54 protein-coding genes, 1 tRNA gene, 2 pseudogenes and 1 CRISPR repeat array are annotated in these 57,671 nt (G+C 45.2%); of the genes and pseudogenes, 32 read left to right on the top strand and 25 right to left on the bottom strand.

The window, feature by feature from the left end; translation table 11 throughout:
• Positions 1-41: 41 nt before the first annotated feature.
• From H6F66_RS04850 to H6F66_RS04840, 3 genes are all read left to right on the top strand, one after another.
• Positions 42-2,870, top strand: a complete 2,829-nt coding sequence (locus H6F66_RS04850) for an ATP-binding protein (protein ID WP_199313297.1) — start codon at positions 42-44, stop codon at positions 2,868-2,870.
• Positions 2,871-2,915: 45 nt separating this feature from the next.
• A complete protein-coding gene (locus H6F66_RS04845; protein ID WP_190418766.1) occupies positions 2,916-4,235 on the top strand; it encodes a response regulator in 1,320 nt (439 codons plus the stop codon).
• A gap of 407 nt (positions 4,236-4,642) precedes the next feature.
• Positions 4,643-4,867, top strand: a complete 225-nt coding sequence (locus H6F66_RS04840; protein WP_190418764.1) for a hypothetical protein — start codon at positions 4,643-4,645, stop codon at positions 4,865-4,867.
• Here H6F66_RS04840 and H6F66_RS04835 read toward each other — a convergent pair.
• Positions 4,839-6,029 carry a M28 family metallopeptidase gene (locus H6F66_RS04835; RefSeq protein ID WP_190418762.1) on the bottom strand — a complete coding sequence of 397 codons (1,191 nt, stop codon included), beginning with the start codon at positions 6,027-6,029 and terminating at the stop codon, positions 4,839-4,841. The two genes, H6F66_RS04840 and H6F66_RS04835, sit on opposite strands and share 29 nt — an antisense overlap.
• A gap of 186 nt (positions 6,030-6,215) precedes the next feature.
• On the opposite strand from H6F66_RS04835, the gene H6F66_RS04830 reads away from it, so the two are divergent.
• Entirely contained in the window at positions 6,216-6,752 is a 537-nt protein-coding gene (locus H6F66_RS04830) for a GAF domain-containing protein (protein WP_190418760.1), read from the top strand.
• A 118-nt stretch (positions 6,753-6,870) separates the two neighbouring features.
• On the opposite strand, the gene H6F66_RS04825 is transcribed toward H6F66_RS04830, so the two are convergent.
• Positions 6,871-7,239 (bottom strand): S-layer homology domain-containing protein, encoded by a 369-nt coding sequence (locus H6F66_RS04825; RefSeq protein WP_190418758.1) that lies wholly within the window; start codon positions 7,237-7,239, stop codon positions 6,871-6,873.
• A gap of 353 nt (positions 7,240-7,592) precedes the next feature.
• Between H6F66_RS04825 and H6F66_RS04820 the strand changes: the two genes are divergently transcribed.
• A complete protein-coding gene (locus tag H6F66_RS04820; RefSeq protein WP_190418756.1) occupies positions 7,593-7,808 on the top strand; it encodes a hypothetical protein in 216 nt (71 codons plus the stop codon).
• Positions 7,809-7,917: 109 nt separating this feature from the next.
• Here the strand turns inward: H6F66_RS04820 and H6F66_RS04815 are convergent, their stop codons facing one another.
• From H6F66_RS04815 to H6F66_RS04800, 4 genes are all read right to left on the bottom strand, one after another.
• A complete protein-coding gene (locus H6F66_RS04815) occupies positions 7,918-8,190 on the bottom strand; it encodes a hypothetical protein (RefSeq protein ID WP_190418753.1) in 273 nt (90 codons plus the stop codon).
• Between the two features lie 198 nt (positions 8,191-8,388).
• Entirely contained in the window at positions 8,389-8,832 is a 444-nt protein-coding gene (locus H6F66_RS04810; protein ID WP_190418751.1) for a hypothetical protein, read from the bottom strand.
• A 249-nt stretch (positions 8,833-9,081) separates the two neighbouring features.
• Entirely contained in the window at positions 9,082-9,807 is a 726-nt protein-coding gene (locus H6F66_RS04805) for a cyclase family protein (protein WP_190418749.1), read from the bottom strand.
• 47 nt (positions 9,808-9,854) lie between these two features.
• Positions 9,855-10,415, bottom strand: a complete 561-nt coding sequence (locus tag H6F66_RS04800) for a GNAT family N-acetyltransferase (RefSeq protein WP_242019280.1) — start codon at positions 10,413-10,415, stop codon at positions 9,855-9,857.
• A 76-nt stretch (positions 10,416-10,491) separates the two neighbouring features.
• Between H6F66_RS04800 and H6F66_RS04795 the strand changes: the two genes are divergently transcribed.
• A complete protein-coding gene (locus H6F66_RS04795; RefSeq protein ID WP_190418747.1) occupies positions 10,492-11,940 on the top strand; it encodes a YdiU family protein in 1,449 nt (482 codons plus the stop codon).
• Between the two features lie 51 nt (positions 11,941-11,991).
• On the opposite strand, the gene H6F66_RS04790 is transcribed toward H6F66_RS04795, so the two are convergent.
• The 3 genes from H6F66_RS04790 to H6F66_RS04780 form a co-directional block, all read right to left on the bottom strand.
• The gene (locus H6F66_RS04790; RefSeq protein WP_190418745.1) at positions 11,992-12,183 is read right to left on the bottom strand and encodes a hypothetical protein; all 192 of its coding nucleotides are present in this window, start codon (positions 12,181-12,183) and stop codon (positions 11,992-11,994) included.
• A 221-nt stretch (positions 12,184-12,404) separates the two neighbouring features.
• Positions 12,405-12,614 (bottom strand): RNA-binding S4 domain-containing protein, encoded by a 210-nt coding sequence (locus H6F66_RS04785; RefSeq protein WP_190418743.1) that lies wholly within the window; start codon positions 12,612-12,614, stop codon positions 12,405-12,407.
• A gap of 59 nt (positions 12,615-12,673) precedes the next feature.
• Positions 12,674-13,150: a tryptophan-rich sensory protein gene (locus H6F66_RS04780; RefSeq protein ID WP_190418741.1), complete on the bottom strand. Its 477-nt coding sequence runs from the start codon at positions 13,148-13,150 to the stop codon at positions 12,674-12,676.
• A gap of 313 nt (positions 13,151-13,463) precedes the next feature.
• On the opposite strand from H6F66_RS04780, the gene H6F66_RS04775 reads away from it, so the two are divergent.
• Positions 13,464-14,216 (top strand): class I SAM-dependent methyltransferase, encoded by a 753-nt coding sequence (locus H6F66_RS04775; protein ID WP_190418799.1) that lies wholly within the window; start codon positions 13,464-13,466, stop codon positions 14,214-14,216.
• Positions 14,217-14,231: 15 nt separating this feature from the next.
• Here H6F66_RS04775 and H6F66_RS04770 read toward each other — a convergent pair whose 3' ends face one another.
• The gene (locus H6F66_RS04770) at positions 14,232-14,495 is read right to left on the bottom strand and encodes a hypothetical protein (protein ID WP_199295384.1); all 264 of its coding nucleotides are present in this window, start codon (positions 14,493-14,495) and stop codon (positions 14,232-14,234) included.
• Between the two features lie 233 nt (positions 14,496-14,728).
• Between H6F66_RS04770 and H6F66_RS04765 the strand changes: the two genes are divergently transcribed.
• From H6F66_RS04765 to H6F66_RS04750, 4 genes are all read left to right on the top strand, one after another.
• The gene (locus H6F66_RS04765) at positions 14,729-15,370 is read left to right on the top strand and encodes a hypothetical protein (RefSeq protein WP_190418739.1); all 642 of its coding nucleotides are present in this window, start codon (positions 14,729-14,731) and stop codon (positions 15,368-15,370) included.
• A gap of 67 nt (positions 15,371-15,437) precedes the next feature.
• Positions 15,438-16,265, top strand: a complete 828-nt coding sequence (locus H6F66_RS04760; RefSeq protein WP_190418737.1) for a pentapeptide repeat-containing protein — start codon at positions 15,438-15,440, stop codon at positions 16,263-16,265.
• A 320-nt stretch (positions 16,266-16,585) separates the two neighbouring features.
• Positions 16,586-17,362 carry a tryptophan-rich sensory protein gene (locus H6F66_RS04755; RefSeq protein WP_190418735.1) on the top strand — a complete coding sequence of 259 codons (777 nt, stop codon included), beginning with the start codon at positions 16,586-16,588 and terminating at the stop codon, positions 17,360-17,362.
• A 162-nt stretch (positions 17,363-17,524) separates the two neighbouring features.
• Positions 17,525-18,106, top strand: coding sequence for a DUF4126 domain-containing protein (locus tag H6F66_RS04750; RefSeq protein WP_190418733.1), 582 nt, complete (start codon positions 17,525-17,527; stop codon positions 18,104-18,106).
• Between the two features lie 123 nt (positions 18,107-18,229).
• Here the strand turns inward: H6F66_RS04750 and H6F66_RS27530 are convergent, their stop codons facing one another.
• Positions 18,230-18,853, bottom strand: coding sequence for a DUF4174 domain-containing protein (locus H6F66_RS27530; RefSeq protein WP_199295383.1), 624 nt, complete (start codon positions 18,851-18,853; stop codon positions 18,230-18,232).
• A gap of 125 nt (positions 18,854-18,978) precedes the next feature.
• Positions 18,979-20,091: an IS630 family transposase gene (locus tag H6F66_RS04740; RefSeq protein WP_190418732.1), complete on the bottom strand. Its 1,113-nt coding sequence runs from the start codon at positions 20,089-20,091 to the stop codon at positions 18,979-18,981.
• A gap of 462 nt (positions 20,092-20,553) precedes the next feature.
• On the opposite strand from H6F66_RS04740, the gene H6F66_RS04735 reads away from it, so the two are divergent.
• From H6F66_RS04735 to abc-f, 7 genes and pseudogenes are all read left to right on the top strand, one after another.
• On the top strand, positions 20,554-20,772 hold the full coding sequence (locus tag H6F66_RS04735; RefSeq protein WP_190418731.1) for a hypothetical protein: 219 nt from the start codon (positions 20,554-20,556) through the stop codon (positions 20,770-20,772).
• A gap of 670 nt (positions 20,773-21,442) precedes the next feature.
• Positions 21,443-22,699 (top strand): annotated as a pseudogene (locus H6F66_RS29200) (glycosyltransferase family 1 protein); the annotation flags it as partial.
• 317 nt (positions 22,700-23,016) lie between these two features.
• Positions 23,017-24,237 carry a UDP-galactopyranose mutase gene (glf, locus tag H6F66_RS04725; protein WP_190418729.1) on the top strand — a complete coding sequence of 407 codons (1,221 nt, stop codon included), beginning with the start codon at positions 23,017-23,019 and terminating at the stop codon, positions 24,235-24,237.
• A 223-nt stretch (positions 24,238-24,460) separates the two neighbouring features.
• The gene (locus H6F66_RS04720) at positions 24,461-26,725 is read left to right on the top strand and encodes a family 1 glycosylhydrolase (RefSeq protein WP_347269340.1); all 2,265 of its coding nucleotides are present in this window, start codon (positions 24,461-24,463) and stop codon (positions 26,723-26,725) included.
• Positions 26,726-26,810: 85 nt separating this feature from the next.
• Positions 26,811-27,233 carry an STAS domain-containing protein gene (locus H6F66_RS04715; protein WP_190418728.1) on the top strand — a complete coding sequence of 141 codons (423 nt, stop codon included), beginning with the start codon at positions 26,811-26,813 and terminating at the stop codon, positions 27,231-27,233.
• Positions 27,234-27,793: 560 nt separating this feature from the next.
• Positions 27,794-28,855, top strand: coding sequence for a ribosome small subunit-dependent GTPase A (gene rsgA / locus H6F66_RS04710; protein WP_190418727.1), 1,062 nt, complete (start codon positions 27,794-27,796; stop codon positions 28,853-28,855).
• A 112-nt stretch (positions 28,856-28,967) separates the two neighbouring features.
• Complete coding sequence (gene abc-f, locus H6F66_RS04705) at positions 28,968-30,584, top strand: ribosomal protection-like ABC-F family protein (RefSeq protein ID WP_190418725.1); 1,617 nt, start codon at positions 28,968-28,970, stop codon at positions 30,582-30,584.
• A gap of 123 nt (positions 30,585-30,707) precedes the next feature.
• Here abc-f and H6F66_RS04700 read toward each other — a convergent pair whose 3' ends face one another.
• Positions 30,708-31,649: a glycosyltransferase gene (locus tag H6F66_RS04700; RefSeq protein WP_190418724.1), complete on the bottom strand. Its 942-nt coding sequence runs from the start codon at positions 31,647-31,649 to the stop codon at positions 30,708-30,710.
• A gap of 147 nt (positions 31,650-31,796) precedes the next feature.
• Here H6F66_RS04700 and H6F66_RS04695 point away from each other — a divergent pair, with 147 nt between their 5' ends.
• Complete coding sequence (locus tag H6F66_RS04695) at positions 31,797-32,996, top strand: argininosuccinate synthase (RefSeq protein ID WP_190418723.1); 1,200 nt, start codon at positions 31,797-31,799, stop codon at positions 32,994-32,996.
• A 145-nt stretch (positions 32,997-33,141) separates the two neighbouring features.
• Here H6F66_RS04695 and H6F66_RS04690 read toward each other — a convergent pair whose 3' ends face one another.
• The 3 genes from H6F66_RS04690 to H6F66_RS04680 form a co-directional block, all read right to left on the bottom strand.
• Positions 33,142-33,774 (bottom strand): DedA family protein, encoded by a 633-nt coding sequence (locus H6F66_RS04690; RefSeq protein ID WP_190418722.1) that lies wholly within the window; start codon positions 33,772-33,774, stop codon positions 33,142-33,144.
• A gap of 65 nt (positions 33,775-33,839) precedes the next feature.
• Complete coding sequence (locus H6F66_RS04685; RefSeq protein ID WP_190418721.1) at positions 33,840-34,331, bottom strand: Hpt domain-containing protein; 492 nt, start codon at positions 34,329-34,331, stop codon at positions 33,840-33,842.
• A 376-nt stretch (positions 34,332-34,707) separates the two neighbouring features.
• Positions 34,708-34,956, bottom strand: a complete 249-nt coding sequence (locus H6F66_RS04680; RefSeq protein WP_190418720.1) for a Ycf34 family protein — start codon at positions 34,954-34,956, stop codon at positions 34,708-34,710.
• Between the two features lie 198 nt (positions 34,957-35,154).
• On the opposite strand from H6F66_RS04680, the gene H6F66_RS04675 reads away from it, so the two are divergent.
• Positions 35,155-36,426 (top strand): CCA tRNA nucleotidyltransferase, encoded by a 1,272-nt coding sequence (locus H6F66_RS04675; protein WP_190418719.1) that lies wholly within the window; start codon positions 35,155-35,157, stop codon positions 36,424-36,426.
• Positions 36,427-36,564: 138 nt separating this feature from the next.
• Here H6F66_RS04675 and H6F66_RS04670 read toward each other — a convergent pair whose 3' ends face one another.
• The 3 genes from H6F66_RS04670 to H6F66_RS04655 all read right to left on the bottom strand — a co-directional run bounded on the left by H6F66_RS04670 (position 36,565) and on the right by H6F66_RS04655 (position 39,385).
• A complete protein-coding gene (locus H6F66_RS04670; protein ID WP_190418717.1) occupies positions 36,565-37,524 on the bottom strand; it encodes an orange carotenoid protein N-terminal domain-containing protein in 960 nt (319 codons plus the stop codon).
• Positions 37,525-37,760: 236 nt separating this feature from the next.
• Positions 37,761-38,288: a GrpB family protein gene (locus tag H6F66_RS04660; RefSeq protein WP_190418713.1), complete on the bottom strand. Its 528-nt coding sequence runs from the start codon at positions 38,286-38,288 to the stop codon at positions 37,761-37,763.
• Positions 38,289-38,329: 41 nt separating this feature from the next.
• A complete protein-coding gene (locus H6F66_RS04655) occupies positions 38,330-39,385 on the bottom strand; it encodes an FAD-dependent oxidoreductase (protein ID WP_190418711.1) in 1,056 nt (351 codons plus the stop codon).
• Between the two features lie 80 nt (positions 39,386-39,465).
• Here H6F66_RS04655 and H6F66_RS04650 point away from each other — a divergent pair, with 80 nt between their 5' ends.
• From H6F66_RS04650 to H6F66_RS04630, 5 genes are all read left to right on the top strand, one after another.
• Positions 39,466-40,308, top strand: a complete 843-nt coding sequence (locus H6F66_RS04650; protein WP_190418790.1) for a YaaW family protein — start codon at positions 39,466-39,468, stop codon at positions 40,306-40,308.
• A gap of 217 nt (positions 40,309-40,525) precedes the next feature.
• On the top strand, positions 40,526-42,001 hold the full coding sequence (locus H6F66_RS04645) for an O-antigen ligase family protein (protein ID WP_190418709.1): 1,476 nt from the start codon (positions 40,526-40,528) through the stop codon (positions 41,999-42,001).
• 355 nt (positions 42,002-42,356) lie between these two features.
• On the top strand, positions 42,357-42,872 hold the full coding sequence (locus H6F66_RS04640; protein WP_190418707.1) for a hypothetical protein: 516 nt from the start codon (positions 42,357-42,359) through the stop codon (positions 42,870-42,872).
• 151 nt (positions 42,873-43,023) lie between these two features.
• Positions 43,024-43,623, top strand: a complete 600-nt coding sequence (locus tag H6F66_RS04635; RefSeq protein WP_190418705.1) for a J domain-containing protein — start codon at positions 43,024-43,026, stop codon at positions 43,621-43,623.
• Positions 43,604-43,876: a DUF3143 domain-containing protein gene (locus tag H6F66_RS04630; protein WP_190418703.1), complete on the top strand. Its 273-nt coding sequence runs from the start codon at positions 43,604-43,606 to the stop codon at positions 43,874-43,876. Before H6F66_RS04635 ends, H6F66_RS04630 begins: the two co-directional genes overlap by 20 nt.
• 85 nt (positions 43,877-43,961) lie before the next feature.
• On the opposite strand, the gene H6F66_RS04625 is transcribed toward H6F66_RS04630, so the two are convergent.
• The 3 genes from H6F66_RS04625 to lysA form a co-directional block, all read right to left on the bottom strand.
• Positions 43,962-44,711, bottom strand: coding sequence for an isoprenyl transferase (locus H6F66_RS04625; protein ID WP_190418701.1), 750 nt, complete (start codon positions 44,709-44,711; stop codon positions 43,962-43,964).
• Positions 44,708-45,622 carry a diadenylate cyclase CdaA gene (gene cdaA, locus H6F66_RS04620; protein ID WP_190418699.1) on the bottom strand — a complete coding sequence of 305 codons (915 nt, stop codon included), beginning with the start codon at positions 45,620-45,622 and terminating at the stop codon, positions 44,708-44,710. The genes H6F66_RS04625 and cdaA overlap by 4 nt, the downstream gene beginning before the upstream one ends.
• A 508-nt stretch (positions 45,623-46,130) precedes the next feature.
• Positions 46,131-47,555: a diaminopimelate decarboxylase gene (gene lysA, locus H6F66_RS04615; RefSeq protein WP_190418697.1), complete on the bottom strand. Its 1,425-nt coding sequence runs from the start codon at positions 47,553-47,555 to the stop codon at positions 46,131-46,133.
• A gap of 68 nt (positions 47,556-47,623) precedes the next feature.
• On the opposite strand from lysA, the gene rimI reads away from it, so the two are divergent.
• The 6 genes and pseudogenes from rimI (at position 47,624) to H6F66_RS04585 (ending at position 53,237) form a co-directional block, all read left to right on the top strand.
• A complete protein-coding gene (rimI, locus tag H6F66_RS04610) occupies positions 47,624-48,241 on the top strand; it encodes a ribosomal protein S18-alanine N-acetyltransferase (RefSeq protein WP_190418695.1) in 618 nt (205 codons plus the stop codon).
• A 192-nt stretch (positions 48,242-48,433) separates the two neighbouring features.
• A complete protein-coding gene (locus tag H6F66_RS04605) occupies positions 48,434-50,914 on the top strand; it encodes an ATP-dependent Clp protease ATP-binding subunit (protein WP_190418693.1) in 2,481 nt (826 codons plus the stop codon).
• Positions 50,915-51,083: 169 nt separating this feature from the next.
• Positions 51,084-51,926 (top strand): MOSC N-terminal beta barrel domain-containing protein, encoded by an 843-nt coding sequence (locus H6F66_RS04600; protein ID WP_190418690.1) that lies wholly within the window; start codon positions 51,084-51,086, stop codon positions 51,924-51,926.
• A gap of 34 nt (positions 51,927-51,960) precedes the next feature.
• Positions 51,961-52,251, top strand: a complete 291-nt coding sequence (locus H6F66_RS04595) for a DUF3288 family protein (protein WP_190418688.1) — start codon at positions 51,961-51,963, stop codon at positions 52,249-52,251.
• A gap of 103 nt (positions 52,252-52,354) precedes the next feature.
• Positions 52,355-52,750: pseudogene (locus tag H6F66_RS04590) on the top strand (peptidase M48); the annotation flags it as partial.
• Positions 52,751-53,003: 253 nt separating this feature from the next.
• Entirely contained in the window at positions 53,004-53,237 is a 234-nt protein-coding gene (locus H6F66_RS04585) for a hypothetical protein (protein WP_190418685.1), read from the top strand.
• Positions 53,238-53,268: 31 nt separating this feature from the next.
• Here H6F66_RS04585 and mazG read toward each other — a convergent pair whose 3' ends face one another.
• Together mazG and H6F66_RS04575 are read right to left on the bottom strand one after the other, a co-directional pair.
• The gene (mazG, locus tag H6F66_RS04580) at positions 53,269-54,099 is read right to left on the bottom strand and encodes a nucleoside triphosphate pyrophosphohydrolase (protein ID WP_190418683.1); all 831 of its coding nucleotides are present in this window, start codon (positions 54,097-54,099) and stop codon (positions 53,269-53,271) included.
• Positions 54,100-54,136: 37 nt separating this feature from the next.
• Positions 54,137-54,730, bottom strand: a complete 594-nt coding sequence (locus tag H6F66_RS04575) for a metal-binding protein (RefSeq protein ID WP_190418681.1) — start codon at positions 54,728-54,730, stop codon at positions 54,137-54,139.
• A 79-nt stretch (positions 54,731-54,809) separates the two neighbouring features.
• On the opposite strand from H6F66_RS04575, the gene H6F66_RS04570 reads away from it, so the two are divergent.
• A tRNA-Val gene (locus tag H6F66_RS04570) sits at positions 54,810-54,881 on the top strand.
• 253 nt (positions 54,882-55,134) lie between these two features.
• Positions 55,135-55,389: a CRISPR direct-repeat array (repeat unit 37 nt; unit sequence CTTTCAACCCACCCCAAGGCGGGAGGGTTGATGAAAC).
• 593 nt (positions 55,390-55,982) lie between these two features.
• On the opposite strand, the gene cas12k is transcribed toward H6F66_RS04570, so the two are convergent.
• Positions 55,983-57,572: a type V CRISPR-associated protein Cas12k gene (cas12k, locus tag H6F66_RS04565; protein WP_190418679.1), complete on the bottom strand. Its 1,590-nt coding sequence runs from the start codon at positions 57,570-57,572 to the stop codon at positions 55,983-55,985.
• Positions 57,573-57,671: the final 99 nt, after the last annotated feature.

The raw sequence follows: 57,671 nt of genomic DNA, 5'->3' as shown, positions 1-57,671 counted from the left end.
AAACTGGACTTGGGAACTATAGAGTATATACCCCACCCTCAATGGTTCTCAGTGCCATGCTGTTTAAGTCCACAACTCCTGCGGGTACAAAAGCCTCTCGTAAAGTTCCCCTACAGACTGTTCTGATTGTTCCATTCATCCTGCAAATCTTTGCAGCTGTAGGACTGACAGGATACCTATCCCTGCGGAACGGACAAAAAGCTGTGAACGAACTTGCAGCTCAATTGCAAACCGAGGTGAGTAATCGAGTCGATCAACATCTCGACAGCTATGCAGCAGCTACTCGCTATCTCACTCAAATTAATGGTGAACAAATTGATTTAGGATTGCTTAATCCACAAGATGCAGATTGTTTGGCTCAATTCTTCTATAAACAAGTAAAAACTTACAACGTTGGCTACCTTCTTTACGGAACTAAAACTGGAGAATTTATCGCATCTGGATACTATCGCGAATCTACAATTCCAGACCACGGCAACCCTGATATCAGTCTGGTTTTACCTAAGCGATATAGCAGTACAGATTTGTACAACTATGCAACCAACGATCGAGGTAAGCCAATTCAACGATTTGAAGGGACAAAAGATTACCAATTTCAGAAGGAAGGATGGTATGCCAAGGGCTTTGAGACTGGCAAACCTGGATGGAGTGAAATATATCAGTGGGAAACCAATGGTTATCCACTCTCGATCGCCACTAGCCGACCGATTTATGACAAAAGCGGTAATCTAATTGGCAGTGTTGGCGTTGAACAGCGTCTTTCACAAATCAGTGACTTTCTTCGCCAAATTAAAGTTAGTAAATCTAGTAGGACTTTTATTTTAGAACGCAATGGTTTTTTGGTTGCTAATTCTAGCGACGCTCCAGTTTTCTCAGTTGTGAATCAAAAACCCCAGCGATTGCAGGGCGTTGAAAGCAAAGACGCTTTAATTCAAGCAACCTCTCAATATTTAGCTCAACACTTCGGCACTCTTAAAACAATTCAGAATAGCCATCAGCTAGATTTCATGCTGAATGGTCAACGCCAGTTTGTACAGGTAACTTCCTGGCAGGACGAATGGGGATTAGATTGGTTGGTTGTCGTCGCGATGCCCGAATCAGACTTTATGGGGCAAATTAATGCAAATACAATCAACACCATTTGGTTGTGTTTAGGGGCATTGGGACTGGCTACCGTATTGGGTATCTATACCTCGCGCTGGATTGCCCGACCCATTTTGCAGTTGAGTCGGGCATCAGAAGCGATCGCGCAGGGAGAACTTGACCAAAACGTTGAAGCCTCCAAAGTCAAAGAACTGGGCGTACTTTCCCAATCATTTAACCGCATGGCACAGCAGCTGCGTGACTCCTTCGCCGCTTTAGAAAAAACCAATCAGGAACTCGAACTCCGAGTTGAAGAACGCACCGCAGAACTCAAACACGCCAAAGAAACCGCTGATGGTGCCAACAAAGCCAAGAGCGAATTCCTCGCGAACATGAGCCATGAGTTACGCACACCACTCAACGGCATTCTTGGCTATACCCAGATCCTCCAACGCACCGAACCGATGACGGAAAAGGGACACAAAGGCATTAGCATCATCCATCAATCTGGCTCCCACCTGTTGATGCTGATCAACGATATCCTCGACCTAGCCAAAATTGAAGCCCGGAAAATGGAACTCAACCAGAGCGATTTTCATTTTCCGTCCTTTGTGCAAGGCATTGCCGAAATCTGCCGAATTCGTGCTGAGCAAAAAGGGCTTGTCTTCGTTTACCAACCTGATACAAACTTACCCACTGGCATTCGAGCTGATGAAAAACGTCTGCGCCAAGTGTTAATCAATCTGCTCTCGAATGCCATCAAATTCACGGATAACGGAAGCGTTACACTTCAGGTCAAGGCTCAGGAATTAAGGGCTGAAAATTTAGCTCGTACCCCACGCCCTACTTGGCGAATTCACTTTCAGGTTGAAGACACCGGAGTGGGCATAAAACCAAAGCAATTAGAGAAGATTTTCCTGCCATTTGAACAAGTTGGCGATGCCAAAAAACAATCACAAGGAACGGGGTTAGGATTAGCGATCAGTCAAAAGATTGTCTCGCTTATGGGTAGTGCGCTGGAGGTGCAAAGCGAATTTGGACTTGGCAGCAGCTTCTGGTTTGATGTGGAATTGCCCGAAGCCAAGGACTGGGCTAATTCTTCCAGAGTAGTTCAGTATAGAACAATTGTCGGCTATCAGGGAGCGAGCCGCAAAATTCTAGTGATTGATGACCGTTGGGAAAATCGTTCCGTTTTGGTAAGTTTGCTCCAACCGATAGGCTTTGAGATGATTGAAGCAACCAATGGGCAGGAAGGGTTAGACAAAGCGGTTATGATTCATCCCGACCTGATTATTACTGATTTGGTGATGCCTGTGATGGATGGCTTTGAGATGCTCAGACATCTGCGACAGTTGTCACAGTTCAAAGACACCGTTGCGATCGCTTCTTCTGCAAGTGTCTTTGAAGCGGATCAGTTCAAAAGCGTTGATGCCGGGGCGAATGAATTTTTACCAAAACCCATCGAGATTGAAAGTCTACTTCAGTTTATCCAACACTACCTCAAACTGGAATGGATTTATGACAAGCAGACTGAAAATCGAAGCACAAACTCCAAGGCTTTTGAACAGACACCAGAAGTCATTACACCACCCTCACTAGAAATCTTACAGCATTTTAACCAGTTGGTTAAAATGGGAGATTTGGACGAAATTGTTGAGAAAGCTAAGCAACTCAAGGAGGCTGATTCTCAACTTGTACCCTTTGCTCAAAAGCTTTCAGAACTCGCTGACAACTGTGAACTTAATGCCTTGGCAGCTTTTATAAAACAGTTCATCCCCAACTCATAGTTCATCCCCACTCTTCAATTTCTAACAAGCAGTTCTTAACAAGCTATGCATAATCAAGCGGCTGGATTTATTTTAATAGTGGATGACAACTCAACCAATCTATCCGTGCTGTCGCAGGCGCTTAAACAGGTTGGTCTAAAAGTTAGGATGGCAATGGATGGAGCAAGTGCCATCAATATCGCCCAGCAGCAGTCTCCCGAATTGATGTTGCTAGATGTACAGATGCCAGGTATGGATGGCTTTGAAACCTGTACTCGCTTGAAAGCAAATCCATTGACTCAAGGCATTCCAATCATTTTCACAACAGCACTTGCAGATACGGACAGTAAAGTAAAGGGGCTGTCATTGGGCGCACTAGACTACATTACTAAACCTTTTGAAGAACAAGAAGTTATTGCTAGGGTCAACGTTCATTTGCAACTGCGGCAGCTTACTAAAACTCTAGAAGAGAGGAACGCGCAACTAGAGCAGTGGACTGAGGTACTTGAGGAGCGCGTGACAGAACGAACCGCAGAACTCTCCCAAACTTTGCAAGATTTACAACGTTATCAACTACAACTGGTTCAGAGTGAGAAAATGTCAGCCTTGGGGCAATTGGTTGCTGGGATCGCTCATGAACTCAATAATCCAATTGGATGTATTTCTAGCAATCTTGCGCCAGCGTTTGAGTACGTGAGTGACCTCACGAAGGTGGTTGAGTTTTATCAGCAGTTCTATCCGGAAGCGACATCAAAGCTAGAGCAAACGCTGGGAGACATTGATATCGACTTCGCGCTGGAAGATTTGCCAAAGCTGCTAAACTCAATGAAGTTGAGTGCAGAAAGAATCAAGGACATCTCGATTTCCTTGCGAAATTTCTCGCGTTCTGACGCAACAACCAAGGTACGGGCCAATTTGCATGATGGATTGGAGAGTACCTTAACTATTCTGCGTCACCGCTTGAAAGCCGTGGGCGGTAGCGCGTCAGCGCATCGTCCTGCGATTGAAGTTATCAAGAACTACGGCGATGTGCCAGACGTGGAGTGTTATCCGGGACTGCTCAACCAGGTGTTTATGAACATTCTGGCGAATGCGATAGACGCTTTAGAAGAGTCTTTACCTGCCACACCTCAGATTCGGATTCAAACAGCCTTCATCGATCGACACGCCGTCATTCGGATTGCGGATAACGGAATTGGGATGTCAGCAGAGGTGCAGCAGAAGCTGTTCGATCAGCTTTTCACAACAAAGGCGGTTGGTAGAGGTACGGGCTTAGGGTTATCCATTGCTCGTCAAATTGTAGAGGAGAAACATCAGGGACGACTCAGTTTTACATTTGAAGTTGGTCAAGGAACAGAATTTGCGATCGCCTTGCCAATTATTTGAACCATGCAGCTAGATAACCTTGAGGACTCTGTTGCCAAAATTTTTTGGGACGAAATCTCTAGGACTTACGCAACTGTCACAGCGAGTGCTGGGTGCAACAGGTGGAAGACAAACGACCTGTTGTGGTAATTGATTTTTTAATAGCAGTCTGCGCCTAGAATCAAACTAATATCATGTCTGGTAAATTGCCCATAATAAAAGAACCCCAGACCGCAAGCAGGAAGGGGAACCGGAGCCAAAGGCTCTGGCTCTCTTCGGGTGAGCGCGGGAATTACGGATAATCAATCGGATTTGATATGAGCTATTTCTGGCTACCGAAAAAGAATTGGCTGCTGGACGTAAACGAACACGTTGTCGTTAATTAGCTGCTCATTCCCAATTACCAATTACACCAAAGGTACTTCTTGATGTCTTCTATTGAAAACCGCCTGGAAGCTTTTCGCAAACTGCCTTTACGCGCCCAACTCGCTCTTATTGCTTCGAGTCGCGCTAACCCGGTTTTAAGCAAAAATCAGGAATACATTGAGAATTTAGAACGCATTCATGCAGATTGTGTGCAAGAAGCGACCCCTGAGCAAAAAGCAGCTTACGATAAAGCTAAAGCTAATTTTGTGCCAAACGCTCCTGAATAATCCGATTTGCTGCCTCAACTGTAGCTTCTAGTAGTTTTGGATCTACTTGAGTGTCGTTGGGTGAGTGGTAGTTGGGATCTTGCCCTCGATAGAAAAATATTGCTGGAACCCCCGCAGAGGTAAATGATTGATGATCGCTGCTACCAGTGTCGCGGAATGTGGATATCTTCGGATCTGCTTTAGTCGCTAGTGCTGTCAGTTCTGATGTTCCACCTACGAGCAGCTTTTCGTTCACGCCTACCATGTCGAAGTTTAGCATTGCCTGAAGTCCTTTGAGAAATTCCGGCGATGCTGAATTGACAAATGCCTTGGAACCATGTAAGCCATCTTCCTCACCATCGAAGGCGACGAACCAGATTTGGTTTGCTAGTGGCGTATTGGCAAGACGACGGGCGAGTTCTAGTACAACTGCGGTGCCAGAGGCATTATCATTTGCTCCAGGGGAACCTAAAACTGAGTCGTAGTGACCGCCAATCAAGATGCGGGGTGATTTGACACCGGGTTTGTGCGCGATCGCATTGTATCCTGTGACGTTACCCCCTTGGGTATTCACATTAAGAGTTGCCTCCAGCCGCGAGGCGAGGGCTTTTTTTAGCAAGGGTTCGCCACGTTCACCAGACAGAGAGAACACGGGAATATTAACTTCACCACCCAGCGTCCCGGCGAGTTCGCCGGAGGATGTGTTAACAATTACTAAACCAACTGCACCAGCATTTTGTGCATTGCGTGCTTTGTCGAGAAAGCGGATTTCTCCCCGTCGTACAATAGCAATCGCATTTTTGACGTTAACAGCAGCAAATTCGTCAGGTTTTCCCACCCCAGGAACGCCAATCAGTGGTGCTTGCAGTTTACCAGCCCTTGAACCAGCAAGCGCCCTTCCGTCTAGCTGGGCGTTATTAACCAGTAAATTTGAGCCGTTATCCAAAAATTTCGGATAAGTAAAAGTCCCCACCTCTGTAACATAGCCAGATTCGCGATATTCTGCTAACAAGTAATCGCGGGCTTTCTGGATAGTTGGTGTCCCAGCTACACGCGGCCCTAAGCCTACCAAAGTCATAACATCGGCGTGGACGCGGCTTGGCGGTTGGGCTTTAACTCCGAGTAGGGAAAATAATAGCGTTCCTATTATCACCCACCACCAAAATCGAATACGGATTTTCATGGAAACAGATCCTCGCCGATATCAGCGTTGACTCTCTTCTTGCATTATGAGCGCCCTTTCTGTGATCTAGCACCTCTACCCCCAAGACGGTTCGGTGTTCCCTTGCGGTTCCTGCTTTTCGTACACCCACTTACTCAGATGTGACGCGATCGCGTAGCATCTAATTGATATTACAAACACAAGCTCATGCAAGACCAAGTTCTACCTACAGTTTTGGATAAAATTTTCCGCAACGAGAGTACGCCGGATGCAGTTTTTTCTGCTGGAGTGTCAGCGTTAGGTGAAGTGTTGCAATGCGATCGCATTTTTCTCTACTTGCGAGATCCGCACACACGCATCGGTAAAGTTCCTTACTGCTGGCTTCGCAGTTCTGAGTATCCCAATATCATTGACTCCGACTGGAAACAAGAACCAGAATCTTTGCCACAAGAAGATCCCTTATTTGCGGCTGCACTGCGTACAGAACCATCTATCTTTGTAGAAGATGTTGAAACAGCTAACCCCCAAGTGGTTAATCAAGCTTTCGAGGCAAAAGAGTTTGGGCATCGAGCATTAGTTCACGCTCACCTATGCTTTGATGGTGTGTTGTGGGGAATTTTGCAACCTTGTGTTTTTGGTAAACCCAGAGTCTGGACTCAGCAAGACCGATCTATTATTGCCGCAGTTACAGAAAAGTTCACACCTCTGGCTGTTGCCTATATAAAGGCTGCTAATTCTAAGTAGATTCCATATTAAAAAACATCTGAGATTCGAGGTTGAATTGTCAGCCTTGGATGTGACGTTATCCGGCACAAAGAGATAAATACTTGCTTACTTTTAAACAAGAGTTTGTTTAAAAGCATTATTTACCTGTTGTATCAGATGATTCGCCAGATAAGGTGCCAACGCGATCGCTTAATTCTCGAAGTTGTTCGTTTAACTGCCTCTGGCGTTGAATCAATGTTTCCACCTCTTCCCTGGTCGCTAAGTCTGCTCTGTCGCTAGGGATGAGTTGATTTAACTGATTTAGGCAAGCATTTAAAGCGGCGGCAAATTCATAGCGACTCACAGAACGTTGGCCTCGGTAAGTACCATCAGGATACCCAGAAAGGCAACCCCTCTGGGAATTGGCATCATTTTGGGTGCTAGGAACTTGTGCCAGCGTTTTTAATGGGTAGGACACGGTTGCCGCTAACAGTAAGCTAGTTGCAATCAATGAAGTCTTAAGCATTATCGTAGTTCCAAGTTATCTACTCCTTTACTGTATCAAACCCGTTTGCCGGGGGAGGAACCAGAAACTTGACAATTCACCTCCCGTCTTCATCCACCCAGTCAGAGCAAACCCGGTTGATTCCCACATCACCCCGCAAGCGGGGTGGGGCGCCTTTGTAAAAGGGGATTACGAGTAATCAACCAGACACCAGATCACAGCGATCGCACTTAGAAAATGGGGGAATTTGCCCTACTTGCGATCGCGATCACTGAAAAACCTCAGTAATTTCACAGACTCCTTGTGGAATGGATCGCTTTACACAAACTTTAAAAAGAGGATATTTAGAGTGTAGAGTTCACGCCCCAATAACAATGTCCCCAGTAAATCTTCTCCCCGGTGCCATTTCTGAAATTCTCGCCAGCGTTGCTGAAACTGGTATTCTTACTTTAGCTGACCGCTATGGACTGATGGCAGCTGCCCTAGATGAGTCCTTAGATGAAGAAGATAGAAGCTCTCTCAATAGATTGCTCCGTGCAGTGCTAAAAGGACGAGTTCGGGTAGTAGAGCAACTCTCAATAGCAGCATAATATCGAATTTGTTTACTGGGCTTCGCTGTCGGGACAATGGGCGTTGAACCAAAAGCAGCGATCGCACTTGCAGACAAATACTCAAACACTCATCAACTTTTCCCCATCTTCACCTATCTCTGTCAGCTCTAGGGCTAAAAAACTCTTTGCAAGATACCTGCACCACATCTTCAAAACCTAGACTTTTAAGATAAGTTATCCACCCTTCTACACTTGGGTCTATCTCCAAAGTTCCTAATATAAGTGCCACTTCTGCAATCTCTGGCACAACCCAAATTTTATAACAACGAGGCTCTTGTGCATCCAACGAAAATTCAACTGCTAACCAGTCAGGGATAGGGTTTTCTTTTGGTTCAACCTTCGATCTAAAGCAGAATTTCATATAGCAATCCTATTTGAGTTATCGCCAGCCCTTCAGATCCCCGACTTCTCTAAGAAGTCGGGGATCTCGCCTTTTCTAATTATTTAGGACTGCTATAGCAATCCTATTTTATTTATTAAATTATTTCTTTTCTCTTCCTCTGTGTCCTCTGCGCCTCAGGTGTTCGTTTAAAAAACTTGAGATAATTTAGTATTTCTACTAATCCAGAAATTTTTGGATGTAATCAGCTAAACTTTGCTGCAATTTCAAGTCAGTGCTAGGAATTGGGGTTAAATAAAAACGTCGCCCTGATACAAACCTGAGAGTAAGCCTGTAAAAATGAATCCATATTAAGTTAGATTTTTCTACTTGAACGCTAGTAACCTTGTCCAATGAATAGCTAATTATTTGGGTTCCCAGCCAACCTTTTTGTTTAAAAGTTACCCGATTAATATTTTTATCAAATAGGCAAGTTTTAACGGGACTCCCAAATATCATAAAGTTGGCGCAAGCAATGCAAAACAACCCAAAAAAATCAACAGGTGGGTTGGACGATATAAAAATCAAAAGTCCTACGACAGCTGTAAAACCGCTCAATATCCAAACCCCGACTGGGCGTTCTCGCAAAGTGAGTAATGTAAAAGTTTGCTGAACTACTTTCATAACATTACTAATAATGACGATTAACTCTACACCCTAGCTTGCTCGCGGTTCTCTGCTGACGCAAGTCTTACATGAAAGTAGCGGCTTTTTTAAGGGCGCATTAATTCAAGTATAATTCCTACTATAGCAATCCTAAATGATTCGTGAACTTCTGTAGGGACACGGCAGTGCCGTGTCCCTACACCAGGGCGAATACTCGTATGGAAAAGTCTTGCCTGATATTTTTTAATGTTTAATTTATTATAAGCATCAAGGCACAAAAGCCAAAACCGATACAGGTGTGCCAGAACCACCTTTTAACCGTAAAATTCCAATTACTAATGTGGTGCCAGTAGGCGGTAATTGATGGAGATTCGTCAAGTTTTCTAGGACAATTCTAGGGGTTTCTAGTACAAGTTTATTAATTGTAAAAGCTTCGTCAATTCCCGGATCTACTCCGTGAGTATCAATTCCAATCCCAGCGATCGCACGTTTTTCTAGCAAGAATCGGGTTGCTTCTGCGCCAAACCCTGGAAAATGAAATTTACCAGGCTCAACTTGATTAAAAAAAGTTTCAACATCGCCCCATCTTTCTTGCCAACCCGTATACAACAGTACAACACTACCATTTTGTATACAGTGGTGTTGCTCCTCCCAGTTGAGGACATCATCTATTGTTAAAGCATAGTCAGGATTCTCAGTAGTTTTGTGCCGAATATCGATAACAATAGCTGGCACAACTAAGGACTCGGATGGATAACTATCAATCCCAATTCCATCTGGATAAAAGCTATTCGGCCCATTGATATGAGTGCCGCTATGTTCGCCCATTGAAAATCGTCGCAGATAGTAACCATCTTTTTCTAATTCGGCTACTGACTCAAATTCAACGGGCGGATCGTTTTGCCATATGGGAATGTTTGGGTCAATTACATGACTGAGATCTACAATTTTAGTGTAGGTGAGGCTTTTGAGATTAGGTGAATTTGATGTCATACTATTTTGGATTCTGAAAAGCGCGATCGTGTATTTGCGCCGCTTCCCTAGTTCAATTCAATCAGCATTTCTATCGTACTCAGGCGAAAGCCGCAAGCAGAAAATAATCGCCTCGCCGCATCGTTAGCAGCAGTAGTATCGAGGCGAATTTGTTTGACTCCCATCCTGTTAAAGTGTTCAATAGTCCGCATCACCATCTGCCGCGCAATCCCGGCGTGACGATATTCCTCCTCAACCCAGAGGTCGTGAATAAAAGCGTATTCCTGTAAACGATAAATTGGGATTTCCTGTTCTACTGTCGCCACGAGGAATGCTCCCAGTTGTCCTGGTTCAGCCTCAGCCACTAGGAAGATGTTGCGATCGCTAGTCGCCATCCTACTCAACCAGTTCTTATAACGCAACTCTGGATTAGGCAAAAATCCATATTTTGCTGAGTCCCACTTTTCATGCAAAGCACAAATCTTGGCAACCATTGGTAGAACGGCTGGTACATCAGCAGGTGTAGCAGAACGGATAAGCATATCTCTATCGTTTGATGCTGAACCTATATACTTACTTATCCGTAGCATAGAAATGGAATGACTGGCAAAGTGCGATCGCTCTGGCATGGTGACTCTACACGAAACCAGACTGTCTAGACTGTATACCTCTTGAATTTTATTTGCCTAGTATTTTTGACAGCTTATGACCCCTGAAAATTCCTTCAATCCCTTTCTCAACCTCAATTACGATCCGGCGCTGGAAGCTTTAGGCGACGATTTTTTTGATGAAGTCGCAGCAGCAGAATTTCCTAAACATATTCTGCGCTTCCGCAATGACGAATTATTACCAAAGCTAGGCCTAAAGCCAGAAGAAGTAACGGACGAAAATTTTATCGAAGCTTTCGGTAAATTTCAAGGAAGAAAACCTTTTTTGGCTTTGCGTTACCACGGGTATCAGTTTGGGGAATACAATTCTCGTTTAGGAGATGGTAGAGGATTTCTCTACGGTCAAGTGCGAGGAACCGATGGAGAACTTTATGATTTTGGAACTAAAGGTTCTGGTACTACTCCCTACTCTAGAGGTGGCGATGGTAGGCTAACGCTAAAAGGTGGAGTAAGAGAAGTTTTAGCCTCAGAAGCACTTTACTATCTAGGCGTTTATACTTCTCGCTGTCTGTCAATGATTGAAACTGGTGACGCGCTTTGGCGAGGCGACGAACCTTCTCCAACTCGGTCTTCGGTGATGGTTCGTTTTAGCCGTTCTCATATCCGTTTTGGGACATTTGAACGGTTGCATAATTTCGGTCGAAAAGATTTAATTCAACAGCTTTTAGATCATGTAATCGTGCAATATTATCCCCACCTCAAAGATAAGCAAGACCGCTATGCACTTTTTTACGCAGAGTTAGTGCAACGAGTGGCGAGACTTGTTGCTCAATGGATGTCCGTGGGTTTTTGTCATGCTGTTTTGAACACAGATAATATGTCAATTACTGGGGAAAGTTTTGATTATGGCCCCTTCGCCTTTATTGACACGTATAATCCGCAATTTACTGCGGCATACTTTGACTATTACGGGCGTTATAGTTACGGCAATCAACCGGGAATTTGCAAGTTGAATTTAGAAATGCTTCAAGACCCGCTATCAGCCGTGATTCCGGTTGAAGAGATGGACATTATTTTAAAGGAGTTTGACGAGCATTATTACCAGACTTACAATGAGCGAATGCTGAATAAGTTGGGTTTTGCAAATCTGGCTCAGCCGGAAGCTGAAGAATTGCTGATGTCAACTCTAACATTGCTGCAAAAAACTCAAGTAGGTTATCACACTTTCTTTTCAGAACTGACCGAACAGTTTAACCGCAATTGGCGCGACGATGCGGCAAATATTCTGAAATCAGATAGCTTTTTAAATTCAAGTGAGGCGACAGGATTATTAGAAGCTTGGCGAAATTTATATCTGCAAATTTTGCTTAGCTTACCAGAGAGCGAGATGGATAATATGCTTGAGCGGTTGCAGCGTCATAATCCAAAAACTGTGTTACTTAGACCAGAAATAGAGGCAGTTTGGGAGAAAATTGATCAAGAAGATAATTGGGAACCTTTTTATCAATTGATTTCGCGGCTACGATTTCATCAGGATGCGGCGTAATACTCGTAATCGTTCCCAGGCGGCCGCCTGGGAACGATTATAAATCACTTATTATTCCTCATTTGGTCGTTGAGTAGCAGCCTCATTTGCTGGCGCTTCGTCAAGTCTTGTTGAATCGCTAGCTTCATTAATAACACCCTGGGGAGCTGGTGTAGATTCATCAGCAGCAGCATTAATCAAACCCTCAGCATTTGTGTTGGGTTTTGCTGAAGCACCTTTATGGCTGGCATGACCGCTAGGCATAACTATGTCCTCAATTATGTTAACTCTACACTCCAACTTAAACTTATTTGGTGTCAGAAATACCCTATCTTGAGGCTTAAATTTAACCTATAAATTATCACAAATGTTGTGTATTTAATTGTATATATCTACACTTAGAGAGAGTCGTCAGTTATCTGTTACTTCTGACAACTGACAAAAATTGATTAATTGATATTTCCAATTAAATCCGCTACAAGTTATCAGGAATTTTTCAAATTAACCTCAAAAGTTTGGCCTCCCACCGTCACGCGATCGCCTGATACTAGCTGCCGTCCGCGTCTGGTTTCCAGCGTACCGTTGACTAAAACTTCACCATCTTGAATCCTTAGCTTGGCTTCGCCGCCAGTCATCACTACACCTGAAAACTTCAAAAACTGATCCAGCTTAATTGTGTTGTCGCTTTTCGTCATACTTGGCGATGAATGGCATACTGCTTACTACCATCTAATTTTAGTTGTAGAAAGGCAACTTATGCAGCATCAGGATTAAGCTGAGTCATTTTCCAGGTACTATAAGTACCAATCGGACTCCAAACCAAATAAGGAATTAGTAGCGCCGCCGCCGAACTAGAAATCGGCAATACAGAGAGTGTCAACAGGATAGCTACAATTAATCCAGCACCTCCGATAATTGTACCAACACTAAGATTTCTCAGTCTCAGAGTAGCTGGAATGTAAGTTACTGTAACTACTTCTACTAACAGATAGGTTGCCATTAATAACCAAGTTTTGAGACTTCCTGGGTCTTTATCCCAGATAATAGAAGCACTTATGGCTCCGCTTAAGAAAATGAGATTCCAGATTACGGGAATTGCTGGCTCAAAAACTACTAACCACTTTGGTAAGCGTAGGTGAGTTGCCCACTTAACATCACGCGGTTTAATAAAAAAACTACCAAAGGAAACTAAAAAGGTGATGCCTACAATAACCATCCACGATTTAATCATTTTTTTAACCTTTATTTGTGATAACTGAACTTGAAAACAACCCTTGGCGAGGGTTATAAAGCCATGTTGTCAAGTTTAAAAATAAATTTAATCAGTCTTTAGTGCGAAAGCAGGGATAAAGTAGATCCGCAAGTCGGGGTTTTGTAAGATGGGAAGCGATCGCTATAATAAATCCACCCCTAGACAAACATCAGCAATCAGCGATCGCTCAAAATCAGGGCTGCTTCATGCTAATATCGTCGGCAAGGAAGCGTTTTTGTCATCTATCCTTAAGGTAGAAATCGCCAGAATTTTAAACAGCAAATATCGTCTCATGTCTAAATTTCCGGAAAAACCGTTTCAGCAAAACAGCTTCGCCTCACTCAGCGCCCAAAGTGCAGATGACCATCAATCAGAGAGATTGTACGCCCAAAGACAGGCAGATTTAGCTATTCGCTTCAATAAACAGTATCAGAGTGCAGCCTTTGAATTGCCGGAAGAAGTTGAAGCAATGCCAATTTTTCAAGAGTGGGTAGCAGGTACACTTACCCAAAAAATCACTTCTCCATTCTGGGAAATTGCCCAACCTCAAAAAAATCAACGCTGTTTAGATATTGGCTGTGGCGTTAGCTTTTTAATCTATCCTTGGCGGGATTGGGGAGCATATTTTTATGGTCAAGAAATCAGCACCGTGGCCCGCGATGCACTCAATTCTCGCGGTTCCCAGTTAAACTCGAAGCTGTTCAAAGGTGTTGAGTTGGGTTCAGCCCAGCAGTTAAAATACGAAAATGATTTTTTTGACTTAGCGATCGCAACCGGATGGAGTTGTTATTTTCCCCTCGATTACTGGGAAATCGCGATGAACGAAGTCAAGCGAGTGCTGAAACCCGGCGGTATATTTGTTTTTGACATTCTCAACCAAGAAAGTCCCTTATCGGAAGATTGGGCGGTTCTAGAAACCTATTTAGGTGCAGAGGTGTTTCTCTCGCCTATCGCAGAGTGGGAAAAAATCATTAAAGCTACCGGAGCAAAAATTGTCAAGCGGAAATCCGGCGAGTTATTTGAATTGTACAAAGTTCAATTTTGAACCCAGAAAAATAGTCTAGCTGACAACTGCCCAAGCGTAGGTAATGATTCCCAGAACTGCTACACCAACAATGATTTCAGGTTGCTGTGACCACTTGGCGCGAAAGCTACTCACAAAATAGCTCAATGCTTGCTTGCGCGATCGCCCTAATTCGGTCATGAGCAATTTTACTTTAGCATCCACCTCCTGAAGAGAAACTTCCCCTTTTTTATAGGCAGCTTCTAACTCATCTAATTTCCGCCAATAGTCTCTGGTATCTTCTAAAAGATCAGCTATCATAAATCGCTCCGTCTGTCTAGCGTTATTAACTTATGTAAATAATCTAACGCGGCTATCTGGGCGGTTGTGTCTGTAAATGGATAGAACCATCGTCTATAGATGGGTAGAACTACCACGATTGAAAAAACTTACAGCCCCGGAAATTGGCGAAGCCCATCAACAGCCGATATTTTTACTGATTCCGGTATCAAGGTAAACTCTTAAGTTGCACCATATTGTCCGGAGAAAAAACCTTGGGCATAGAACTACGCAGTTACGTATTTCTAGACAGCTTGCAGCCACAGCACGCAGCTTACATTGGTACAGTGGCGCTAGGCTTCTTGCCATTGCCAGGAGATGCGTCGCTGTGGATTGAAATCTCGCCAGGGATCGAAATCAACCGGATTACCGATGTCGCCCTAAAATCCGCTTCTGTACGTCCAGGGGTGCAGGTTGTTGAGCGACTTTATGGACTTCTAGAAATTCATTCCAGCACGCAAGGCGAGACGCGGGCCGCTGGGAGAGCAATTTTAGACGCACTGGGAGTCAAAAGAGAAGAATGTCTCAAACCGCGAGTCGTTTCTAGCCAAATTATCCGCAACATAGACGCGCACCAAACACAACTAATTAATCGCACCCGACGCGGACAGCTGCTACTAGCAGGACAAACACTTTATGTATTAGAAGTAGAACCAGCCGCTTATGCAGCACTAGCGGCGAACGAAGCGGAGAAAGCCGCCGCGATTAACATCCTTGAGGTTAATGCTGTCGGAAGCTTCGGTCGCCTCTACCTGGGTGGAAAAGAACAAGATATTTTAGCGGGTGCTGATGGGGCGCTGGCGGCGATTGAAAACGTGCTTGGGAGGCAAAATCCTGCCGCTATGCGTAAGGAATAATTTTTTGGATTTATATAAAACCACTCTGTTCTAGATTACCCAACAAATATTACCAAACCAAACAGATATGTCTATACAGCATCTTGCCCTACTTAAAGAAGGTGCAGTCAAATGGATTGAGTGGAGAAGGCAAAACCCAGAGATAGAACCAGACCTCAGCGAAGCGAATCTCAGAGGGGCGAACCTCAGAGGCGCAAGCTTGCGAGGAGTAAACCTCAGAAAAGCCGATCTCTGCAAAGCTAAACTGATCACCGCGAACCTTAGCCATGCGAATCTGGCTCATGCGAACCTTCAAGAAGCCCAACTCATGGACGCTAACCTTCAAGAAGCGGATTTCAGCATTGCGAACCTAAGCGAAGCTAACCTCAGAGATGCTGATCTGGGTAACGCTAACCTGATCGGCGCTGACCTGAGAATGGTTAACCTAAAAGGAGCTAACCTCAGCAATGCGAACTTGATCGGCGCTGACCTCAGAGAAGCTAACCTCAGCGGTGCTGATCTGGGTGGAGCAAAACTGGGAAGGTCGAATCTGTGTGAGGCTAACCTAATCGCAGCTAACTTGATTGAAGCTGACCTCACAGGAGCTAACCTCTACAATGCTGAACTCCTGGGGGCCTACCTTTACAAGGCTAACCTCCACAAAGCTAACTTGAGTGAAGCGCACCTTAGTAAGGCTTACGTTTTCCGGGCTAACTTGAGCGAAGCTGACTTTTACGCAGCTGATTTGAGATGGGCTAACCTGGTGCGGACTACGCTGGCTGGTGCTAACCTCAGCAAAGCCAATCTCAGAGGCGCTAATTTGACAGCAGCTGACCTCACAGGCGCTAATCTCACAGGCGCTAACCTCACAGGCGCTAATCTCCAAAGGGCAATTTTGCCTAATGGCACAACCTAAATTGGTTGTAAACCGTAGACAAACCGAAGAGCCTATCTAAGCTAGAAACGCGATAATAATATATAGCAATTCAAGGGTTGGGTGCGATACATCTGTAGGGACATGGCATTGTCATGTCCCTACCAAGGTCGCCCGAAGGTCTCAATTGCGATATATTCCACCCAACTGAGAAACGTTATATAGCAGTCCTATTTGATTCGTAAAAAAACGAACTGCTCCAGGCGCAGAGGGCGCTCCAGAGATAAAAGAGACAGGTCTACAACCTATTTAGGATTGCTATATCGCGGCTTAAGCAGTCTGTGTTTGAGGTATTTATCTATATGAATTCAGTCAATAAGCCCTTTGATTCAAATTTGATTCTGCAATGGGTCAATTTGATTGCTGTCCTCGCTGCTTTCGGTATCAATGTATATGCCAATGTTTCTCCGCCTAATGGATTAACAATTGGCGAAGTTTCCAATACTTTCTTTAGTAATGTGCAAATTATCCCCGCCAATTATGCTTTTGCAATTTGGGGTCTGATTTATTTGGGGTTAATTAGCTTTGGCGTATATCAGGTACTTCCTAACCAACGGCAAAATCCTCTGCTGCGGCGGATTGGCTATCTTTTAGCAGTAGCTAGTATTGCTCAAATTGTGTGGGTGTTTCTTTTTGTATATCAATTTTTCGCGCTTTCGGTGGTAGCGATGCTTTTTATTTTGCTACCTCTGATTGGAATTTATCTGCGGTTGGGAATTGGTACGGAAAGAGTATCGCGCAAAGAGTTGTGGTTGGTTCATACTCCTTTGAGTATTTATCTAGGTTGGATTAGCGTGGCGACGATTGTCAATGTGGCGAGTACACTTTACAGTTTAGGCTGGAATGGTTGGGGTATCAGTCCCCAAGCGTGGACAGTAATTATGCTGCTAGTAGGGGGAGCGATCGCTGCTACTATTGCTAAAACGCGATCTGACATTGCCTTTCCCCTGGTAATCATCTGGGCTTATGTAGCGATCGCAGTACGTCAAGCTAATCAACCACTAATTGCTGCAACAGCGGTAGGATTAGCTTTAGCCTTGGGGTTGTTAGTTTTGTTAAGAAGGATGCGCCGCTTATAATCAGCGCAATATTAACCCCGTTTTTAAGGATGGTTCTAATCTGTAAAGTTGCACCAAAACTTAAAATCAGCGATATTGCAATATGTTACTCAAAAAGTAGGAAACATCTAAAAGAAATTTTTCTTAAGCTAGTAATGTGTGTTTCCGCATTTTGAAGTAGCTATGGATACTCTGTTAACTATTGCAATTGGCATCGGTTTGAGTGCGGCTTGCGGCTTTCGGATTTTTGTACCGCCGCTGGTAATGAGTATTGCTGCACTTTTTGGACATTTGCCACTTTCACAGAACTTTGAGTGGGTAGGAACTTATCCGGCGTTGGAGGCGTTTGCTGTAGCGACTTGCGTTGAGATTGCGGCTTACTATATTCCGTGGGTGGATAATTTACTCGATACTGTTTCTACACCGACTGCGATCGCTGTGGGAACTTCCATCGTTGCAGCCTTAATTCCCAACACTGATCCTTTATTGCAGTGGACAATAGCGGTAATTGCTGGTGGCGGTTCGGCGGGACTTGTGCAAGCATTTACGGCAATGACTCGCTTATCTTCAACAGCGCTGACGGTGGGAATTGGCAATGCCGTTGTTTCTACAGTTGAAGCAGCTAGTTCGATTATTTTGTCGATATTAGCAATTTTTATGCCTATCGTGGCTGTGGGCTTGGTAGCAGCATTGTTAATTTTAATTGTCAGGAAAGGATGGCAAAGTTTAGCGATGAAAAGTTTGGTAAAAACGCCTAACGAGTAAACTCTAGGGCGAATAAAGAAAGCCTGCCTACGCTACGGCTGATGTTAAGCCCACGCAGGCGGGCTTATCTTGTGGAGCATCATCGACCCTTTAAGGTGCGACCGTGTGGGGTGTATCTGCTATTTAACTGCGCCGTTGTTGCATCTCTTGGCGGCGCATAGGCATGGCATCAATTTGCTTAAAAATAATATCAGGCGTGACTGGAGATTTATCCCGGCGCTTTTGCGTACCATCCTTACCCACTAGGATGACACTAAATTCCTCAGAAGTAATATTAAATCGGTTGCGGAGTTGAGCCGCCGTCGATTCATCAATAATTTGGTTTTCAATGCGGCTTTCACCTTCTTTGAACAACTCAATTACGAGTAAATCTCTGTCATTTAATCCCGCAGCTTGTCTCTGAAGTAGCTGCATTTGCTGTTGGTAATTGGGGCTACTTTCTGTAGGGGCAAAAACCAATAATAGCCGATTTTTCCATTGATAGGAGCCAAGATTGAACATTGGTTTAGGTGGTTGTGCGCTGGCTACTTCTTTATAGGATTGTTCCGTATTTTCCAGCGGCAACAGGCTGGTAATTGCAGTTGCTGTCGAACCAGCCGATTGAGCAACTGGTTGCTCAATGCGGGTTAAGGTCATAGTCGAGCAGCTAGAGGCGAGGTAAGCCAGCAGCCCCAGAATAAGCGATCGCGTAATCATTTTAATACTATAGCCATCCGACGTGTTTTGTGATTTTGTAGACCGATACATTTTAATGCTAACTAATATCGCAATCTTCTTTGAGTTGTGAGCTAGGGCTTCAGATACCCGACTTCTTACAGAAGTCGGGTATCTCGCCTTCACGAATCATTGAGGAGTGCTAAGCTGTTGCGCTTTTAAATTACGTTAATAGAATCCCCTTTGTTTTTAAGCTTACGCTCCCACTTAATAATTAACTCACCTTCATTTAGAAGTCGATGTAATAAATACTCAAGTTCTTCAATAGAGGTAAAAAGACGATTAGCCACATATTCTTTTGCCGAATGCCACACTAATTCAATTAAGTTATAATCTGGACTATATTCCGGGAGGAATTCCAAATGAATATTGGGCATTCCTTCTTCGATTTTTTTAAGGATGTCTGATTTTTTATGAAAACTAGCATTATCTAATATAATCACTATTTTTGCACCCCTAAGGGCAAAGTCTTGTTCTTGATTACCCGCTTCTATCCACTCATTTATAACTTCTTTATAAAAGATTTTTAAGACTTCATAGAAGTTTCTAGAATTCCCTTTGTTCAAAAATTCTACAAATCTTTTCTTATCGGAATATCTTAGCCCACCCATGACATTTATTCTCCCTTTTCTTCTTCGTCCGCTGACTGACTTCCGTTTTCCCTTTTTCGTCCAATTTTTTCTTCTTATCACGCTTAAACTAAATCCGCTTTCATCCCAGAACCATACCTGTAAACGTTCTGGGTTCTCCCTAGCTATTTTCAAATACTCGGATAATTTATTTTTAAATGCTTGTCTTTTTTCAACATCCCATTTATCCTCTAAGCTGTACTTCGCCCAAAGGTAAACGTACTTTTTTTTTTCTAATATCCTTCTTACTTGTGAGCTACTCAAGCCAAGCCCGGTAATTTCTTCTAAATACACAGCCAATCTTTTTGTTGTCCATCTGCCAAATTCATATCCTAATTCTTTTGGGTCTTTGTCAATCGTTTCCAGTAAGATATCAATATATTTATCTGTGGCTTTTCTATTATTACCTTGCATTCTTCTATCTTTTAAGCTTTCCAGATTTTCTGGGTCGCCATGCACACACCAATAGGAGACTTTTTTCAGGGAACAGCCAATAAATTCTGCTATGTTGGCTTGGATTCTCCCATCATTCAACAATAATAATATTAAAATTCTTTCTCTAATATCTGCATTCTCTTCCTCTTTTAAAGCTATTTGCAGTTTTTCTTTTTGCTCTTTTTGGAGATAGTTTTTGGCAGGCATTGCTTCTTTACCTTACGGACAAATAAATTGATTATACGTTATTTAACTGCACAACAGCTTATATCTGCTTTTTCTAACCCAATTCTGATTTTTATATAAATTCTACCAATCGAGATAACCTTGTTGATAAAACATTCATGGCATTGAAATAAATTTCTCTTCTTAAAGCTTAAACCCCTAAAACGGGTTGGAACATTTATTTGGGAATCGTGACGATGGCCTTATTTATGAAGCCGTGTATACGCTTTCGCGACTTCTCGCAGAGTACCTTAGTTGAGGGCCCAAGGAATGCAAGAAGTCTACTAACCGAGATGTATTAAGAGTAAACGCTCTAACGCACCGTTTTGGGCGATATTTTCAGGGTTTTCCCAGCCTACTATTGACTTGAGAATTTTGTGGAATTGTGCAGAATAGCAGCGATCGCGTTTGTATAAGGATAACTGCTGTGAGTGAAAGGGATTTTTGCAATTGAAACGCAGTATTGGCAGAAGAAAGCGCTCTAAAAAAATAACAAAGGTCGCATGGAAACGTTTAGCTATTACCGCCGGGGCCGGGTTATTGACAGTTTGGGCGTTAGTTTTCGCCTATGATGCGTGGCAAAAACGAGATGGTTGGTGCGTGAAGTTATTCTATCCAGATGGAACAACCAAAGAGTTTTATCAGGATGAATGTCAGCAATGAAAATTTGCGCGATCGCATCCTGTTAAGCGGCTCTATCTTTACCAATTACAACGCAAAATGAGATTACTATATCAAATCCGAGCTTTGTCTGCAACTCCCTATCAGCCGAGCTTTTATGGCTTATCGGGAAACCTTATAGTCAAAAGCAACTGTGCGATCGCGTGCTTAGTTGTTCCAATTTTCTGACTGATTGGCAACAGCGCGATCGCTCCCCTCGGAATGCAGCAGCAAAAAGCTATTCCACCTATTTTTATGGCATTTTACCTGGGAATAATGCCCTTTACACAGCATTCTTTGTATTCTATAGCACAAAATTATTTTACATCCCGCCCTTTCTTTAGAAAGACTAGCAAGCCGCTCTAGTAAAGCCTAAGACCAACGATAGTCTTTTTTAGCATTTACATAAAATTCATCCTTCAGGGAGAAGGAAACGGCAGACTTATCAGGTAAATTTACATACAGTACCAAGCTGTTTTTAATAAATGCTTGGCAAGTTAAGACACGGTTCGCAAAGCGCTAGTTGGTGCTTTATTACGTTTGTTATTGCTGTTTCTGAAGAATGAAGGCTGCAAAAAATGCCATGTTTTACTTTCTGAATTAGCTTTTCCCTTTCAAGGGTAAGACAATTTTGGAAGCCATATTTCGATTATATAACTATCCGAGGCTAGTTATGTCCCAACAGGAAAAAAAAGTGAACAATAGTGTTAGCAGTGTTGGAGCATGGGAAATAGAAAATTCTTCTAAAACTGCACCCGAATCGCCATCCCTAAATGCATCATCAAAGTTGAAGTTTGATTTTCCTAAATCTTCCTTTTCAGATACACCGGATCTGGTGTGCTTGTCGCATTTACGTTGGAATTTTGTCTATCAGCGACCTCAGCATCTCCTAAGCCGCTTTAGCAAGCAGCGACGTGTATTTTTTATCGAAGAGCCAATTTTTAGTGCCGATGCCGAGGGGCGAATTGATATTAGCATCGGTGAAGATGGAGTCTGCGTTGTAGTGCCGCACCTGAGAGAAGGACTGAGTGAAGAAGCAGTAAAAACCACTCAACAGGTGATGTTAGATGATTTGTTTGATGCAGCGCAGATTAGCGACTACATCCTCTGGTACTATACGCCGATGGCTATGGGGTTCTCGCGCCACTTAGAGCCGCAGGTTGTTGTCTATGACTGCATGGACGAGCTATCTGCATTTAAGGGAGCGCCACCTGCCCTAAAAGACCTGGAAGCTGAACTATTCAGCCGTGCAGACTTGGTATTTACAGGCGGACAAAGTATTTACGAGAGCAAGCGTAACCAGCACCCGAACGTCTACGCATTTCCGAGTAGCATTGACAAAGCGCACTTTGCACAATGTCGAGACGTTGAACGCAAAGTTACACAAGAACCAGCAGATCAAGTGGATATTCCCCACCCGCGTCTGGGATTTTTTGGGGTGATAGACGAGCGCATGGACATCGACTTGCTTGGTGGCATTGCCGAAGCGCGTCCTGACTGGCATTTAGTTATTATTGGTCCAGTTGTCAAAATAGATCCAGAAGTTTTGCCACGCCACCCCAATATTCATTATCTGGGTGGCAAATCTTATCAAGAGTTGCCTGCATATATTGCTGGATGGGATGTGGCATTGTTGCCTTTTGCTCATAACGAGTCAACACGCTTTATTAGTCCCACAAAAACCCCAGAATACCTCGCTGCTGGTAAACCAGTGGTGTCTACTTCCATCCGCGATGTGGTGCGTCCTTACGGGGATATGGGTTTGGTACAGATTGCAGACACAGTACCAGATTTTGTTGCCGCAGTTGAGACGGCGTTGAATCAATCTCACGAATCTGAGTGGCTGAACAAGGTGGATGAGTTTTTAGCCGACAATTCTTGGGATTCTACTTGGGGAAGAATGATGCAGCTGGTGGAAGGTGTAATCAGCAACGCAAGTGTGTCTTCTAAAGAGGCGTTAACGCCGGATATGCAAAGCGTTTCCACAGGCTAAGAGAGTCAAGATGCTGCCGCGCGAGGATAAGGTTTGCATTCTCAGAGTGGGGTAGTCCACTTTACAAACGCAAATTAAATCGCGGTATTTCTAGAGTTTGTTCCATTTTGGTCAGATATAACTTTGAAAGTGCCTTTTCGAGTAAGTTGCACAAGGCTGAGTTTTCAAAGTTGAAGAGGTTGTTACTGTACGTAGCTGGTATTTTTTTATGCCAGCAAGATTCCTAATCGCAATTCAAAAGGCGGAATAAAAAAATGTTTGATTATCTCATTGTTGGGGCTGGTTTTGCTGGAAGCGTTTTGGCTGAGAGGCTGGCGAGTCAGGCAGGAAAGAAGATTCTGATTGTAGACAAGCGATCGCATATTGGTGGCAACGCTTACGACCACTACAATGATGATGGCATTCTCGTACACAAGTACGGCCCGCACATCTTCCACACCAACTCCCGCCAAGTTTTCGAGTACCTTTCAAACTTCACCGAGTGGCGTTCTTACGAACATCGCGTACTAGCTAGTGTAGACGGTCAATTAGTTCCAATTCCCATTAACCTCGATACCGTAAATAAACTTTACGGACTAAATCTCACCTCCTTTCAACTTGAAGAGTTCTTTGCGTCGGTTGCGGAAAAGAAAGAATATATCCGCACTTCGGAGGATGTAGTTGTTAGCAAAGTCGGACGGGAACTTTACGAGAAGTTCTTCCGTGGTTACACCCGCAAACAATGGGATCTCGACCCCTCGGAACTTGACAAATCAGTTACGGCTCGCGTACCAACTCGCACCAACCGCGACGACCGATACTTTACCGATACTTATCAGGCGATGCCATTGCACGGCTATACCCGGATGTTCGAGAAAATGTTGTCTCACCCGAACATCAAAATCATGCTCAACACCGATTATCGGGAAATTCAGCAGATAATGCCGTATCGGGAGATGATTTACACCGGGCCAGTTGATGCTTACTTTGATTTCCGCTATGGCAAGCTTCCCTACCGTTCCCTAGAGTTCAAGCACGAAACCCTCAACCAGCCAAACCATCAACCAACCGGGACGGTAAACTATCCCAACGAGCAGCTATATACCCGGATAACAGAGTTTAAGTATCTGACGGGACAAGAGCATCCTAAAACTAGCCTTGTGTACGAGTACCCCCGCGCCGAGGGAGATCCTTACTACCCAGTACCGCGTCCAGAAAACGCTGAAGTTTACAAGAAATATAAGGAACTGGCTGATGCAACTCCTGGTGTGCATTTCGTGGGGCGGCTAGCGACTTACAAGTATTACAACATGGATCAAGTGGTCGCTCAAGCTCTTTCCATCCACGAAAAGATCAGCACAAAACTACCTTTAGAACTAGAACCAGTAGAAGGTAGAAGCGGCTATACCCAGAATGTTAGTCTCAACGAAATTGTTGAGCAACGCCCACAGGCGGAAACGGTGACAGCAAACGGTAATGGGAAAAGCAGTCATTAGTCATTAGTCATTAGTCATGGGTTATTAGTCATTGTTCTGTAGGGTGGGTGATGCCCACCTTACCCGTGACTAATGGTGGACATTACCTAATGTACCTGTGACGCGACAGCGAATTAATGAGGAGTGAAAAATGACAAAAGCATCATTAGATTGGCAAATAGGAATTAAGAATTCTGAATTAATTCAAGATTCCAAATTCAAAAATCAAAAATCAAAATTGGAGATGTGGGCGGGCCTAGAGTGTACCGTTAATCGCGTAGGCGATCGCTATTTCAACCAGATGGAGCGCAACGGTCACGGAACCCGGTTGGATGACCTGAACTTGTTTGCCGAACTCGGCGTGACTGCCATTCGCTACCCGGTGCTGTGGGAACTAACTGCCCCCGAAGGGCCAGATAAGGCAGATTGGTCGTGGGCGGATGAGCGACTGGGACGTTTGCAAGAACTAGGCATCACTCCGATTGTCGGCTTAGTTCACCACGGTAGCGGCCCGCGTCATACTAGCCTGATTGATCCATCCTTTGCGACTGGGCTGGCAGAGTTTGCCCACGCGGTTGCTGAGCGTTATCCTTGGGTGGAAAATTACACGCCTGTCAACGAGCCTTTGACTACGGCGCGTTTTAGCGGATTATATGGTCACTGGTATCCTCACGGCCGGGATGCTTTAACTTTCATTCAAGCGTTGTTGACGCAGTGCCGCGCTGTTATTCTTTCGATGCAGGCGATTCGTCAAATTAACCCAGCTGCAAAGTTGGTGCAAACGGAAGACTTGTGTAAAGTTTTCAGTACGCCGAAGATGGCGTATCAGGCAGAGTTTGAAAATGAGCGTCGCTGGCTGAGTTTCGATCTGCTGTGTGGTCGCCTGAACCAAGCTCATCCGCTTTGGTCATATCTGCGTAAGGTGGTGGGGATCGATGAAGCTGATCTTGAGTGGTTTCTGGAAAATCCCTGTCCGCCGGACATAATGGGCATTAATCATTACTTGACAAGCGATCGCTTCCTTGATGAGCGCCTTGACCGTTATCCTAGTTGGACGCATGGAAGCAACGGGCGGGATCAATACGCAGATGTAGAAGCGGTGCGGGTTTGCACCGAAGGGATAGCAGGGCCGCGTACACTCATCAAAGAAGTATGGGAACGCTACGAAATAGCGATCGCAGTCACCGAAGTACACCACGGTTGCACCCGCGAAGAGCAGTTGCGTTGGCTTAAGGAAGTTTGGGATGCCGCAAACACTGTGCGTTCCGAAGGCATAGACTTGCGTGCCATCACTGCTTGGTCGCTGTTGGGTTCCTACGACTGGAATAGCCTGGTGACTAGGGATGAAGGCCACTATGAGCCTGGGGTATTCGACTTGCGATCGCCTCACCCGCGTCCCACAGCAATTGCCCGAATGATCCGCGACTTGGCAAAAGGTGAGACATGCGAGCATCCGCTTCTTGATGTACCTGGTTGGTGGTGGCGATCCCAGCGACTTCTCTATCCTCCAGTAAGTTGCAATTCGGGACTGGGAACTGGCGAAGAAGGGTCTGGGTACTTAGGACTTGGGACTTGGGAAGATAAGAACACTTCCTCCTCACCAATTTCTAATTCCCAATTCCGAGAAAATCCACAATCCAAAATCCAAAATCCACAATCCCTCCGTCCTCTTTTAATCTCAGGAGCAACCGGGACGCTAGGAAATGCTTTTGCTCGACTGTGCGACCTTCGGGGTATTCCATACCATCTCTTAACACGCAGAGAGATGGATATTGCTAACCCTGCCTCTGTTGATAGTGTATTAACAGAGTTGAAGCCTTGGGCAATTGTCAACGCCGCCGGATATGTTCGCGTAGATGATGCCGAACTAGAACCTGATGCTTGCCGACGCGAAAATGCCGACGGGCCAGCAGTTTTAGCCGAACGTTGCGCTCGGCATGGAGTGCAACTGCTTACCTTCTCATCGGATCTTGTTTTCGATGGAGTTTCTACCTCTCCCTACGTTGAAAGCGATGCTGTTACACCGCTTAACGTCTACGGACGCAGCAAAGCTGAAGCTGAGGTGCGTGTCTTACAAGCCTTGCCCTCAGCACTTGTAATCCGTACCAGCGCCTTCTTTGGGCCGTGGGACGAGTATAACTTTATCACCGTTGCCCTACGGACGCTCTCCGCTGGAAAGCCTTTCGTAGCGGTAGAGGATGAGGTTATCTCACCTACATACATTCCGGATCTTGTCAATACCAGCCTCGATCTTTTAATTGATGGCGAGTACGGCTTGTGGCACATCGCTAACTCAGGCGAGAGTTCCTGGGCTGATTTGGCAAGGTTTGCGGCTAGATGCGCTCGTCTCGATGCCAAGCAGGTTGAAGCTCGTCCCATGCAAGTCCAACTATTGGCACCGCGTCCAAAGTACAGCGTTCTGACTAGCGAAAGGGGTGTTTTGCTGCCATCTCTAGAGAATGCGATCGCTCGCTATTTCCAGGAGTGCAAGCTGCCACTTTTGGCATAACAAATGCACATAAATCTGTTGTCCTTTTTAACAACCATTTCAGCAAAATTTTTCCCCTTTCTTTTACTAATTGAGGCGTATCTATATGAGCATTCTTTCTAAAGTCGTTCAATCTCCTGATGTTTTGGATGGTTCTAAGGCTACCCAGTTTACCCGTGATATCGAAATCCTGATTAAGCAGGGAGTTAAAATTGTTCTACTCGACCTGAGAAATGTCACCTTTATGAGTAGTTCTGGCTTAATGGCTCTAGTTTCAGTTTTGAGAATGGCTAGAGCGTCTGGTTGCAAAGCTTTTATTCATTCAAGCAGCGACGAAGTCAGAATTATTTTGGAAATGACAGGTTTAGATCAAGTTGTTCAAATCCTTAATAGCTCGGAAGATTTTAATAACCTAGAAGCCAAAGCAGTGTCTAATGTTCAACCTAAACTAGACACCTTGCCAAGGTCAGTATCCTCGCGCAAGCTGAAGTCGGCTGGTTCCCAAGCACAGGCTGCTTCCGCACGATAAAGAGGTTTACTCGTTAAGATTTTCTGACTGGGAATGCAATAAGTGAGGCGGTCGTCGCCTCACTTATCCTTTTTTTTAGGAATTTTTAGGTTGATAATGATACCTAAACCCAACAACTCCCCCTCGGTTACTGGTTGTTGGGTTTTGTTTTTCAAACGCTACATCTCTCTAGAGTCCTAATAAAGCAAGTTGGGGGTAGCCCACCCTACGTTTACTAACTTCATTCCTTCGAGTCGCCTGATTGGGTGATGCCCTAAAGCCAAACGCGCCAATAATATAAGCTAAGCGATCGCGCTTATTTCAATATATCTGATCTGTGAAGATTCCTAAGTTATGTAAACTACATTGCTTCGATTGATTCCTTGTAGTACGATGTTACAAGCTCGATTGGAACATTCTTGAAAAGTATCAAAGGAGAAAAAACCATGAAGGATATTGTCGCGATTGAAACCAATAACCATCAAGACACAACACCCTAACCTCACAGATGTACGCAAATAATTTTCACAATTCCTCTGTGAGTGTAGCGGTCAGCATACGCACACCTAGAGGAAAATTAAATGAATTTAGAGGTATTAGGCTGGAATAGTTTTTTTGCCAAAAACTTCAATAGCTACTTGCAACAGGGATATACTGTTGGGCGAGTCGCTATAGAGCAGAAAAACACTTACCTTCTCTATACTGAATTTGGAGAGCAAAGAGCAGAAGTTACGGGGAAAATGCGCCACCAAGCCGGAGGACGCGCAGATTTCCCGGCGGTAGGAGATTGGGTAGTAATTAGCCCCATTAATGGCGAAGAAAGAGCACTAATCCATGAGATTTTGCCGCGCAAAAGTAAGTTTTCTCGGAAAACTGTAGGCGCAATCACAGATGAGCAAATCATTGGTACTAACATTGATACGGTATTTCTAGTTTCGGGATTGGATGGGGATTTCAATGTTAGAAGAATTGAACGCTATCTGATTTTAGTTTGGGAAAGTGGCGCTAATCCAGTCATCATTCTGAACAAAGCAGACTTGTGCGATCGAGTTGAGGAAAGACGAGTTGAAATAGAAGCGATCGCGCCCGGTGTAGAGATTATCATTCTGAGCGCGATCGCGCACCTTGGACTGGAAGCTTTAACCCCTTACCTTACCACTGGGCAAACTGTAGCCCTAATTGGTTCTTCTGGAGTGGGAAAATCCACGATTACGAATCAATTAGTAGGTGAAGACATTCAAGCTGTTCAATCAGTCCGCCTTGGAGATAGTCGCGGTCGTCACACCACAACACATCGAGAGTTAATCATCTTACCTTCTGGGGGTTTGCTGATAGATACTCCGGGAATGCGAGAAATACAAATATGGGCTGGAAATGAAGGTTTGCAGTCAACTTTTTCGGATATCGAAACTATAGCAAAGTTGTGTCGCTTCGGCGATTGTCAACATGAGAAAGAACCTGGATGTGCAGTGCAACAGGCGATTTTTGAGGGTACGCTTGATAAGCAACGTTTCTACAACTATCAAAAACTGGAACAAGAAGTTGCATATTTGAGCCGCAAACAGGATAAAAAGGCGCAATTAGTCGAGAAAGAGAAATGGAAAAAAATCCATAAAGCTTTGAGGAAAAATCCCAAGCGTTAATCATTGCTACCCATTTCTCTTCCGATGCGCTAGGAATACATATCTCACCCCCTTTTTAAGGGGGTATGAGGTATAGCATTACCAATAAAAATTAAACCTAGGAGCTTTTACTATGGATGTAAAATCACTTTTAGTAGCTGAAAATATTAGCTACGAATTTGCTTCAGGGAGAACTTTATTCAAGGAGATTAAAGTTGGGATTGCTAAAGGCGATCGCATTGCTCTGGTTGGTGCTAATGGGGTAGGCAAGTCAACATTTTTAAAAATCTTGGCTGGTGAAATCCAAGCCAGCTCTGGTTCGGTGATTAGTCACGCTGTTTATTACTTACCGCAAATTAGTACAATAAAACAGGAAATTAAAGAAAATACTGTTCTCAACTTTCTCAGTTCATTATCCGATGAATGGTGGGAAATCGGAGATATATTAGAGGCGACACTAGGCACCTCTATTGATATGTCTTTACCGATTGGAAGTTTAAGCGGTGGAGAAATAACTAAACTATTTCTGGCGATTGGTTTATCTAAACAGCCAAGTCTCTTATTGCTGGATGAACCCACTAATCACATGGATTTTCTAGCTTTAGAGACTTTGAAGAATTTCTTAACCGACTTTACCGGAGCTTTCGTAATAGTCTCTCACAAACCTTTTTTCTTAGACCAAGTTGTGAATACAACCTGGGAATTAACTCAATCGGGACTGAAGGTTTACGGCGGTAACTATTCTGCTTATAAAGCACAAAAAGAGACAGAAATACAGGTCGCCTTAAGGACACATGAAGTAGCAAAAAAAGAACTCCTACGTGTCAAAGAGGCAGCCTTAGAGGAACAAAAACGTGCTGCACGCTCAAGAAAAGAAGGACGCTTACAAGCTCACGATAGAAGTATGGGAAGGGCAGAAAGAGGTTTCTTTTCTGAGTTAGCATCCTCTGCTGCTGGAAGCGCTTCAAAAAAACATGAAGCAACCGTGGCTAAAGCAATGCAAAAATTTGAAGCTTCTAAAATTAAGACAAATAAGGTTACTCTGGTAAGTTTGGAGGAAGGAAGTAGTAAAAAGGGGCGAAATCTCATTGATATTCAAGGCGCGGAACTCAAAATTGGAAACCAACTTCTCCTCAAAAATATACAGCTTCATATTTCATCGGGAGAGCGGGTTACTGTTTCCGGAGCTAATGGTTCGGGTAAGTCAAGTTTGGTGAAAGCAATTCTGGGTATTAGAAATCAGAGTTCCCAACTTTTTCTTGAGGGGGGCGAAGTTTTAGTTTCAAAAGATATGCAAGTCGTATATCTCGACCAGAATTATGAGTTAGTAGATAGGGAAATGACAGTTTTAGAAAATATGCGGAAAGCTAATTCAAGTCTTGCCTATCAACTTTTACGGCAACAGTTAGGACATTTTCTGTTTTTCAATGATGAAGTCAATAAAAAGGCTAATTTGTTAAGTGGAGGTGAGTTAGCTAGACTAGCATTGGCTATGATAAGTATTTCATCAATTGATTTACTGGTTTTGGATGAACCGACGAACAATCTGGATTTAGAAACAGTTGCTCAGATTGTCGAAGCGTTATCGGAGTTTCAGGGGGCAATTTGCGTTATTTCCCATGACATCGATTTCTTGAGTAAGATTCAGATAACCAAAGCCTGGAGAATTAAAAATAAAACTTTGCAAGCTACAGCTTTTCTTCCCAATCAGCAAGAGCAATATTATCAAGAAATAATTGGTAATTTGTAAGATTAATTCTTCTTTGGGAAGAATTGGATTGCATCCCAGTAAAAGCACCTAGCGATTAGAAATCGCGGCTATACAAACTAAGTCCGCCTGCGCGGACTCAATGAACCAACCAAATTTGATGATTTAAGCTTTATGCTGCATCTCGGCGTAAGCAGCATAAACACCCTGAACGTTATACCAGTTAAGGAAAATTCGGGCAATTTCTAAAGCTAATTGGGGATTACCTCGGTCAATTAACCATTGTAGAAAGGGTGCCATTGTCTGTTCGTTAAGTCTACCGCCAAGAGAAAGTAGTCCCCAGAGGATGCGGTGCAGCAGAGTCATTTGAATCATCATTCGCACGTTCCAAGAAGGGTGTTTTTGATAAAACAAAACTCCCATGCGTCCCCGTTCAATTTCTCTACCAATCATGCCCTGAATTTGTTCTAAGGCAAAGGGTGGATGCCAGTGATAACCGACAGCTTCGGGGCATTTAATCAGTTTTAACCCTAGTTGTTTGAGCCTAACACCTAGTTCTAAATCTTCCCAGCCGTAGAGTTGAAAGCGGGTGTCGAAAAGTCCAGCTTGTTCCAACCAATGCTTTGCGATCGCTACATTTCCGGTAGCAAAGTAAGCGGCTGAAAAATCCGTAATTTTGTAAGGTTCAGAAGTCGGGTTCTCAAAGTTGTTGGTATTGATCACCCAACCATAGGTAAAGACGCGATCGCATCCTAACTTCTGCTGTCCCTGCACCAAAGCATTAGCGTGTGAGGTGAGAAAATGTTCAGTGACAACCAAATCGCTATCAATAAAAATGATAGTGTCACCTTGAGCCTGTTCTACTCCCAGATTACGGGCGGCGGCTGGCCCTTTGTGGTCTTGCGAGTGCGATCGCACATGAGGAAACTCAGCAGCGTGCGATTCTAGCCACTCCAGCGTCCCATCCGTCGAACCATCATCCACCAGCACAACTTCGTAGCCTGTAACTCGACTATAAGCGCCCAACTGCTGAGATTCTAGCGCTCTCAAGCACTTTTCCAAAATAGGTTTGCGATTGTAAGTTGGAATGACAACGCTAAAAAACACCGTTTCCCCTGGAATACAACTGTTTACAGTATCCCTCAAAGAAGAGGTAAGCCCATAATTGAATATGAATCTGTGATATTACTGACAAGAATGGACAAAGATTAGTTGCATAATAAGAACTCGTTGTTTTGCGGGATTGAGAGATAAATGGGTCGTGCTACTAAAGTGGTGCTGGCATATTCAGGTGGAGTCGATACCTCCGTCTGTATCCCATACCTTAAAGAGGAGTGGGGAGTAAAAGAAGTGATTACCCTGGCGGCGGATCTAGGACAGGGAGATGAACTAGATCCAATCCGGGAAAAAGCCTTAAAATCGGGTGCGAGTGAATCGCTAGTAATTGATGTAGTCGAGAGATTCGTCAAAGATTATGGATTTCCGGCGATTCAGGCGAATGCACTTTACGAAAATCGCTATCCCTTAGCGACTGCTTTGGCTCGTCCGTTGATTGCGAAAATATTAGTAGAAGCTGCGGAAAAATACGGTGCAGATGCGATCGCGCACGGTTGCACTGGCAAAGGTAACGATCAGGTGCGCTTTGACGTGTCGATTGGCGCACTTAATCCCCACCTCAAAATCTTAGCACCAGCAAGGGAATGGGGCATGAGCCGCGAGGAAACAATTGCCTACGGCGAACGCTTCGGGATTCCATCGCCAGTGAAAAAGTCTTCGCCTTACAGCCTTGACCGCAATTTGCTTGGCTTAGCAATTGAGGCTGGCCCTCTGGAAGATCCGTGGACGGAACCGCCGGAAGAAGTTTTTGCGCTCACCAAAGCGATCGCGGATACACCCAACGAGCCAGAATATGTTGAGATTGGTTTCGAGAAAGGCTTACCTACCACCATTAACGGCGAAAACCTCTCGCCAGTGGCTCTAATTACTAAACTCAACGAGCTAGCTGGAAACCACGGTGTCGGACGCATCGACATGATCGAAAACCGCCTTGTGGGTATCAAATCGCGGGAAGTCTACGAATCTCCCGCAATGCTGGTATTAATCCACGCGCACCGCGACTTAGAAAGCTTGACTCTGACCGCAGATGTCACCCGCTACAAGCGGGGCATTGAAGAAACTTACAGCCAGTTAGTCTATAACGGTCTGTGGTATAGTCCGCTAAAAGCCGCTCTGGATGCCTTCATCCAACAAACACAAGAGCGGGTAACAGGAACAGTACGGGTTAAACTCTTTAAAGGCAACGCGATGATTGTGGGACGCAACTCTGACAATTCTCTCTACAGCCATGACTTAGCTACCTATGGCGCTGAAGATCAGTTTGACCACAAGGCAGCTGAAGGGTTTATCTACGTTTGGGGATTGCCTACTCGCGTTTGGTCGCAGAAAGCGGATTAAAGTCTCTTCCAGTCTCGGACTGGAACTATCTATCGGCTCGTGCCGAATACATAGTTGAGGAAGGACTTTAAACTGAAAGTGAGGCATCACTTGAGGGAGAGCCTCTTGAATGCGTTCCCAGTCTCAGACTGGGAACGAGGATATTTTAACTTTTTTCAATTTCGCGTTTAGCTTCGCGTGCCTCTAACCAGAGGGGGACGACAATCCAGGCAATTACCGCCAGCAAAGCTACTATGCCAAATTGTGCTACCCACAAAACTAATTTTTCTAGGGGAATGATTCGCCCTGCGAAAAATGATAAAGTTACCATCACCGATGCCCACGCCGTTGCCCCGGCAATGTTATACATCATGAATTTGAGAAAGGGCATTTCGGCAACTCCAGCTAGGGGACTGGCAACAATCCGTAGCAGCGCTAAGAAACGACCGAGAAATACGGTTTTCCCGGCGTTTTCGCTAAACTGATTTTTAAATTCGGCGAGTTTCTCTTCGCGGATGCGGAAGATTCGCCCTACACTCACCAGTAAAGGCCAGCCGCCATATCTGCCAATCCAGTAGCCGCAGGTACCGCCTACGACTGCACCAGCGATCGCGCTACCTAGCACAAACCAGTAATTCAGTTCTTTACTACCTGCCAAAAACCCCCCAGCTAGAGTAATCGTTTCACCGGGTAGGGGAATTCCCAGGTTTTCAATCAAAATTCCCAAAAAAACTGCCCAATAACCGTATTGGTGAGCAATTTCTTGGACGTTTTCCAGCGATACAAAATCGAAGGACATTTAAGGTAACTTAATAAAGCTTCATCTATTAACTCATATTGACGCGATTCCGGGATAAGTGTCAATCAAAAAAACGACTTTTCCCTATAGGCGTTGCTTTCAGCCTGAAATTTTTGTAATTCTCTATACAAAGCGCTTTTACATCTGGCATACTCAACATAAAGCTGGATTGCTATGCCCAAATCGTCTGGTCTGCTGCCACCGCGACCGTTTGATTCTAGATACTGGCAAAGCTTTGAGAGTTTGGTTGCGCCAAGGGCAGCACTGCTTGACTTGAAGCTGTTAGCTTGATGCTCTAATGCTGCCATATCTCCTTTTGCTACAGCGATCGCGATCGCTCGCAGCTTTTTGGGAGCCTCCTCGACAAAAATATCAACTATACCCATCATAAACTCTAAAGCGCTTTCGCCTAATGACTCTCGCCATTTTTGCAACACTTTAGTATCAAGCGCTTCTCCATACTCGTTGTCTGAATCTGAGTTATCCCAGTCCATCTGGCAGTTACACGGGTCTTGTGCCAGGTTCTCAATAGTTTTTACGATTATGTCAGAGCGCATATTACTTTAATAATTCTCTGAAGTTTAGCTCTTAGTTCCAAACTACAGGGAATCGCTGTATAAATCGTCCGTTATTTCACCTAAAGCATTTCCGTAAATGGGGGTGGATTCGGTATAAATCTAAAGATTATTTTAATTATTTATGTATTATAAAATACAGATCACAGAATTTTCACTGAAAACATTCACCAAGTTCAACGCAACTTTATAAAACAGTGCGATCGCCTACTCTTGATCTGAGCGAAATTACTGAGAGTCAAAAACCCGGCAGTTATGCCAGGTTTTTTAGAGGACGGGCAATTTTTGACAAAGGCCCGTCAACAGCTAGGCGCGATTCGCCGTTCAAGAGCGATCGCTGTGTTGTTATCAGCTTATTTCAGGTTGGCACTAGCTCACCAGGACGCAACTTCGCCCATTTGCCAGTTTCCTGTTTAAAGCTGAGACAACCCACAACATCCCATTCCATTTCAATAAAATCGTCCATCGAACGGATATTCACGTTAATTGTGGGTTCAGTAGCCTCAAAATCAGGTGTTTCAGTCAGGTGAGGCACCTGATGCTGCGTTTCTACGGCATTGTAGGTGGTGCAGCGATCTACGTAATGGCAGTTAATACAAATACACATGGTGCAGCCTCCGAAGGCTTTTCTGTTAATCTAGCGCAGACAACACTTGATATTAATTACCGTCAGGGTTGATTTTTGTTGCATCAGTTTTTTGTTGGTTGCGCTTTGGCGTGGGAAAGTTGGAAAGTTTGAATGTAGGAAAGTTGTTAGAACCTTAATCGTTTCAACTTTCCCACTTTTCAACCCTTAAGGTGACTAATGACTAATTCCTCTGCCTTATCTCCCGAAACATGGCCTTTTAGCCTGGAATTGCTGGCTACTCCTGCTTATATGGTAGGTGGTGCCGTGCGGGATGCCTTGCTGGAACGTCGCCGCGAGTACCTGGATTTGGATTTTGTCCTACTCACCGATGCGGTAAAGACAGCGCGAAAAATTGCCAGTCGCTACAAGGCGGGTTTTGTGCTGTTGGATGCCTCTAGACAGATTGCCAGAGTCGTATTTGACCAAGCAACCGCTGATTTTGCTCAAGCTGAAGGAGCAAATTTAGAGACAGATTTACGGCGGCGGGATTATACGATGAATGCGATCGCTTACAATCCCCACACAAGCGAACTCATCGATCCCCTCAACGGCTATGCAGATTTGCAGCAAGGCATCATCCGCATGGTTTCCCCCAAAAATCTGCAAGATGACCCTTTACGGCTACTACGCGCTTACCGCCAAGCCGCCCAGCTGGGTTTTATCATTGAACCCGAAACCCTAACCGTAATTCGCCAATTAGCGCCCTTGCTAGGGCAAGTGTCATCAGAACGGGTGCAAGCAGAGTTAGCTTATCTCCTCAACACTCCTGACGGCACACCCTGGATGATTGCGGCTATTAAGGATGGTTTACTTCAAACTTGGTTTAAGAGTGCCTTTAGCCCCTCTTTTGAAGGGGAGTTGGGGGGATCAGCCGGCTGTAAAAAATTGACAGTTATTGAACCTTCGGCTGTTGTACTAGCCAAAACTTGGGCTGAGTTAGGAAACTTACTCTCCAAACCAGTAGGCGATACCTTAAAAACCTCTTGGTTGGGAATTGCAAAACTGGCAACTCTGCTGTCACCCATCCCGGAACAAGCCGAAGCTGAATTATTAAATTTAAAATACAGTCGCGCTGAAATTCGCGCCCTCACCACTGCAATTAAATACCTACCCCAATTGCAATCATCCCAGATGTCTTTACCAGAACAGTATTTTTTCTTTCGCGGAGTAGGGCAAGTCTTTCCGGCTTTGGCAGTGTTAGCTGTGGCATCTGGGACACCTGTAGCAGAGTTGGCACCCCTAATCAACCTCTACCTCACCCCTGATAATCAAGTTGCCCATCCTACGCCACTGGTCACGGGTACACAGTTAATGCAAACTTTCAACTTAAAAGCTGGGCCACAAGTTGGTAAAGTCCTCACGGCGCTGGGATTGGCACGCGCCGAAGGCAGAATATCCACCCCAGCAGAAGCCATAAAATTAGCTTCCCAATTACTTGAGGAGCCGTAATTTTTGGATTACTTGGATTACATTGATAAAACAAAATTAGGAGTTGGGTAAATGCGATCGCACTTTCCCAACTCCAGAAGACTTGTTGGGTTCTCAACCTTAACCCAACCTAACTATGTCTCAAAGCGACTTAGCCTTCTACCCACGAGTCAGATTTAGCAGTTCTTTAGGGGATGCCAGCAAGTCAACTGCTACGAAGAAAATTTTGCCTTGGGGATTTAGTAAGAAGCGCCACGCAATGTTCATCCCAACGCTAGCACCGAACCAAGGTGTTTCTACTGTGCCTGTTACTTTATGCTGCGTATAGCCATCTTCTATGCGCTCTGATACGCCCTTCTGTGGCATCATTTTGAGTCCCTGGCATTCTTCACGCATATATGCAGAAATTGCCTCATGACCGACAATCGGCTTCTGGAATGGCGGTTGCAATGCTCCGTTTTCAACAAATAAAGCCACAGCAGCTTCAAAGTCAAATGCGTTCATGTTCTGAATATAATTCAGCACCGTAGGCTCAGTGATGCCCTCGATTTTGACGTTAGCACGAGAAGCTAGCTCGGTTGGTGTCATCAGGGGATCTTCGGGTTTTGCGTAATCGTTAAGAGCAGGATCAAATCCCATGTTGACTACGGTATTACGCAAAACTGTGATTTGCTGACCCGGATCGAGTTTCTTAATGGTTTCTAGCACTGCTGAGGCTTCAGGTGTCATTTGATAGCCAGGAGGGATGGGAGCGACAATACCCTGTGCCATCAATTCTCCTAATTCATACCAAAAACCTAGTTTGGTGTTGACGCTGAAAGAAGAATAGGAGCGGCTGATGGGAGTGTCAGCACGGTTAGCAAGATCGTTCATGACTTGCGTTTGGGCGGCAGCAGGCATCTGCTTAATTTGGGCTAGTAAACCTTCCGCTAGTATCATGCGGGCGGCTCCTGTAGCGGCGCGAGTAATTGAAACACCCATTTCGGTGTAGGCAAACCAAAGTAATGCCAGTTGATCGTCAACGCTGAGCTTATCGAAGGCTTGCGTGGTAGCTGGAACAGCATTAGCTACCTGGGTAGTAGGGAAAATGCCTTGAGCTGTCTCGATCGTATACGTCATGGATGTATTTTTAGATTCGCCAAAAGTGTCAAACCAGAAGCCTCTGGTTTACGAATCTTTCTCTCCTGTAATAAACATATAACAAAAGTTTACATTTTTCAATAAAAGTTTACAAAAGGGGAGGCTGCGATCGCGCCATCAAGAACTTGCACCAATCGGCTTTCTTCAGGCGTGGGGTGAGGTTCATTACTGGATGTGATTGTCTCAGCACTAGAATTACGGCTGAAAAACTTGATTCACCCGCTTGCTTCACACGGCTTGCTCCAAGCCCTAGCATCCGAGAGCATCTGCTCAATCAAAGGTGCCTTTGCCTGGACGTAGCCCTCTCGATCTAGCCGGAATTGAACAGCCAGCTTGCGTTTCAAAGCTTCGTATTGCTTCGCCTTGTCTGGGTGGTGCTGGAGAAAATTGCGGAATAGAAGTTGGTTTTCCCAAACTTCATTTCCCAGCTTCACTAGATGAAGGTGGTGAGTGCGGGGCATTCCTTTACGAAAGAAGTGCCGCCCTGGAATACCCGCCTCACCTTGGTAGACATAGCCGAGTATTTCCAAAGCTTTGATGTCGGTGGGGCTTGGTGGTAACTCCTCCACGCCTACAAGAATATCGATAATCGGTTTAGCCGCCAATCCTGGTACTGAGGTACTGCCAATGTGTTGAATATCCAAGACAGCATCACCGAGGGCGTTGAGAATCTGGGACTTTTCCTGCTCAAATCGGATAGACCAATTAGCATCGTAATCCACTACTTGGATAGAATCTTCCATAGTTTTCAATTAACTCCTTACCCATCACTAACGGATTGTTGCTAGAGAGCATCCAAGAAACTTTCCCCTGGAAGACTTCGCATCTCCATCTGTTGATTTATCCTGACAGCAGCAGCTAATCCAGAATTCATTGCCCCTTCCACCAAGTTTCCGCCGCACCAATCGCCACAACAAACTAAAGGCAATAGTGTCTCAGCATCAAGGCAATCAAGATTCAAAGGATTACAGGGGAAAGCATAGCGCCAGCGGTGAATTTGCAACCATTCCGGGGAATCCAGTCTTGGAATTAGCAACTGTGCAGCACGGGATAACATCTGCTGTGCAGCTGAACTTAAATCTTGGGCATCTAAATAACCTTGGGCAAACTCCGCACTGCTTTGTAGAACAAAAATCGGCATTTCTGGATTTTGGCGTTTGCTGCTGTCTAAACCAATCCAGGCTAAATCAGAGTCATTTGAGATGTTACAAGCTTTCCAGGTTGGTAGAGGAAATTCCTGGGAATAACCAGCCATAACGCTAAGACTAGGGTAAAACTCCACAGACCGCAAAATATCCAGAAATGCTGATGATATAGTTTGGGTTAAAGATTCCAGCAACATCAAAGCTTGAGGCGTTGGAATTGCCACAACTACAGCTTTTGCTGTTAATTCGTCGGCTGTCTCCTCAAAAGTGAGATTCCAAGTTTTTTCCCCAGTGAGACTAAGCGCCTGCACTCGTTGGCTCAATCGCATCTCTAGATTAGCAGCTAAAAACTTAGCGATCGCAGTCATTCCAGCAGGTGCCACATAACGAGGATATCGCTTTGCTTCTATTAACTGAGACGGCGATCCAGTATCTAATTCGTAAACAGTATCCGTCCAAACTTGAAGAATGTTGCGATCGCATAAAACCCCGACAAACTTTTGCAACAACTCACCTTGTGGTTTTAAATAGCACGTACCATGATCTGCACAAGTACCCTGCAATCGGCGCGTCGCTACCCGTCCCCCAACACCACGAGATTTGTCAACCACAACTACTTTATATCCAGCTTGGTGCAACTGGTTCGCACAGGTAAGTCCCGCCATTCCAGCACCAATCACCGCTACATCAAACATAGCTTGTTACCCACAGCCTTAAGGTATATATGAGTAGAATAAGGGACAGCACCGCATCTGGGGTCTGGGAGGATTGCAAGTTGGACGAGCTGAGAGCCGCGCTGGAGTTAGCTACAGAAGAAGAATTACAGCACCTGACGGACATCTTGTTCCGTCGCAAATTTAATCCCTTAGATTACGTTCAGACACCTGAACCGATAGACATCCAAAGTCAAGATCGCGAAAGTTGGTTAGATGCTATCGAAGATAGATTTCGCTTTTTGGCAGCAGATGGAGTGACGGTATTGCGGGGACGCACTGGCGAAGTGACGTATCGCCAAGCGTTGATTCAGGTTTGTCGTTACCTGAAAATTCCCTACTCCGCAGAACTTTCAACTACAGATTTAGAGGCAGAAGTGTTTCTCAACCTGATGGGACGGGTGTGGAAACAACTGCCACGACAAGAACAAAGAGCAATGACTGTAAGAATACAGGGAAGTCTGGCAAATTCTGAACTTTCCGACCCGTTGCCAGTAAACTTGCAGCACGATCCTGTAGGTTTACTGGTCAAAGGCGGTAGCGCTTTGGCTGTCAGTTCGATTGTGCAGCCAATATTGCTGCAACAAATCGCCCGTCAGTTTGCGATTCAGTTTGCCAGCTATCAAGTTGCCAAAGAAACAGTTATTCAAGGTGGTGCGGTGGCGGCGGCACAGTTTCAGAATTATGTGGCGCTGCAAACAGCTAAGCGAGGTATGGCAATGAGTGCTGCCCGTTATGGTGCCCTCCGGAGTGTATTTGCCTTGGTGGGGCCTGTGATGTGGGGATGGTTTTTTGCCGATTTAGGCTGGAGAGCGATCGCTACTAACTATGGTCGCATTATCCCGATCATCTTTGCCCTAGCACAAATTCGCCTCACTCGCTCAGAGTGCTGGGAAATGGCGTAAAAGGTACTTATGCGATCGCCCTACCATCCTTAAAAAAGCAGGGTGGTTTCATACAACCCTTAGAAAATATCGAAATTTGCGACATTTTGTAGGGGCATGGCATTGCCATGCCCCTACTGCCAGCCAAAATCAACGTTAAAAAATTTTCTTTTAGTAAATGAAACCACTTTGCCAACCCTCCTTAAAAAAGGGGTAGCAAAAGAAAAAGCAAAAAGAAATGAGGAAAATTCTTTTGCCTTCTTCCCAACATCCTGACCCCAGCTTGCAGGCATCTTGGAACTATGCCCAGCTGGGGTTACTAATTTTTCCCTTCATTCCGATTCTGGGTGCCTTGGGAATATTCTTGGCATTGGTAGGCACCTGGAAGCAAAAGTATCGCACAATTATCCGTCGCCCCCTCAACTGGGGATTTGCTCTTTTGAGCGTAATCTTGATTATTTCAGCGGCTTTTGCTTTTAATCGCGCTGAAGCTTTTCTGGGATTAGCTAATTTATTCCCGTTTTTCCTCTTGTTTGCTGCTTACAGTCAACTGATCCAAACACCAAATCAGTTGCGGCGGCTAGCTTGGATTCTGGTTATTCCTTCAGTACCAGTAGTTATTCTAGGCTTCGGACAGATATTTTTAGGTTGGGCAACTCCAGCACAGTTGCAAGGTATCGTGGGTTGGGCGCTTGAACCTAAAGGCAATCCCCCCGGACGGATGGCTTCGGTGTTTATGTATGCCAATATCCTAGCGGCGTATTTGCAAATTGTTTTCATTCTGTCGCTAGGACTGTGGATTGAAGAAACTAAAAGGCAAAAGCACCTCACCCCCAGCCCCTCTCCCCAAGCCCAGAGGGGAGCCGGAGCCGAAGGCGGGGGAAGTCTCGTTAGGCCGCCTCACTTATCCTTTAGCTTTCTTAGGGATTGGGGGAGGCGGAGCCTCCAAGAATTGCATTCCCAGCCTCAGCATGGGAACGAAGGTAAAAAAAGGGATTCTTATTGGCTGCGCTGGGTGTTTTTGAGTGTGGCGGTAATTGGGAATGCGATCGCTCTCATCTTAACCAACTCCCGCAACGCTTGGGCAATTGTCATCGTCAGCTGTCTCGCCTTTGCGCTCTATCAGGGTTGGCGTTGGCTAATTGCCCTAGTCGCAGGTGTTGCTACTACCGTCCTCTGGGCAGCTTTTGGCCCTTCACCTGTGCGAGAATGGCTGCGAATCATTGTCCCAATTTACTTTTGGGAGCGACTCACCGACCAGCGTTATCCAGACCGACCAATAGCGTTGTTACGAACAACCCAATGGAAGTTTGCTTGGTCGATGACGCAGCAACGTCCCTGGACTGGTTGGGGGTTAAGAAATTTTACGCCTCTCTATGAGGCAAAAATGCAAATTTGGCTGGGACATCCCCACAGTTTGTTGTTAATGTTAACTGCTGAAACTGGCATCCCAGCAACAATTTTATTTTTTGGATTAGTCGGTTGGGTAATGGCTCAAGGTATCCTGTTATTAGCAAAGATGCACTTCACCGCTTCCCCACAAAATCAATTAATTATTTTTACTTATTTAGTTGCTTTTGGTTGCTGCACTTTATTTAACACTGTAGATGTAACCCTCTTTGATTTACGAGTAAATACTTTGGGTTGGTTGTTGTTAGCAGCAATTTGTGGAGTAGTTTATAAAAGGAAAGCGCTCGTTTATCATTTGAATTAGCTTTTTTAGCAAGTGTGGTAATTACTATAATTTTGAATATAGGGCTGAAAATACACGTAATTTTTCGGATGAATTACTAAATATTTTCTATTAATATCACTTCTATGGGGATGAGGTTAGGCGGGAGACTTGCACATTCCGGAAATATAGCAATCCTAAATGATTCGTGAAACCCTGTAGGGACAGATACTCGTTCACAACTTAAATAGGATTGCTATAGTGAGGATTTATTAACAAAATATCAAGGTAATATAGCGCAATCGTAACTCTTCTATCAACTTCTATCTTGCCCCCTAGAGCGCCTGTGCGGGAGGTTTAAAAGGTAGTCACAACTCAAATAGGATTGCTATAGCAGATGCAGGAAGTAATGAAAAAAAATTCTACTTTGGGGATGCTTGGAGTAATATTCGTTATCACAATGGCTGCGACAGGCTTGAGTGGGGTTGCTATCACAATAGCTTTAGCAACTATTAGCGGTTCCGCTGGAATGATGGGTGGTATAGCAGTTATTGGAATCACAGGATTAATTGCTGTTGCCTTAGCTAAATTTAGCATGGAGATAGTAAATCAAATTAAAACCCAACAATCCAAAGTAGCTGATTCTATTTGTAAGGTTACAGAGGAAGTTATAAAAGATTTAGAAAATGTGCCGGGAATGACTTTTGCTGACGAAAGAGATTTTAAGAAATCTAGACCTATATTTACTCTTAGAGATAAAACGGTTGTTAGAACTTGGAAAAACCCACTAGGAGTCGATCATATCTTTTTGGCAGACAATAATGGGAAGATAATTTATGGTGGTTTTGTAGGTTGGATTCATTCCGATGGTCTGAAAAAAGCCATCAATAAAATAAGAAAAAATTATACTTGATGTCTTGCGATCGCATCCCCTAACTCTTTACTTCATGCTGAGGGCAGTCGAGGCACAGGTGTCTTAGAATAATTGAAACCTATTCGTAACCAGGCAGAGTGGAGCTGCGGTGACTCATAACAGGGCAACTGCGAACAATGAAAGTCGAAGGATGCCATATCAAACAAACTTGGCAACCAGTCATTACGCCCTGCTGGGGCTGCATCCTTCAGCATCAGCAATCGAAATTCGCCGGGCTTATCGGGAACTCAGCAAGCGCTACCATCCCGATACAACAGATTTGCCAGCTAAAACGGCGACAGCTAAGTTCCAGCAGATCAACGAAGCCTACGCCACCCTCAGCAACCCAGAACGGCGACAGGCTTACGACATGAGAATTGGCTATTCCCGCATCAGCGTGATTCAGGCTCCGGGAAACTTAAACCGCCCAGTGTCACAGCCCAAACCAACTTATTCCTCATCAGCTTACCTCGATCCCACTGACCGCCCCTTATCTGCCGGGGAAATTTTTGCTTTGTTCATCTTGGGTGTAACATTTTTGGGATGCCTGCTGTTAGCGATCGCTATTGGTTTAACACGAGGAGACACGGCTTTCCAAGTTTCCGGGCAGAAAATTCCGCCGCAAGTGTTGCAGCAGATAAGCATTAATCAACAAGCTATAACTGAACCTATCGCATCCCAACTTGTAACTGCACAAATTCCTTTTCCCAAATCCCTTTTCCCAAATCCATATGACTCTTCCCGCTGCTGATACCCCCCTATACAACCATCCCCTCCCTGAGATCGAGCAGTGGCTTCAAGGGCTAGGATGTCAACAAGACCGTGCAGACCTACACTGTTGGCACATTGCTCGACCTTCGTGGAAAGCCGAATTGTTACTGGATGTGGAAGAACTAACCGTGCGTTATCTCCAAGCGGGTGAGGGTGGGCGCGATATCCTGCGCTCTTTCAAATACTCCCTCACTCGCCAAGATGTAGAAAACGCCGTTTTTTCTGGGCCTTAAAGAGTTTGTTTCTTTGCAGGTTGGAAAGTTGAAAGTTAGCAAGTTAACAAACTCACAGGAGCTTGAAACTTAGCAGCTTAACCCTTCAAACCTTCCCAAAACGGCGATCGCGTTGTTGATAGACACACAACGCCCGATGAAACTCCGTCCGGTCAAAATCAGGCCACAGCGTCTCTGTAATATAGAGTTCCGCATAAGCCATTTGCCACAGTAGGAAGTTCGAGACGCGCATTTCGCCACTGGTACGGATTAATAAGTCGGGATCGCCCACATTGGAAGTGTAGAGATGCTTTTCAAACAAAGCTTCATCAATTTGATCTGGCTGGAGCAAACCTTGCTGCACAGAGGTAGCGATCGCTCGACAAGCTTGCAAAATTTCCTCACGACCGCCATAATTCATTGCCACCGTAAATTGAATGCTGCGATTGTGCTGGGTTTCGGTCATTGAGCGCTCAATCTCAGCTTGAAGGCTTCGCGGTAATGCCCCTAGATTCCCCATAAAATTGATTTTCACATTTTCCTGCACCATCTCTCGCAGCTCTTGCCGCAAGACCCGATCGAACAGCGTCATCAAAAAATCAACTTCATCCAGCGGACGCCCCCAATTTTCCGTAGAAAAAGCATAAGCCGTCAGTGCTGGAATACCCCAATCCTTACAGCAGCGCAGCAATTCCTTAAGCGCATCGACTCCCCGCCGATGACCCATAATCCGGGGTAGACCCTGACGCTTTGCCCAGCGCCCATTTCCATCCATAATTACCGCTACGTGCTTTGGCAGGCGGGTTTCATCCAGGTCAGCAGGCAGATTTTGTAAGACAGTTGGTTTTGGAGTCATTTCTTGTCACGAGAAGCCGGAGATAGAAGACGGAGCAAGCGCAAAATCAGTGCCTTTCCCTTATCGCTAATCTGGCGTCCTAAACTGCGTAGACCTGGGGCGACGGCTCCCTCCTCGATTGACGGCGAGAAACGCGCTTCTAACAGTTCTTTCAGCTTACTGCTGGTGAGGGGACGATTTAGGCTCCCCCGCTCCGCTAAGGAAATGGAGCCTGTTTCTTCAGATACAACGACACACAGGCAATTTTCGACTCGCTCGGTAATTCCCATTGCCGCCCGGTGTCGCGTTCCCAGCTGGCGCGATGCCGTGCGCTCAGAAAGGGGCAGAATCACCCCAGCAGCCATAATACGGGAACCACTGATAAACACTGCACCGTCGTGCAATAGGGTAGATGTCTGAAAGATGGTTTGCAAGAGTTCTTTAGAAACTTCAGCATCCAGCTTGACACCCTGAACGGAAAAATCGCGCTCATCAATCGTCCCACTCGTTTCCAGAATCATCAAGGCACCAGTACGGTTTTGAGACAGTTCTTTAACCGCATCCACAATTTCATCAACCACACTATCAGCCTTAGGGACGGCTCGGCGGGAAGGTTGCAGCAACTGCACAATTTCTCCCCTGCCTAATTGTTCCAGAAAGCGCCGAAACTCTGACTGGAAGATCACAGCCATCGCCACAGCCGAGCCAACTACCAACTTTTCCAGCACAAAACTCAAAAGCACTAGCCCCAGTCGATTACTCACCGCTGAGGCCAACATTAAGACAATTAAACCCCGTACCATCCACAACGTGCGGCGCTCTCCAATAAACAGGAGTACCAGATACGTGAGGACTAGAACTAATACAATATCAAGGCTTTGAAGCACCAAGGCAGAAGTTCCGGCAGGGTCTTGACTAGGACCCGAATTCATTGAACTTTAATGGGATTTGCTGAAGTTTGCACCGATAGGTTAAAAGGCAAAAGGCAATTATAGCTACTCAACTTTAGTTATTTGTCAGAGTCTAAATCTAGTGTAACTGCGGTTACATCCTGCCAATCAGCTAAAATCTAATCGCTATTTTTATTTTTTCCTTTGCTTGCTTGAGTTTTTTAGCTCTACGGTTCGATTTTAGCTGACGCGCTTTTGAACGATTAAGTAGGTGAACATAATTAAACTAAACATAGCTGTTTTCTACCTAGTCCGGTATTGCTTCGGAATATATAGCGCTTCTCGGTTGAGTTAACTAAAATCAGGACTCACCCCCAACCCCTCCTGGAATAGGGTTGCGGGGCTAATTTCCCAGCCTCTCTCCGGAATCGCAGAGAAAGCAAAATAGCGATACGAGTGAGAACTGCTATAGTTTTCAGGGGATTTGCTGGGCTTTTGCCCAGCAAACATTTAATTAGGTTTACCCAATTAGCCAAAAACTGCCTAAAAGTCAATTCCCAAAAGCTAATCGGTCGGGTATGCAATCCTGCCGAATTAAATCTTGGTAGGTTTCCCGCTGTAGAATCAGGTTGGCTTCTCCCTGACCTACTAAAACTGCTGCCGGACGAGGCAATCGATTGTAATTAGATGCCATGCTGTAATTGTAGGCACCTGTATCCATGACTACCAAGATATCTCCAGGCTCAGTTTTAGGTAGAGCCGCTTCTTTAATGAGAATGTCTCCGGATTCGCAGTGTTTACCAGCAAGGGTGACTGTTTGGGTAATGGGTTCTGACATCCGGTTGGCAACTACCGTGCGATAAATTGATTGGTAGGTGATGGGACGCGGATTGTCAGACATACCCCCATCAACGGAGACGTAGGTGCGGATGTCTGGAACCACTTTTGTGGAACCTACGGTGTAAGCTGTGACGCAGGCGGAACCAATTAGCGATCGCCCTGGTTCACACAGTAACTTAGGTAAAGGTATTTGTTGAGCTTGGCACGCTTGGGTAATCCCATCGCTGACGGTTTTTACCCAGTCCTCAATACTGGGGGGATCGTCGGATTCGGTGTAACGAATTCCTAAGCCCCCGCCGATGTTTAACTCGGTGACTGGCAAACCTAACTTGGCAGCTTTCCCAAACCACTGCACGATGACACCAGCTAAATCTTCATGGGGTTGGAGTTCAAAGATTTGTGAACCGATGTGAGCATGTAACCCTATACAGTGTAGGTTTGGCTGCTGAGTGATAAAAGCAAATACTTCTTCTAGTTGATTAGGATCGAAGCCAAATTTACTGTCCAGGTGTCCGGTGCGGATATATTCGTGAGTGTGACACTCGATCCCAGGAGTAAACCGCAGCATGATGCGGATCGGGGCTGGGGACTGGGGTGAAGATTCTTGCTTGGTTCTCAGTCCGGCCAGAGTTTTCAATTCTAGCCAGTTGTCTACGACAATGGTGCAGCGAGATTCTACAGCCAGAGTCAGTTCTTCCACCGATTTATTGTTACCGTGGAAATAAATTTTGTCGGGACTGACACCAGCTTTTAGGGCGGTGTAGAGTTCGCACCCAGATACTACATCAATTCCCAAGCCTTCCGAACGAGCGATCGCGCAAACAGCTAGGCAACTCCATGCTTTAGAAGCATACAGCACCTGCGAAGACCCGGCATAATGACGCTTAAAACCATCCCGATACTGACGACAAGCTGTTCGCAGCGTTTCTTCGTCCAAAATATAAAGTGGCGAACCAAATTGCTGGACAAGTGTCGTTACATCACATCCGCCAATTTCCAGACAATCCTGACTGTTGACTTTAGATGTCAGGGGCAAAAGTTCCTGATTTGGCGAGGGAGTTTCCTGAGTTTCTGTCGGAGTCGGTAGATATTTACGTCCAGAATTTTGAACCCCGACATTTGGTGTCAATAACATGATCTGATATTTGTCCTTGCTTAACAGGCATCGAATGCGTCTTGTTTTTTAGTGTACAATTGTTAACTGTGAATTTTTTAGAACTTAAGCCGCTAACAGCAGAGCAGCTAAGTGCGGTAGTGGAGCTAGATAAACTTTGTTTTGGGGAACTGTGGACTCTAGATGGTTACAAGCGAGAGCTAGAAAGTCCTAATAGTGACTTGCTGATAATGGTCAGGGGTCAATCATCAGCGATCGCGCAAGAATTCTCTAGTTGTGAGTTCTCAGCTTCCAACAACCCCACCTTCCCACCTGACAATGTGGAAACTATAGTAGGATTGTGTTGCCTCTGGGCAATTTTAGAGGAGGCGCACATCACAATTTTGGCGGTTCATCCAGAGTACCGGGGTTTGGGATTGGGTCAGGCGATGCTTTACGCTTTACTCAAAAGTGCTTGGGAACGAGGGCTAGAATGGGCGACGCTAGAAGTGAGAACTTCTAATCAAGCAGCACGTTCTCTTTACGAGAAGTTTGGCTTTGAGGAAGTGGGCAGACGGCGACATTATTACAAAGATACTGGTGAAGATGCGCTAATTTTATGGCGCGGCGGTCTTCAGAAACCAGAATTTAAACAGACTTTAAGCGATTGGTACTTTACCGCCTCCCATCGCCTCGCCGCATCTGCCTTTACATTTTCAGTATTTTAACCTATTCCTAAAGGTTAAAAAATTCAAAGTTTCTAACCTTAGATAGTAGACTTCGCTAATCCCAACTAATTAGATAGGGAAACCGTAATAAATAAATTGTGAGATCGTTGATTATCTGTAAGGTAACAGCCTCACAAAAACCCTATGTTAGAATCACGTTACAGGCACGCAGCAGGGAAATAACAAGCCGCCATGTTTGAACGCTTCACAGAAAAAGCCATTAAAGTAATCATGTTGGCCCAGGAAGAAGCACGTCGCCTGGGACATAACTTCGTGGGTACGGAGCAGATCCTCCTGGGTCTAATTGGAGAAGGTACTGGTGTCGCCGCCAAAGTCCTGAAATCAATGGGGGTAAACCTCAAAGATGCCAGAATAGAGGTGGAAAAAATCATCGGTCGCGGTTCCGGCTTTGTGGCGGTAGAAATTCCGTTCACCCCCAGAGCCAAGCGCGTTTTAGAGTTATCTTTAGAAGAAGCTCGTCAGCTAGGGCATAACTACATTGGAACGGAACACCTGCTTCTGGGTCTAATCCGGGAAGGTGAAGGGGTGGCGGCGAGAGTTTTGGAAAACTTAGGCGTAGACCTCTCGAAGGTGCGGACGCAAGTAATTAGAATGTTGGGAGAGACGGCAGAAGTCGGCGCACCAACTTCAGGCGGACGCACGAAGACACCAACCTTAGATGAGTTTGGCTCCAATCTAACTCAAATGGCATCTGAGGGCAAGCTTGATCCAGTAGTTGGTCGGGCAAAGGAAATTGAACGGGTAATTCAGATTCTGGGACGCAGAACGAAGAATAACCCAGTATTGATTGGGGAACCAGGAGTCGGAAAAACTGCGATCGCAGAAGGTTTGGCATCACGAATCGCCAACAACGATATCCCCGATATTCTGGAAGATAAGCGCGTCGTCACTCTGGATATTGGTTTGCTGGTAGCAGGCACCAAGTACCGGGGTGAATTTGAAGAACGCTTAAAGAAAATCATGGATGAAATCCGCTCGGCGGGGAATGTAATTCTCGTGATTGACGAGGTACATACCTTGATTGGTGCGGGTGCAGCAGAAGGTGCCATCGACGCAGCAAACATTCTGAAACCCGCCTTGGCAAGAGGTGAATTGCAGTGCATCGGCGCAACGACGCTGGATGAATACCGCAAGCACATTGAGCGGGATGCAGCCTTAGAGCGGAGATTCCAACCAGTAATGGTAGGAGAGCCGACAGTTACCGAAACAATTGAAATTTTGTATGGTTTGCGCGAACGTTATGAGCAACACCACAAGCTGAAAATCTCCGATGAGGCAGTGGAAGCAGCTGCTAAACTTTCAGACCGTTACATCTCCGACCGTTACTTGCCAGACAAAGCAATTGACCTAATTGATGAAGCGGGTTCGCGAGTGCGCCTGATTAACTCGCAGCTTCCACCAGCTGCGAAGGAACTGGACAAAGAACTGCGTCAAGTTCTCAAAGACAAAGACGACGCAGTGCGGAGTCAGGACTTCGACCGAGCTGGGGAACTGCGCGATCGCGAAATGGAAATTAAAGCAGAAATCCGCGCGATCGCTAACGCGAAGAAAACCGAATCCACCACCCGCGATGACAGTGCCTCACCCGTCGTCACCGAAGAAGACATCGCCCAAATTGTAGCTTCTTGGACAGGAGTACCTGTGAACAAACTCACAGAATCTGAATCTGAGAAACTGCTACACATGGAAGATACCCTACACAACCGCCTTATCGGTCAAGAAGAGGCTGTCAAAGCGGTATCTCGCGCCATTCGTCGCGCACGGGTAGGACTGAAGAATCCCAACCGACCGATTGCCAGCTTTGTCTTCTCTGGCCCTACCGGAGTAGGTAAGACAGAATTAGCGAAATCTTTAGCAGCATACTTCTTCGGGTCAGAAGAAGCGATGATTCGCCTGGATATGTCGGAATACATGGAGCGACACACAGTTTCTAAACTGATTGGTTCGCCTCCAGGGTATGTCGGTTACAACGAAGGCGGACAGCTCACCGAAGCAGTGCGCCGTCGTCCATATACCGTGGTGCTATTCGATGAAATCGAGAAAGCACACCCAGATGTCTTCAATATGCTGTTGCAAATCTTGGAAGACGGTCGCCTGACTGATGCCAAGGGACGCACAGTGGACTTCAAGAACACCTTGCTGATTCTTACCTCCAACATCGGTTCTAAGGTGATAGAAAAAGGTGGCACAGGCTTAGGCTTCTTCGATACTCAAGAAAACGAAGCAGAGGCACAGTACACCCGGATTCGGTCACTGGTCAACGAGGAACTGAAGCAATACTTCCGTCCAGAGTTCCTGAACCGTCTCGACGAGATCATCGTCTTCCGCCAATTGACGAAGGACGAGGTGAAGGAAATCTCCGACATCATGCTCAAAGAGGTGGTAGGACGACTTGCGGAGCAGGGAATTATCTTGGAAGTTACCGAACGCTTCAAGGATCGCCTTGTGGAGGAGGGGTATAATCCCAGCTACGGTGCGCGTCCACTACGCCGAGCTATTATGCGCCTCTTGGAGGACAGTTTAGCCGAAGAAATCTTGAGCGGTCGGATTTCGGATGGCGACACGGCGATTGTCGATGTCGATGAAACCACCAAGGAAGTGAAAGTGGTGCAAGGAGAAAAGCGAGAGCTGTTACCCCAAGCCGCCGAATAAAAGCTCTTGAGTTATTAATTCAAGATTCATAGCTTTCACACTGGCTAAAAACTAAAAAGAAGGTAGAGAAACGATGGGTTCTCTACCTTCTTTTGTATGTCGCTTGCTTTCGTTAAAGTCCTGTATCATGTCCAAAGTTAGGAATTTCTAACTCATAACTCAAGACGCGATGTATCGCGTCTCTACAACTCTTAATTCTCCCGTGCCTTACCTCACCCGGATTCTGATTTATCCAATTAAATCGCTGGACGGTGTTGCTGTTACTAAGGCAACCGTTCTCAAAAGTGGTGCATTACAGCATGACCGAGAGTTTGCCATTGTTGACGAACATGGTAAATTTGTCAATGGCAAGCGGAACCCGAAAGTTCATTTACTACGAACATCATTTGATATTGACGCTAGTAGCGACACGATTAATCGCGTCTGCTTAGAAGTCCAGGGAACCAAGCTGGGAGGAGTTTTTCACCTCGAACGAGAATGTGCTGAACTAGAAGCTTGGTTGAGCGAGTATTTCGGCTTCAAGGTAAAATTGCTGCAAAACTCTCTTTTAGGCTTTCCAGATGATACTGATGCTTCTGGCCCAACGGTAATTAGCACTGCAACCCTGGAAACAGTTGCTTCCTGGTTTCCCGAACTAGAAAAAGGTGCGATTTCCCCTGTAGAGGAGATGCGCCGCCGCATCCGAGCTAATCTGGAAATTGGCGGCGTTCCCCAATTTTGGGAGGATGGACTGTTTGCAGAAGTTGGTATAAGAGTGCAGTTTCAAGTCAAAGATGTGCAGATGATGGGGGTGAATCCCTGTCAGCGTTGTGTGGTGCCAACACGAGACACCTTTACGGGAGAAGTTTATCCTAGCTTTCAAAAAATTTTCGTGAGTCAGCGCCAAGAAACTTTGCCTGATGGAGTAAATTTATCTCGCTTCAATCACTTTTTTCGGTTGAGCGTAAATACGCAGATACCAGAATCGGAAGCGGGTAAAATTTTACAGGTAGGAGATGAAGTTGAGATTTAAGAATAACTAATGGAAAAAAATTACCTTCTTCCCTATGAGTAACGAAAAAGACCAACAGCATCCTCTGTACAGTCGCGATCGCGCACTTCTTAACAACCTCTTAAACGGGGAAATTAATGATTATAACCTGGCAGAACTTGCAAGGCTACGCATTCGCTATTACGGCTTTCCTGGCGCAAGAGATATCCAACAAGACCTGGATAAAGTTCTTCAAGCGTGGAACTTAACCCAAGAAGAACTCTATGAAAAAACCCGTCAAATTCATTCTCGCGGTCTTGCTTATAAAAGTCGCGCTAAGCGACAAGATACAGAAGATTGGAGTTGATTGGTACGAGATAAGAGCAATTCCTTTATAGGTTGTGGCAAGTAGAGACGTTCTATAGAATGTTTCGGAAAAAGGAAATTTTACGATTCATAAAGGAATTGCATCTAACGTTCTCAGCTTGATGTCCGACCCCTACGCCAGCCCGTTGCGTGGTCAAGCTGTGAAGCTCGAAGGTAAGATAATTGGACGCGGTAATGCTGGGTATAAGTTTGGCAGCGATTTGCAACTTCAAGATCACACTGGTATAATTTACCTCCACTACACTTTGCGCTTTGGCCCGGTTGGTAACTTCTTGTTTGGTTGGACTCAAGCTGAGAACCAAATAGGAGCGCAAGTTACTGTTGTTGGCTGGTTCCGGCGCGGGATGGCTCCTTGGGTAGATTTGATTGTGATGGATACTAACAGAGGCTGGAGTGTAAATAGCTACCACCGTTTCTGGACACTGACTCTAGGTGTGGGAGCGATCGCTTTAGGTTTTGTATTTCCGTCACTGTTCTAAATCTTTCAACTTTTCACACTTCCACACCTTTAAGGCTGGGAAAGGGGCAATGAGCACTCATTGCCCCTTTGTTTTGGTAGCGAATAGAACCAGAAAAGCCACTTTTTTACAAAAAATTTCATCGCAAATTTATCCAAGTATGGCTTTAATTTAAAGAGTATATGAAGATACACACATTCAGCATTTTTACTGAAGACCTGAGAATCGAATCACCCTTAAGTTAGGAGATACAATCAGGAAGTGGTTAAAGACAATGAGTGCCGTATCAGACAAAGAATGGTTAGTTTGGAGAATGGCATCAGTAGCGATCGCTAAAAATGCAATAGCTTTGGAACAGCTATCAAATGAACTGATCTCGCAGTACACAGACTCAGAGTTAGCTGGTATCTGGCGACAAGCAAGGCTAGTGTTGACAGAAGAAGATGAGTGCTGGCTGGAAGATGAATTATATCGCATCCTCGTTGAGAACTCACAAGTAGCAGCTTAAAAGTTATAAGTCTTAAATTAATATATCAACATTAAAAACTCTCTTGGTTTTGCTTAGCTAGGTCAGCTTTTGCTTGTTGCCAAAGATTTTCTAACTCATCCAAAGTGTAATCTGAGAGAGGACGGTCTGCGATCGCGTCCATTTTTTTCAGCCGCCCGATAAATCGCTTATTTGTCCCATGTAAAGCTTCTGACGGGTCTAATTTATACCAACGAGCGAGATTAATTACAGTAAAAAGTAAATCTCCCAGTTCCGCCTGCTGATGAGCTGCGTCTTCCTGTTGCAATGCTTCGTCAAATTCTGCCAACTCTTCTTTGAACTTCGCCCAAACTCCTTCCACATTCTCCCATTCAAACCCAGCCGCCGCCGCTTTTTGGGATATCTTCATCGCAGCCATCAGCGGCGGGAGTGTGCGAGAATAGCGATCCAGTTTGTGAGTCAGTAACTGGGTTTCTTCAGGGGTTTCGCCTTTTTCAGCTGCCTTGATTTGCTGCCAATTCTCGTGAACTTCCTCAGCACTTTTGACTTCAACATCTCCAAACACATGAGGATGACGGCGAATCAACTTTTCGGTGATCCCAGCAGCCACCTCAGTTAAGCTAAATTGACCGGATTCGCTAGCAATTTGAGCTTGCAGTACCACCTGTAAAAGTAAATCTCCCAGTTCTTCTGCGATCGCATCCTTCTCACCACTACGAATTGCATCCACCACCTCATAAGCTTCCTCAATCACATAAGGAGTAAGTGTTTCGGGAGTTTGCGCTAAATCCCACGGACAACCACCCTGAGGCGATCGCAACTTTGCAACTACCTCCATCAACTGTTGCAGTGCGGACAATGCAGATTCAGAAGAATTAGACATAAATATCGGCTAATGGCTAATGGCTATTAACTCTTTTCTATCTTACCTTCCTTGTCCTTTGCGTCTTTGCGGTTCTTTTCTTACCTCTTGGCTTACGCTTAACTCGCTTAGGCATCAAAGCACCCACACCACCTTTTTGCAACCGCTTATAAGCAGAACCACCCCAATCGCTGAACGAGTGACTCATCGCACCCAATTCTAAACCTGCAAAAAGTGCCATCCATTCAGAAGGGTATTGAGACGATTGCAAAACCACATCCGCCACCACCTGCCAATTCCACGCCCTGCCCCAGACTAACTGCACAATAGCCGCAATCAGCAATGCTAGGAGAAACAACCAAAAGAAGAGGTATAGCGATCGCAACGTCGTCCCAATAATTAGCCCATGCGAAAAAACAGAGCGGTGGCGCAGACTTTTTTGGTAAGGTATCCAAATCCATCGCAACCAGCCCCAACGCTTATAAGGACGGGAGTTGAGATCCAAGTCTGGGCCAAACATCAGCCCACTGAATAAAAATCCCCCCGAAACGATTAAGGTCAGATTGCTACTGCGAGTCAACCCCAACGTCGCGCCCGCCACCATTGGCAAGCACCATAGAGTTATGCGATCGTGCGTTGCACCAGAAGGCATCAGGTGTAAATTTCTTCTTTTTGCAAACTATACACTTTTCAGAAAACATCTGCTATTATTGATTTTATTGTGTGAAATTGGGCGGTTAGCTCAGCGGTAGAGCGCCTGCCTTACAAGCAGGTGGCCACTGGTTCAAATCCAGTACCGCCCATTGATTTTGTCGATTAACACATTATTTGTCGTCGTTAACAGATTAATGTCGCTGTTAACAGATTAATGTCGCTTAGCGTCGTTCTTAACAAATTCGTGTCCTTAAATTAGTGCCGACAACCGTTAACAAATTAATGTCGTCAAGATGTAGTCACGCGAAATTAATTGTAAGGCAGGCGCTCCTTTCAACCCCCTCCTGAAATTTTTGACACTCTCTACAATTAGTATTCAAATTGCTGGCGCAACTCTATAACATTTTAACCCACCCCAAGGCGGGAGGGTTAATGAAACCATATCCAAAAGCAAGCGCCCTCTAAAGAGGGACTCCTTTCAACCCACCCCAAGGCGGGAGGGTTGATGAAACAAAACTATCGACATCTGCCCAAGAAACGGAGGGAATCTTTCAACCCACCCCAAGGCGGGAGGGTTGATGAAACATAACTGGCTCCGAGCCTTCTACAACCTTGACTAGCTTTCAACCCACCCCAAGGCGGGAGGGTTGATGAAACCGCGCCCGCTGAAACCCTTGTCTAAACAAGCTGACAAATACATTTTTGTCGGCTGATTTTAAATTGGTCATTTCAGCTCTTTCCCAAGGAGAAAGATTACTGCCGTGAACATCTAAAATCAAGACGGGACAAGAGTTTTAAACGTCTGACGGCTACTCAGGGATCTTGATCCCACTTTCAGCCGTCAAAAAAAAATTAGGGAGGGCTCCCCCGAAGGGGACGAGTTCGGAGCCACCACTGCGGTAATCCGCACCCTTATTAACAAGGATGAGTAATCTGCACCTTTGTTAACAAGGGCTAGGGCTTTGGGAAAATTTACCTTCTCCCTCAGCCTCACCTCATTTTGCTGGGAGCGCACCTTTCCTGTATACTATATACTCCAGTATTCATACACGGGAATTTCCCGACCTATGAAGAAGGTATTCATAGGGGCAGCATCATGGGCGGGTAGCTACCAGGGTTCAGAAAGTAGGACTGTCTTCCGACAGTCAAACAAACCCTAACTTAACGCTGTACAGAGGCAATAAGCATGTACAAGCGGCGCTATTAATCTCTTATTATATTTAGATTGTCAAGGTTCAGAATCGGTTGACCTAGCTAGCTGATACTTTACGGTTTTCACAAGCAGCTAGGACTAAATTCCTTGCTTTCTCTTGAGGAGTTTCCCCATCTGGTTGCCGTGCTTTTTCTGTGGCAATCCCAGCTCTTTGGGCTTTAACCTGAATACACTCAGCTAACCTGTTATAACTCCAACGGTGAATGCTGGCTCGATAATCCTGGGCGTAGCAATCTTGAAGCTCTTGATAGCCGGGAAATCTTTGTTCGGCTCTGGCTTTCACTTCACTCTCAGCCGCTTCCCGGATATTTCTCAAGTCAGGTAGGACAATACTGCTAGCTCGATACTGTGAAGCCACTTCCACAATCGCTTTTGCCAGCAACCTATCTACATACTCCCCTTGCCTCGATTCTCCAAAGTTACAAGGAGCACCATTTTTTTGAGCGTTGTGGTGTTCGTAGCTGTTGAGGCGTTGTTGCTCTCGCCTACGTTTGAGTTGCTCATACTGAGTCTTTTTCTTCTTAGTTTTCCCTTCCTTCATGGGCTTGCTTAGTAATTGCTTAACATCACGATATGCCAGAACTTCGCCAGTCTCGATGTTGACAACCGCAACCGTTGCCGGTTTAGTTCGTCCAAAGCTAACCCCAATGACAATTGAGGGATTGCCCTTGTAGCCTGCTTGACTGGGGCGGGAGAAGCCATCAAAGGTTTTGAGTAGCTTTAGAGAAGTTTCATGGGTTATCAGCTTGTTACTCCGACTGCCTTTTGCTTTCATACTGTCGATAATTCTTTGCGTTTTCGCAATTTTCTCGGCACGTACCTCTTCGGTTCCCTCCGCCGTCCACAAACGAGTTTCAACAGAGCAGTGAAGCAACAGTCGATGCACTTGCCAGGGTTCGCCTTTGCCTTCAACTTGTTGCCAAACTAATCGAGCAGAACGTAAAGTCAGCAATCCAGCAGGAACCTGCTCCTTGTTCTGGGTAAAAATTTTGTAGTCTTGAGCAAGGCGTTCAAACCAATGTAGTTGGCGCTGGTCGCAGAAGACCTCAAAGGTATGGTCACTGATGCCTTTGCCATTGAAGCTAACGCAGATGCGTTTGTGTTCATTTCTCGACCATCGCAAGTCCGTGTTGGTTTCGTAGGATATCGAGAAGGGAACTGGGCTTTGTTTTCTGGTAAGACTGGCTTGCACTTCTCTCAATTGTTCGTCATCAAGGATTAGTCCCTGTGCTTGTTCTAGGGCTTCTAGCCACTCTTGGTCAGATAAATTTCTTCCTTTAGGCAGCCGACTCTTGAGTTCCTCTTCGAGGCGTTCAATTTCAATTTCCTTCTTGCGCCGCCGCTGTTGATAAGCTTCGGGGTATTCTTCTACTTCACTAACCTGGCAGTTATTTTTCAATAAATAGGCGAGCGCACAGCGTTGTCGGGGGGCTTTAGCTTTGTCGTAGGCTTGGAAGAGGCTGTTGAATAAGGCTCTTGAATTGTCCTTGGGAGCTTGGTCTGGTTTTTCTTCTTGATTGCGCTCTAACTCAGCCTTCTTCTTTGTGAGGATTTTCGTGGCTTGAGTACGTAGCTTTTCTAAACTACAACCGCTTTCTTGTTCTAGTTCCAAACAGGGTAAGCTCATCTAATTTGGTATAAATTGTACTTGACAATAAATCTGGGGTCTGAGAAGTGAAAAAACAAGCAATGCGAGCGCCGGAAAATCTCCAGGAGTAGGCTGATA

Origin of the sequence: Trichocoleus sp. FACHB-6, from assembly GCF_014695815.1 — a bacterium.
Taxonomy (GTDB): domain Bacteria; phylum Cyanobacteriota; class Cyanobacteriia; order Cyanobacteriales; family FACHB-T130; genus Funiculus; species Funiculus sociatus.
Note: the sequence above shows the minus strand (reverse complement) of the source record. Positions and strands in the feature narration are given on the sequence as shown.

Bases quoted from the DNA above. Each gene is read 5' to 3' on its own strand.
- H6F66_RS04845 (WP_190418766.1), top strand. From the start codon at position 2,916: ATGCATAATCAAGCGGCTGGATTTATTTTAATAGTGGATGACAACTCA.
- H6F66_RS04815 (WP_190418753.1), bottom strand. From the start codon at position 8,190: ATGAAATTCTGCTTTAGATCGAAGGTTGAACCAAAAGAAAACCCTATC.
- cdaA (WP_190418699.1), bottom strand. From the start codon at position 45,622: ATGAATTCGGGTCCTAGTCAAGACCCTGCCGGAACTTCTGCCTTGGTG.
- H6F66_RS04635 (WP_190418705.1), top strand. From the start codon at position 43,024: ATGCCATATCAAACAAACTTGGCAACCAGTCATTACGCCCTGCTGGGG.
- H6F66_RS04780 (WP_190418741.1), bottom strand. From the start codon at position 13,150: ATGATTAAATCGTGGATGGTTATTGTAGGCATCACCTTTTTAGTTTCC.
- abc-f (WP_190418725.1), top strand. From the start codon at position 28,968: ATGGATGTAAAATCACTTTTAGTAGCTGAAAATATTAGCTACGAATTT.
- H6F66_RS04585 (WP_190418685.1), top strand. From the start codon at position 53,004: ATGAGTGCCGTATCAGACAAAGAATGGTTAGTTTGGAGAATGGCATCA.
- H6F66_RS04800 (WP_242019280.1), bottom strand. From the start codon at position 10,415: ATGCCAGAGCGATCGCACTTTGCCAGTCATTCCATTTCTATGCTACGG.
- H6F66_RS04810 (WP_190418751.1), bottom strand. From the start codon at position 8,832: ATGAAAGTAGTTCAGCAAACTTTTACATTACTCACTTTGCGAGAACGC.
- H6F66_RS04685 (WP_190418721.1), bottom strand. From the start codon at position 34,331: ATGCGCTCTGACATAATCGTAAAAACTATTGAGAACCTGGCACAAGAC.
- H6F66_RS04785 (WP_190418743.1), bottom strand. From the start codon at position 12,614: ATGACGAAAAGCGACAACACAATTAAGCTGGATCAGTTTTTGAAGTTT.
- H6F66_RS04675 (WP_190418719.1), top strand. From the start codon at position 35,155: ATGACTAATTCCTCTGCCTTATCTCCCGAAACATGGCCTTTTAGCCTG.
- H6F66_RS04775 (WP_190418799.1), top strand. From the start codon at position 13,464: ATGTCTAAATTTCCGGAAAAACCGTTTCAGCAAAACAGCTTCGCCTCA.
- lysA (WP_190418697.1), bottom strand. From the start codon at position 47,555: ATGTTATTGACACCAAATGTCGGGGTTCAAAATTCTGGACGTAAATAT.
- H6F66_RS04820 (WP_190418756.1), top strand. From the start codon at position 7,593: ATGTCCCCAGTAAATCTTCTCCCCGGTGCCATTTCTGAAATTCTCGCC.
- H6F66_RS04835 (WP_190418762.1), bottom strand. From the start codon at position 6,029: ATGAAAATCCGTATTCGATTTTGGTGGTGGGTGATAATAGGAACGCTA.
- H6F66_RS04790 (WP_190418745.1), bottom strand. From the start codon at position 12,183: ATGCCTAGCGGTCATGCCAGCCATAAAGGTGCTTCAGCAAAACCCAAC.
- H6F66_RS04715 (WP_190418728.1), top strand. From the start codon at position 26,811: ATGAGCATTCTTTCTAAAGTCGTTCAATCTCCTGATGTTTTGGATGGT.
- H6F66_RS04770 (WP_199295384.1), bottom strand. From the start codon at position 14,495: ATGATAGCTGATCTTTTAGAAGATACCAGAGACTATTGGCGGAAATTA.
- H6F66_RS04740 (WP_190418732.1), bottom strand. From the start codon at position 20,091: ATGCCTGCCAAAAACTATCTCCAAAAAGAGCAAAAAGAAAAACTGCAA.
- H6F66_RS04575 (WP_190418681.1), bottom strand. From the start codon at position 54,730: ATGCCTTCTGGTGCAACGCACGATCGCATAACTCTATGGTGCTTGCCA.
- H6F66_RS04690 (WP_190418722.1), bottom strand. From the start codon at position 33,774: ATGTCCTTCGATTTTGTATCGCTGGAAAACGTCCAAGAAATTGCTCAC.
- H6F66_RS04600 (WP_190418690.1), top strand. From the start codon at position 51,084: ATGTATCGCGTCTCTACAACTCTTAATTCTCCCGTGCCTTACCTCACC.
- H6F66_RS04805 (WP_190418749.1), bottom strand. From the start codon at position 9,807: ATGACATCAAATTCACCTAATCTCAAAAGCCTCACCTACACTAAAATT.
- H6F66_RS04825 (WP_190418758.1), bottom strand. From the start codon at position 7,239: ATGCTTAAGACTTCATTGATTGCAACTAGCTTACTGTTAGCGGCAACC.
- rsgA (WP_190418727.1), top strand. From the start codon at position 27,794: ATGAATTTAGAGGTATTAGGCTGGAATAGTTTTTTTGCCAAAAACTTC.
- H6F66_RS04660 (WP_190418713.1), bottom strand. From the start codon at position 38,288: ATGGAAGATTCTATCCAAGTAGTGGATTACGATGCTAATTGGTCTATC.
- H6F66_RS04605 (WP_190418693.1), top strand. From the start codon at position 48,434: ATGTTTGAACGCTTCACAGAAAAAGCCATTAAAGTAATCATGTTGGCC.
- H6F66_RS04695 (WP_190418723.1), top strand. From the start codon at position 31,797: ATGGGTCGTGCTACTAAAGTGGTGCTGGCATATTCAGGTGGAGTCGAT.
- H6F66_RS04850 (WP_199313297.1), top strand. From the start codon at position 42: ATGGTTCTCAGTGCCATGCTGTTTAAGTCCACAACTCCTGCGGGTACA.
- H6F66_RS04670 (WP_190418717.1), bottom strand. From the start codon at position 37,524: ATGACGTATACGATCGAGACAGCTCAAGGCATTTTCCCTACTACCCAG.
- H6F66_RS04630 (WP_190418703.1), top strand. From the start codon at position 43,604: ATGACTCTTCCCGCTGCTGATACCCCCCTATACAACCATCCCCTCCCT.
- cas12k (WP_190418679.1), bottom strand. From the start codon at position 57,572: ATGAGCTTACCCTGTTTGGAACTAGAACAAGAAAGCGGTTGTAGTTTA.
- H6F66_RS04720 (WP_347269340.1), top strand. From the start codon at position 24,461: ATGTGGGCGGGCCTAGAGTGTACCGTTAATCGCGTAGGCGATCGCTAT.
- H6F66_RS27530 (WP_199295383.1), bottom strand. From the start codon at position 18,853: ATGTATCGGTCTACAAAATCACAAAACACGTCGGATGGCTATAGTATT.
- H6F66_RS04760 (WP_190418737.1), top strand. From the start codon at position 15,438: ATGTCTATACAGCATCTTGCCCTACTTAAAGAAGGTGCAGTCAAATGG.
- mazG (WP_190418683.1), bottom strand. From the start codon at position 54,099: ATGTCTAATTCTTCTGAATCTGCATTGTCCGCACTGCAACAGTTGATG.
- H6F66_RS04645 (WP_190418709.1), top strand. From the start codon at position 40,526: ATGAGGAAAATTCTTTTGCCTTCTTCCCAACATCCTGACCCCAGCTTG.
- H6F66_RS04750 (WP_190418733.1), top strand. From the start codon at position 17,525: ATGGATACTCTGTTAACTATTGCAATTGGCATCGGTTTGAGTGCGGCT.
- glf (WP_190418729.1), top strand. From the start codon at position 23,017: ATGTTTGATTATCTCATTGTTGGGGCTGGTTTTGCTGGAAGCGTTTTG.
- H6F66_RS04625 (WP_190418701.1), bottom strand. From the start codon at position 44,711: ATGACTCCAAAACCAACTGTCTTACAAAATCTGCCTGCTGACCTGGAT.
- H6F66_RS04830 (WP_190418760.1), top strand. From the start codon at position 6,216: ATGCAAGACCAAGTTCTACCTACAGTTTTGGATAAAATTTTCCGCAAC.
- H6F66_RS04840 (WP_190418764.1), top strand. From the start codon at position 4,643: ATGTCTTCTATTGAAAACCGCCTGGAAGCTTTTCGCAAACTGCCTTTA.
- H6F66_RS04680 (WP_190418720.1), bottom strand. From the start codon at position 34,956: ATGTGTATTTGTATTAACTGCCATTACGTAGATCGCTGCACCACCTAC.
- H6F66_RS04640 (WP_190418707.1), top strand. From the start codon at position 42,357: ATGCAGGAAGTAATGAAAAAAAATTCTACTTTGGGGATGCTTGGAGTA.
- H6F66_RS04795 (WP_190418747.1), top strand. From the start codon at position 10,492: ATGACCCCTGAAAATTCCTTCAATCCCTTTCTCAACCTCAATTACGAT.
- H6F66_RS04655 (WP_190418711.1), bottom strand. From the start codon at position 39,385: ATGTTTGATGTAGCGGTGATTGGTGCTGGAATGGCGGGACTTACCTGT.
- H6F66_RS04595 (WP_190418688.1), top strand. From the start codon at position 51,961: ATGAGTAACGAAAAAGACCAACAGCATCCTCTGTACAGTCGCGATCGC.
- H6F66_RS04755 (WP_190418735.1), top strand. From the start codon at position 16,586: ATGAATTCAGTCAATAAGCCCTTTGATTCAAATTTGATTCTGCAATGG.